Source organism: Pseudomonas sp. 1 R 17, assembly GCF_900067035.1.
Taxonomy (GTDB): Bacteria; Pseudomonadota; Gammaproteobacteria; order Pseudomonadales; family Pseudomonadaceae; genus Aquipseudomonas; species Aquipseudomonas marginalis.
In genome coordinates, this window is sequence record NZ_FKLB01000019.1 from 229,862 (window position 1) to 286,539 (window position 56,678).

Genomic DNA, 56,678 nt, shown 5'->3' on the forward strand with positions numbered 1-56,678 from the left:
CGCCTGCCGATGCGCGAAGGCTGCCGCAGCCTGAACCTGTCGAACACCGTCGCCGTTGCCGTCTACGAAGGCTGGCGCCAACTCGGCTTCAAGTAACACACATAACAAATGTGGGAGGGGGCTTGCCCCCGATGGCGGAGTGTCAGTCGACATCTACGTGACTGATCCACCGCTATCGGGAGCAAGCCCCCTCCCACATTGGGTTCTGCGTCGGGTTCGAGATTACTGAACCGTCGGTGCGCCTTCCTGTTGCATGCGCTGCAGCTCTTGAGCGTACAGGGCATCGAAGTTCACCGGAGCCAGCATCAACGCAGGGAACGAACCACGGGTGACCAGGCTGTCCAGGGTCTCGCGGGCATACGGGAACAGGATGTTCGGGCAGAACGCACCCAGGGTGTGGCTCATGGACGCTTCGTCCAGGCCCTGGATCAGGAAGATACCGGCCTGTTGCACTTCAGCGATGAAGGCCACTTCTTCGCCATTCTTGACGGTGACCGACAAGGTCAGCACGACTTCGTGGAAATCGCCTTCCAGTGCCTTTTGACGGGTGTTCAGGTCCAGGGCAACGCTTGGGGTCCATTCCTGGCGGAAGATAGCCGGGCTTTTCGGCGCTTCGAACGACAAGTCACGCACATAGATACGCTGCAGCGAAAATTGTGGGCCTTGGGCTTCTGCTGCTTCGGTGTTCTGTTGGTCAGTCATCGCAGATCCTTCTTGATCTTGGGGTCTTTTAGGGGTTAGGAGTCAGACGAGCAGCAGCGCATCGAGTTTACCGGCGCGCTCCAGGGCAAACAGGTCGTCGCAACCACCGATGTGTTTGGCGCCGATCCAGATCTGCGGCACTGACGTGCGCCCCGCCTTCTGGGCCATTTCGGCACGCACCTGGGGTTTGCCATCGACCTTGATCTCTTCGAAGGCAACGCCCTTTTTCTCCAGCAGGGCCTTGGCCCGCATGCAGTAAGGGCACCAATCGCTGGAATATACGACGACCTGGCTCATATCACTTCACCAGCGGCAGGTTATCGGCGCGCCAGCTGCTGATGCCACCGGACAGCTTGGCGGCGGTGAAACCGGTCTTGAGCATCTCGCGGGCGTGGGTACCGGCGTGCTGGCCCTGGGCGTCGACCAGGATGATGGTCTTGGCCTTGTGCTTTTCCAGCTCGGCCAGGCGCGCGATCAGCTTGTCCTGAGGAATGTTCAGGGCACCGACGATGTGGCCGGCGGCGAAATCCTTGACTGGGCGGATATCCACCACAATGGCCTCATCCTTGTTGACCAGCGCGGTCAGCTCCGACGTGCTCAGGCTGCGGCCACCACGGCTCAATTCGTGAGCGATCAGCAGCGCCAGCAGGATGACGAAGGCACCCACGAGCAGATAGTGGGCAGTGGCAAATGCAATCAGGTGATCAACCATCAAGGAGGTTCCAGGGCGTTAAAATGGCGGTAAGTATACACAGCCGTCAGGGGGGGCCAACCCCCGTAAAGCGGTGACGTGGTCGGAACTTCGCTTTAAACTGCCACTCCCTTTTCAATTGCCTTCCTTTATTACCGCCGCGAGAGGATCTATGACTACCACGCCTAAACCTTTGGTCCTGATAATTCTCGATGGCTTCGGACACAGTGAAAGCCACCACGACAACGCGGTGTACGCGGCCAAGAAGCCCGTACTCGACCGCCTGACCGCGACGGTGCCCAACGGCCTGATCTCCGGCTCGGGCATGGACGTGGGCCTGCCGGACGGCCAGATGGGCAACTCGGAAGTCGGCCACATGAACCTCGGCGCCGGACGAGTGGTCTATCAAGACTTCACTCGCGTGACCAAATCGATCCGCGATGGCGAGTTCTTCGAGAACCCGACCCTCTGCGCAGCGGTAGATAAAGCAGTGGCCGCCGGCAAGGCCGTGCACTTCATGGGCCTGCTGTCCGACGGCGGCGTTCACAGTCACCAGGACCATCTGGTGGCGATGGCCGAGCTGGCCTTCAAGCGCGGCGCCGACAAGATCTACCTGCACGCCTTCCTCGATGGCCGCGACACCCCGCCAAAAAGCGCGCAATCCTCCATCGAGCTGCTGGACGCCACCTTCGCCGCCCTGGGCAAGGGCCGCATCGCCAGCCTGGTGGGCCGCTACTTCGCCATGGACCGCGACAACCGTTGGGACCGCGTGTCCCAGGCCTACAACCTGATCGTCGACGGCCAGGCCGAATTCCACGCCGCCACCGCCCAGGAAGGCCTGGAAGCTGCCTACGCCCGTGGCGAGAGCGATGAATTCGTCAAGGCCACCACCATCGGCGAGCCGGTCAAGGTCGAAGACGGCGACGCCGTGGTGTTCATGAACTTCCGCGCCGACCGTGCCCGCGAGCTGAGCCGTGTGTTTGTCGAAGACGGTTTCAAGGAATTCGAGCGGGCGCGCCAGCCAAAAGTCCAATACGTCGGCCTGACCCAATACGCCGCCAGCATCCCGGCCCCCGCTGCCTTTGCTGCCGGCAGCCTGGACAACGTGCTGGGCGACTACCTGGCGAAGAACGGCAAGACCCAGCTGCGTATCGCTGAAACCGAAAAATACGCCCACGTGACCTTCTTCTTCTCCGGCGGCCGTGAAGAACCGTTCCCAGGCGAAGAACGCATCCTGATCCCTTCGCCGAAAGTCGCCACCTACGACCTGCAGCCGGAAATGAGCGCGCCGGAAGTCACCGACAAGATCGTCGACGCCATTGACCACCAGCGTTACGACGTGATCGTGGTCAACTACGCCAACGGTGACATGGTCGGCCACAGCGGCAATCTGGAAGCTGCGACCAAGGCCGTGGAATGCCTGGACCTGTGCGTCGGCCGCATTGTCGAGGCTCTGGAAAAAGTCGGCGGCGAAGCGCTGATCACCGCCGACCACGGCAACTGCGAGCAGATGTCCGACGAAACCACCGGCCAGGCCCATACCGCCCACACCACCGAGCCGGTGCCGTTCATCTATGTAGGCAAGCGCGACTTCAAAGTGCGTGAAGGCGGCGTGCTGGCGGATGTGGCACCGACCATGCTGATGCTGATGGGGTTGGAGAAGCCCAAAGAGATGACCGGGACCTCAATTCTGGTCTGATCTCAACAAACATGTGGGAGGGGCTTGTCCCTTCCCACATGGGATCTGCGGTGTTTGGTAGATGTCTTTTTGCCATACCACCGCCGCTCGGCACCTATCTTGCCTTCCAGGCCGAATTGGGCGTTTTTTTTGCAGCGCTTGGCGGGCATACTAGGCCGTCCCTTTCCCTGGTGTCGCCCGCCTCTATGCTTCGCGCCTTGATTAGCCTCGCTCTTGTCTGCCTGCTCCAACCGGCGTTTGCCGACGAGCGCGCACAAACTCAACAACAGTTGGACGCTACGCGTCAGGACATTACCGAGCTGAAAAAACTGCTCGGCAAGCTCCAGGAAGAAAAATCCGGGGTGCAGAAAGATCTGCGCGGCACGGAAACCGAAATGGGCAAGCTGGAGAAGCAGGTCCAGGAGCTGCAAAAAGAACTAAAGAAGAGCGAGTCGGAACTGGAGCGACTCGACGCTGAGAAAAAAAAACTCCAGAGCGCACGCGTTGAACAGCAACGCTTGATCGCGATCCAGGCCCGCGCCGCCTACCAGAGCGGCCGCCAGGAATACCTCAAGTTGCTGCTCAACCAGCAGAACCCGGAGAAATTCGCGCGCACCCTGACCTACTACGACTACCTGAGCAAGGCCCGCCTGGAGCAACTGAAAAGCTTCAACGAGACCCTGCGCCAGTTGGCCAACGTCGAACAGGAAATCGCCAACCAGCAGTCGCAGCTGGAGGACCAGAAAGCCAGCCTCAACGCCCAGCGCGACGAGCTGGACAAGGTCCGCAAGGAGCGCCAGCTGGCCCTGGCCAAGCTCAATGACGACGTGAAGGCCCGCGACGCCAAGCTGCAGGCCCGCGAGCAGGACCAGGCCGACCTGGCCAAAGTGCTCAAGACCATCGAAGAAACCCTGGCACGCCAGGCACGCGAGGCCGAAGAGGCGCGACAGAAAGCGCTGATCGCCCAGCAGGAAGCGGAAAAAAAGCGCCAGCGTGAGGCCGAACTGGCAGCCACCACCGATGCCCCGGCGCCGCGCAAACCGGTACATGCCGCCCCTGGCCCGCTGGTTTCCAGTGCCGGCGAGTCGTTCGGCGGCCCTTTTGCTTCAGCCCGCGGCAAACTTCCATGGCCGGTTGATGGTCGACTGCTGGCACGCTTTGGGGAAACCCGGGGCGATGACACCCGTGCCAAGTGGGACGGGGTGATGATCAGCGCCTCTGCCGGCAGCCAGGTCCACGCCGTACATGGCGGGCGCGTGGTGTTTGCCGATTGGCTGCGGGGCGCCGGTTTGCTAGTGATTCTCGACCACGGTAATGGCTATTTAAGCCTTTATGGCCACAATCAGACGTTACTCAAGTCGGCAGGTGATGTTGTAAAAGCCGGTGAATCTATCTCCACTGTCGGTAACAGTGGTGGCCAGGACACCCCGGCGCTGTACTTCGCTATTCGTCAGCAGGGTCGCCCGAGCGATCCCGCACAATGGTGCCGGTCCCAAGGATAGGGTCGCATCTACATTAGGAGTTCGTTCGACATGCTGCATTTGTCCCGCCTCACTTCGCTGGCCCTGACGATCGCCCTGGTCATCGGCGCGCCTCTGGCTTTTGCCGACCAGGCCGCCCCGGCTGCACCCGCCGCCACGGCCGCGACCACCAAGGCGCCATTGCCGCTGGACGAGCTGCGCACCTTTGCCGAGGTCATGGACCGGATCAAGGCCGCCTATGTCGAACCTGTAGACGACAAGACCTTGCTGGAGAATGCCATCAAGGGCATGCTCAGCAACCTTGATCCGCACTCCGCCTACCTGGGTCCGGAAGATTTTGCCGAGCTGCAGGAAAGCACCAGCGGTGAGTTCGGCGGCCTGGGCATTGAAGTCGGCGCCGAAGACGGCAATATCAAGGTGGTCTCGCCCATCGATGACACCCCGGCGTCCAAGGCCGGCATCCAGGCCGGTGACTTTATCGTCAAGATCAACGGCCAGCCGACCCGCGGCCAGACCATGACCGAAGCCGTCGACAAGATGCGCGGCAAGATCGGCCAGAAAATCACCCTGACCCTGGTGCGCGACGGCGGCAACCCGTTTGACGTGACACTCACCCGTGCGACCATCGTGGTCAAGAGCGTGAAGAGCCAGCTGCTGGAGTCTGGCTACGGTTACATCCGCATCACCCAGTTCCAGGTCAAGACCGGCGACGAAGTGGCCAAGGCCCTGGCTAAGCTGCGCAAGGACAACGGCAAGAAACTCAGCGGCATCGTGCTCGACCTGCGCAACAACCCGGGCGGCGTGCTGCAGTCGGCGGTGGAAGTGGTCGACCACTTCATCACCAAGGGCCTGATCGTCTACACCAAGGGCCGTATCGCCAACTCCGAGCTGCGCTTCTCGGCCACCGGCAACGATCTCAGCGAGAACGTGCCATTGGCCGTGCTGATCAACGGCGGCAGCGCCTCGGCCTCGGAAATCGTCGCTGGCGCCCTGCAAGACCAGAAGCGCGGCGTGCTGATGGGCACCACCAGCTTCGGCAAAGGCTCGGTACAAACCGTGCTGCCGCTGAACAACGATCGCGCCCTGAAGATCACCACCGCGTTGTACTACACGCCGAACGGCCGCTCGATCCAGGCCCAAGGCATCGTGCCGGACATCGAAGTGCGCAAGGCCAAGATCACCAACGAAATCGACAGCGAGTACTACAAGGAAGCAGACCTGCAAGGTCACCTGGGCAATGGCAACGGCGGTGCCGACCAGCCAACCGGCAGCAGCAAGAAAGCCAAGCCGATGCCGCAGGACGATGACTACCAGCTGGCCCAGGCGCTGAGCCTGCTCAAGGGCCTGAGCATTACGCGCAGCCGTTGATATGCGTGTTGCCCTGATCATCGCTGTGCTGTGCAGCCTGGCAGGGGTCGCCCAAGCGGCCCCTGCCGGCGAATTCCACAAAGCCTACCTGACCCTCATCATCGACGACCTGGGGCAAAACCTGCCCCGGGATCGTCGCGTGCTGGCCCTGCCTGGGCCGGTGACCACGGCGATCATGCCCGACACGCCCCACGCCGCCGAATTCGCCCGCGAAGCGCACAAGGCCGGCAAGATCGTGATCCTGCACATGCCCATGGACCCCGCCACCGGCCCGTTCGCCTGGCACCCGGAACTCTCCATGGAAGAACTTGGCCAACGCCTGGACGCCGCCTTCAAGGCCGTGCCCTACACCGCCGGCATCAACAACCATATGGGCAGTCGCATGACCGCCCAGCCGGCCGCCATGGCCTGGCTGATGGCGGAACTGCAGCGGCGCAACAAATTCTTCGTCGACAGCCGCACCAGCGCACAGACCGTGGCCGCCGCCGAGGCGCAGAAGATCGGCCTGGCCCATGTCTCGCGGGATGTATTCCTCGATGATGAACGCACCGAAGCGGCGATTGCCACGCAGCTGCAAACCGCGATCAAGCTGGCGCATAAACAGGGTTCGGCGGTGATGATCGGCCACCCCTATCCGCAGACGCTGGCGGTGCTCGAGCGCGAATTGCCCAAGCTCCAGGCCCAGGGCATCGAGTGGATTGATATCAAGCTGATGATCAGTGTGCGCAGCAATCAAGCCATGCCGGGGCACGGCAAGAACGGCGTCTACCGCTACAAATAGTCCGCCATGATCTGTTCCACCCGCCCTTCAGAGCGCAACTGATCCAACGCTGCCTGCAGCCTGGCCACCGTCTCATCCGGTACATCCTTGTTCAGTGCCAGGTACAACTGGGCGCTGTTGAACCGCAGCACAGTCTTGAGCCCGGTCACACCGACCTGGCGCGCCAGGTAACGCCCGGCCGGGTCGCCGGTGGCCCACAGGTCGATCTGGCCATCCACGAGCTTTTGCGCGTTGTCCTGGTCACGCAACACCACCACCGGGTTAAGGCCCTGCTTCTCCAGGGTCTCGGCGATGGCATCGCCTTTATAGGCGCCGATCCTGTAGCGGCGCGCATGCTCCAGGTCGTCGAGCTGGATCTTGCTGTCGGCCTTGGCCAGCAGCACCCAGTCGTCCGGGCCGATGGGGCCGACCCACTTGAACAGCGCTTCACGATCCGGCAGGCGCGCCATCACAAACACGCCATAGCCGGGTTTCTCCAGGGCGAGCTTATAGATTCGCTCCCAGGGAAAACGCAGGGTGAGATTGTAGGAAATGCCGGCACGCTTGAAGGTTTCGCGCACGATGTCCACGGCGATGCCTTCGATGTTCTCGTCCCTGGCGAAGTTCTTGCCGTTCTTAGCCATGTTGTAGGGCGGGAAATTTTCCGTCAGCAACACCAGAGAGGCGTCGGACGGTTCTTCGGCGTGGGCCGCACTCACCATGAAGATGGAGGTGCTGGCGAGGGCAAGCAGCAGGGTCTTGAACATGAAGGCTACCGGAATCCATGGCAAGCGCAGAGAGTGCCGCGCACCTGCCATGGTGTCCAGCAACGTTTAGCGAACGACGATACCGCGCGCCGCCATGTAGGCCTTGGCCTCGGGAACGGTGTATTCACCAAAGTGAAAAATACTCGCCGCCAGCACCGCGCTGGCATGGCCTTCGATCACGCCGTCGGCCAGGTGTTGCAGGTTACCGACGCCGCCGGAAGCGATCACCGGAATACCCAGCGCATCGCTGATGGCGCGGGTCACGCCCAGGTCGAAGCCGTTCTTCATGCCGTCCTGGTCCATGCTGGTCAGCAGGATTTCCCCGGCGCCCAGGCCTTCCATCTTCATCGCCCACTCCACCGCGTCCAGGCCGGTCGGCTTGCGACCGCCATGGGTGAAGATCTCCCAGCGCGGGGTTTCGCCCGGGCCGGAGACTTTCTTGGCGTCGATGGCGACCACGATGCATTGCGAGCCGAAGTGCTGCGCGGCTTCGCCGACGAACTCCGGGTTGAACACCGCAGCAGTGTTGATCGAGACCTTGTCCGCACCGGCATTGAGCAGGTTGCGGATGTCCTGCACGGTGCGCACGCCACCGCCCACGGTCAGCGGGATAAACACCTGGCTGGCCATGCGCTCGACGGTATGCAACGTGGTGTCGCGGCCGTCGACGCTGGCGGTGATGTCGAGAAAGGTAATTTCGTCGGCACCTTGCTCATCGTAGCGACGGGCGATTTCCACCGGGTCGCCGGCGTCACGGATGTTCTCGAACTTGACGCCCTTGACCACGCGACCGTTGTCGACGTCCAGGCAAGGGATGATGCGTTTGGCCAGCGCCATGGTCAGTCCTCAGCCGTTGTAGGCATCGCAGTAAGCCTGGGCTTCAGCGACGTCCAGGGTACCTTCGTAGATTGCGCGGCCGGTGATGGCGCCGATGATGCCGGGGGCCTTGGCGTCCAGCAGTGACTTGATGTCGCCCAGGTTGTGAATGCCGCCGGAAGCGATCACCGGAATCTTCGTCGCCGCCGCCAGCGCAGCGGTGAACGGCACGTTGCAGCCCTGCATCATGCCGTCTTTGGCGATGTCGGTATAAACGATGGCGGACACGCCGTCGGCTTCGAACTGCCTGGCCAGGTCGATGACTTGCACGGTGCTGATTTCAGCCCAGCCGTCGGTGGCGACGAAACCGTCCTTGGCGTCCAGGCCCACGATCACCTTGCCCGGGAACGCGCGGCAGGCTTCGGCGACGAAGGCCGGGTCTTTCACGGCCTTGGTGCCGATGATCACGTAGCTCACGCCGGCCTTGACGTAATGCTCGATGGTTTCCAGGGAGCGGATACCGCCGCCGATCTGGATCGGCAGGTTCGGGTAGCGCCTGGCGATCGCGGTGACCACCTCGCCGTTGACCGGCTGGCCTTCGAAGGCGCCGTTCAAGTCCACCAGATGCAGACGCCGGCAGCCCCCTTCCACCCATTTGGCAGCCATGCTCACCGGGTCATCGGAGAACACGGTGGAATCTTCCATACGGCCTTGGCGCAGACGGACGCAGGCGCCGTCCTTGAGATCGATAGCGGGGATAATCAGCATCTGGCAAACCTTATTCGATATTCAGCAATGCTTGGGAAATCAGGGTTTCTCAAGCGACCACAGGTCGCTTTCGATGCTTTCGAACCTTTCTTTAAGGAGCGTCTGCGTATCGAAAATCGCCCTGTTGTAATAGTGCGGAGCCACTTCGGTGGTGAACAGCTCAAGAATCTCGGCGACCTCGAACGAGCCCAGCTTGAGCTCGAAGCGGTCTTCCATGAAGCGCTTGATCTTGAGGGTAGCCTCACTTTCCTGCTCTGGCGTGAGGTTCAAGATCGGCAGCTTCGGCTTCCTGGCCATTTACCAGCGCCCATCCCAGGCGGCGAAGTTCTGCAGCAATTGCAGGCCATGGGTATGGCTCTTCTCCGGGTGGAACTGCACGGCAAAACGCGAACCTTCGGCCAACGCTGCGGCGAAGTCGACGCCGTAGTGCCCACCCCCCACCACCTGGCGCGGTTTACCGGCGGCGATGTAGTAGCTGTGCACGAAGTAGAAGCGCGCCATATCCGGAATGTCGTGCCACAGCGGGTGATCCACTGTCTGGCTGACTTCGTTCCAGCCCATGTGCGGGACTTTCAGGTGGGCGCCGTCTTCGTGCAGGTCCTTGCCGAAGAACTTCACCTGGCCGGGGAACAGGCCGATGCAGTCGACGCCGTCGTTCTCTTCACTGCGATCGAGCAAGGCTTGCATGCCCACGCAGATGCCGAGGAACGGACGATCCTGGCTGACTTCGCGCACCAGGCTGTCAAAGCCCAGGCGACGGATCTCGGCCATGCAATCGCGGATCGCCCCCACACCGGGGAACACCACGCGGTCGGCTTCGCGAATCACGTTGGCATCGCTGGTGATCAGCACCTTGCCGGCCCCTACGTGTTCGAGGGCCTTGGCCACCGAATGCAGGTTGCCCATGCCGTAATCGATAACCGCGACCGTCTGCATTACAGGACGCCCTTGGTCGAGGGCATCTGCCCGGCCATGCGCTCATCCAGCTCCACGGCCATGCGCAGCGCGCGGCCGAAAGCCTTGAACACGGTTTCGATCTGGTGGTGGGTGTTGGTGCCACGCAGGTTGTCGATGTGCAGGCTGACAAGTGCGTGGTTGACGAAGCCCTGGAAAAATTCCTGGAACAGGTCGACGTCGAAGCCGCCCACGGTGGCGCGGGTGTACGGCACGTGCATCTGCAGGCCTGGGCGGCCGGAGAAGTCGATGACCACACGCGACAGCGCTTCGTCCAGCGGGACATAGGCGTGGCCGTAGCGACGGATGCCTTTTTTGTCGCCGATGGCCTTGGCAAACGCCTGGCCGAGGGTGATGCCTACGTCTTCCACCGTGTGGTGGTCGTCGATATGCAGGTCGCCCTTGCTGACGATATCCAGGTCGATCAGCCCGTGACGGGCGATCTGGTCCAGCATGTGCTCAAGAAAAGGTACACCGATATCAAATCGGGCCTTTCCGGTGCCATCCAGGTTGATCGAGGCTTTGATCTGGGTTTCCAGAGTGTCGCGCTCGACGGACGCCTTACGTTCGGCCATCACCAGCTCCGCAAAATCATTGGGCGAAAAAGGCAGCCATTATAGGGGCGCGGGCGCTAAACAGAAACATCGAAGGGGATAAGACTGACGAGTTGAGGCGGGGAATGTCGGGGATAGACATGTATACACAAGCGGGCGCTCCAGGATGGTGCGCCCGCTTGTATTCAACTTAGTGGAACAGTACCGCCGTCTTCTGCAGGGTCACCCACACACCCCACGCCAACGGAATACCCACCACCAGCCAGGCGGCAATTGCCAACGGCACGGTGCCGGGCGCCGCTTTCCACTCCAGGGAAGTGGTGGCATCAGCCCCTTTGTCATGGCCCAGCGCTTGCTCTGCGGCAAGTTCTGCATCGGTCATGAAGTACTTGTCGGCCACCGGGCGGACCAGCATGTTGCAGATAAAGCCCAGCACCAGCAGGCCGGCGAGGATGTACAAGGTGATGTCATAGGCCGCAGCGCGTTCAACGCCGATGCTCAGTTGATACTCACGCAGGTAGTTCACCAGCACCGGGCCCAGCACGCCCGCCGCTGCCCAGGCGGTCAGCAGGCGACCGTGGATCGCGCCGACCATCTGGGTACCGAACAGGTCGGCCAGGTAGGCCGGGACGGTCGCAAAGCCACCGCCGTACATCGACAGGATGATGCAGAACGCCGCCACGAACAGCGCCACATTGCCCAGGTGCCCCAGGTTCGGGATCAGCGCATACAGGGCAAAGCCCAGGGCGAAGAACACGAAGTAGGTGTTTTTACGCCCCAGGTAGTCGGAGAACGACGCCCAGAAGAACCGACCACCGATGTTGAACAGGCTCAGCAGGCCGGTGAAGCCCGCAGCGATGGCGGCAATCGACGCCAATTGCCCGGCGTCCAGTTGGCCAAACGGCACATCGACACCCAGCAGCTTGCCACCGAACACTTCCTGCAGCAGCGGCGAAGCCATGCCGAGGATGCCGATACCGGCCGACACGTTCAGGCACAGCACCAGCCATACCAGACGGAATTGCGGGGTTTTCCACGCCACATTCACGTGCACGTGACGGTGGGTGATCATCGCGTTACTGGCTTTTTTCGCCGGTGCGGTCCAGCCCTCAGGCTTCCAGCCAGTGGGTGGAACGCGGTAGGACAGCGCGCCGCCGATCATGAACACGAAGTAGATCGCAGCCATGACCAGGAAACTCTGCCATACGCCCACGCTAGTCGGCGAAGCAAAATGCCCCATCAGCGCAGCAGCCAGCGGGGCGCCCACCATTGCGCCGCCGCCGAAGCCCATGATCGCCATGCCGGTGGCCATGCCGCGCTTGTCCGGGAACCACTTGATCAGGGTCGATACGGGCGAGATATAGCCCAGGCCCAGGCCGATACCGCCAATGACCCCGGAGCCGATCCACATCAGCCAGATCTGGTGGGTATAGATACCCAGCGCCGAGATCAGCAGGCCGCCGCACCAGCACAACGCCGACACAACACCGGCCTTGCGCGGCCCGGCATGTTCCAGCCAGCCACCCCAGATCGCTGCCGAGCAGCCCAGGAAGATGAAGAACAGGGTGTAGATCCAGCCCAGCATGGAGATGGGCCAGTCGCATTGGGACGAGAAGACTTGGGCGATGAAGCTCATGTCCGGCGCACAGGCAACCGGTTTAGTGATACCCAGCGCCTTGGACAGCGGCAGCCAGAACACCGAAAAGCCGTAGGCCATGCCGATGCACAGGTGGATGGCCAGGGCGGCCGGTGGAACCAGCCAGCGGTTGAAGCCGGGCTTGGCGATAATGCGCTCCTTGGACAGGAACGCAGGCTGGGCGGCAGTAGTGCCGGCCACAGTGCTAGTGCTCATTGATGAATCCCCCAGTTATTAGTATGCGTTCGTCAGGCGCTCTCTCCCTCGGCCTTGCACGCAAAGCGTGGCCGTTTTTGTAGAGTGAAGCTCCATTTTGGCGCGACGATAAGTCGCAGAAGGCGAACGAACGGCCGAAGATTAGCATTAGCGAGTGACAGAAAAACCAAAATGACATCATCTTTTTGCGATTTTTCGGTTTTATTGGCGTCAAAAACCCGTTTTCGCCCCTATGGATACAATGTAACGATCGGTGACCTGACGCAGGCCGTCGGGCGTTATACTCTGCGGCTAAATTTTGAAATCGACATACAAGGACTCGCCCATGAAAGCGTTCGGCAAAATCCTGGGTCTGGTACTTCTCGGGCTGTTGCTGATCATTGTGGCTCTGGGCTTCGCCCTGACCCATCTCTTCGATCCCAACGACTATAAAGACGAGATTCGCCAGATTGCCCGCGACAAGGCCCACATCGAGCTGACGCTCAATGGCGATATCGGCTGGAGCCTGTTCCCCTGGCTCGGCCTGGAACTGCACGAAGCCAGCGTGGCGACCCTGACCACGCCGACCCAACCCTTCGCCGACCTGCAAATGCTTGGCCTGTCGGTACGCGTGCTGCCGCTGCTGCGTCGCGAGGTGCAAATGAGCGATGTGCGTGTCGAAGGCCTGAACCTGCGCCTCAACCGCGACAAGCAGGGCCATGGCAACTGGGAAGACATCGGCAAGACCGCGCCGGTGGCAACTGCCGGAACCCCCGCGCCAGCGCAAGCGCCTGCCGAGCCCGAAGCGGAAAAACCGTCCAAGCCGATCCGCCTGGATATCGACAGCCTGACGGTCAACAACGCCCGCGTCGAATACAACGATGAACAGACCGGCAAGCAATTCAGCGCCGAAAGTATCCAGCTGAGCACCGGCGCCGTGCACGAAGGTGCGAGCATCCCGGTGAAACTCACCGCCTTCTTCGGCAGCAACCAGCCAGTGATGCGCGTCAAGACCGAGCTCAACGGCAACCTGCGTATCGAACGCGCGCTCAAGCGCTACCAGTTCGAAGACATGAAAGTCACCGGCGAAGCCACTGGCGAGCCGCTGCAAGGCAAGACCGTGACCTTCTCCACACAAGGCCAGTTACTGGTGGACCAGGCGGCCAATATCGCCGAATGGACCAACCTGAAGCTCTCGGCCAACCAGTTGCGCGCCTTGGGCGAACTGAAGGTCAACGACCTGGACAAGACCCCGCAACTCAGCGGCGCGCTGTCCATCGCCCAGTTTGACCTGGCCAAGTTCCTCGAAAGCGTCGGCAACCCGCTGCCGCCCATGGCCGAGGGCAGCCTGAGCAAGGTCGAGCTGGTCAGCCGCCTCAAGGGCACGCCGACCAGCCTGGCGCTGGAAGACCTGAACCTGAAACTCGATGGCAGCACCTTTACCGGTCGTATCGCCGTGGACGACTTTGCCAAGCAGGCGCTGCGCGTGCAGCTCAAGGGCGATACCTTCAACGCCGACAACTACCTGCCGGCCAAGTCCGAATCCGCCAAGGGTGCGACCGCCGCCCGCCAGGCCGAAGTGCAGAACAGCGAAGCCGGCGCCATGGCGGCCGGGGGCACCACGCCACTGCCGGAAGCACCGACCAAAGGCGCCTGGAGCACCGACAAACTGCTGCCATTGGCCCATCTGCGCAAGCTGGATGTGAATGCCGACCTCGCCTTCGGCCAACTGACCCTGAGTAAATTGCCGATCCAGAATGCCGTGCTGAAAGCGTCCGGCGTCGACGGCCAACTCAAGCTCGACACCCTGAGCGGCGGGCTCTACAACGGCACCTTCCAGGCCAACGGCAGCCTGGACGTGCGCCAGGACATTCCGCTGCTGGCCCTGCAAAGCCGGATCAGGCAGGTGCCGGTCGAACGCATCCTGCAGGCCCAGGGGCAAACGCCGCCGGTGAAAGGCCAGGTCACCCTCGACAGCAACCTCAGCGGCCGCGGCAACAGCCAGAAAGCCCTGATCGACAGCCTCAACGGTACCGCCAGCTTTGTGATCAACAACGGCGTGCTGCTCAACGCCAACCTCGAGCAGCAACTGTGCACCGGTATCGCCCTGCTCAACCGCAAGACCTTGAGCGGCGAACAACGCGGCAAGGACACACCGTTCCAGGAGTTGAAGGGCAACCTGACCTTCCGTAACGGCGTCGCCAACAACCCCGACCTGAAAGTGCGCATCCCCGGGCTGGCGGTCAATGGCAACGGTGACGTCGACCTGCGCGTACTGGGCATGGATTACCGCGTCGGCATCATCGTCGAAGGCGACCAGCGCGAAGTACCGGACCCGGCCTGCGAAGTCGGCGCCAACTTCCAGGGCATCGAAGTGCCGTTGCGCTGCCGTGGCCCACTGGAACTCGGTGCCAAGGCCTGCCGCCTGGACAAGGACGGCCTGAGCCAGGTCGCGATCAAGGCGGCCGGCAACAAGCTCAGCGAGAAGCTGGAAGAGAAGCTCGACAAGGTCAATCCGCAGCTCAAAGATGCTTTGAAAGGCCTGTTCAAACGATGAAAAACGAGCAGTTTTCAACGGCGGTGCTGGACTGGTACGACCGCCACGGCCGCCATGACCTGCCCTGGCAACAGGGCATCACGCCTTACCGGGTGTGGGTTTCGGAGATCATGCTGCAGCAGACCCAGGTCAGCACGGTGCTCAATTACTTCGACCGCTTCATGGCCTCCCTGCCAACGGTCGAAGCCCTGGCCGCCGCGCCGGAGGACGAAGTGCTGCACCTGTGGACCGGCCTGGGTTATTACACTCGGGCGCGCAACCTGCAAAAGACCGCGAAAATCATCGTGGCCGAGTACGGCGGCGAGTTTCCCAGGGATGTGGAAAAACTCACCGAGTTGCCCGGCATCGGCCTGTCCACCGCCGGCGCGATTGCCAGCCTGAGCATGGGCCTGCGCGCGCCGATCCTCGATGGCAACGTCAAACGCGTGCTGGCGCGCTTCACCGCACAAGAGGGCTACCCCGGCGAACCCAAGGTGGCCAAGCAGCTGTGGGCCACCGCGGAGCGCTTCACACCCCATGATCGTGTCAACGCCTACACCCAGGCGATGATGGACATGGGCGCCACCCTCTGCACCCGCAGCAAGCCCAGCTGCCTGCTGTGCCCGCTGGAAAAAGGCTGCGAAGCCCACCTGCTCGGCCTGGAGACACGCTACCCGATCCCCAAGCCGCGCAAGAGCATCCCGCAGAAGCGCACGCTGATGCCGATGCTGGCCAATGCCGAAGGCGCCATCCTGCTTTACCGCCGCCCCTCCACCGGCCTGTGGGGCGGCTTGTGGAGCCTGCCCGAACTGGACGACCTGCAAGACCTCGAACACCTGGCCAACCAGCACGCTCTCGAGCTGGGCGAGCACCAGGCACTGCCGGGGCTGATCCACACCTTCAGCCACTTCCAGCTGGCCATCGAACCCTGGCTGGTGCAGGTCGAGGAATCCGCCCATCACGTGGCCGAGGCCGACTGGCTCTGGTATAACCTCGCCACCCCGCCGCGCCTGGGCCTTGCCGCCCCGGTAAAGAAACTGCTGAAACGCGCGGCCGATGTATTGAACGCAGGAGAGTCGTCATGACCCGCACCGTAATGTGCCGCAAGTACAACGAAGAATTGCCAGGCCTGGAACGCCCTCCGTACCCAGGTGCGAAGGGCCAGGACATTTTCGATCACATCTCCGCCCAGGCATGGGGCGACTGGCTGAAACACCAGACGCTGCTGATCAATGAAAAACGCCTGAACATGATGAACGCCGAAGACCGTAAATACCTGTCAGGCGAAATGGACAAGTTCTTTTCCGGCGAGGATTACGCCAAGGCTGACGGCTACGTGCCGCCTGCTCAATAATTGATCAAAAATCGGGGTCGGCACGTAAGCGACGGTAATAATTAAATATTTTTTGAAAACTTGCTTGACGACCCCCTGAAAAACCCGTTTAATGCGCCCCGTTGCCCAGATAGCTCAGTCGGTAGAGCAGGGGATTGAAAATCCCCGTGTCGGCGGTTCGATTCCGTCTCTGGGCACCACTAATTAATTTCAGGTGGTGCCAAAACCACCCGAAAGCCCACAAGAAGCCCGCCCAGTGCGGGCTTTTTGTTGTCCGGGATTTATAGATGCCGCCTGGGGCGATCGAGCATCGCCCCAGGGGATTTCAGTTAGCTGCGATCCGACATCAATGTGAACACTGCCACCCGCTCCTGATCGGATATCTCAAAACCGCGCTCTTCCACCCGATCCAGCCAGCCCTGGGCTGACAGCTGCTCGCCAAAGCGTACCAGGCGCCCGTAACGCTCGAAGACCGCCCTCAACACATTGATCATCGCCGGATAGCTGCAACCGCCATCAAAGCCAATGCTCAGCCTTCCGATTCGCGAGCGCTCAATTACGTAGCCACTGACGGGCCGCTTAAAGTCCTTTTTCGTCATATCCCTGTGCTTCCAATACGGCAAGTTCAAAAAACGGCACAGCCAATTTGACCGACCGGTCACTCGATCGGCAAACATACAGCAAGGTGCCAGGTCACTTCAGCAAAAACACCATCAGCGGGTTGTCGTTCAATCGCCCCTCTAGGCTCGGCTGCAGGCGATCCAGGGGCGTTCCCGGCAACAGCGTCGTTTCCTTGCGTGCCACGATCACCCAGGCAGGACGGGGCAAAGCATCCAGCCGTCCAACCTCGTTACCCGCGATAAACACGGGCTGCTCGTCGTGGTCCAGGTTCATCATGTAGCGCACGGCCCAGGTATCACGCCCCAGGTTGAGAAACACCAAGGTACCCGGCTGCTTCACGCGAAGCGCCTCCACCTGCCCCACGAATCTCCGGGTATCGAACTGCAAATCCTTGGCCGGCTCCACGACAGCCACCAACACCAGCCATTGCGCCGCCAATGCAACGAGGCTGAGCCACACCAGTCGCTGCGGCCGTCGCCAGACACCCAGCGCAGCCACTTGCAGCACCAACAGGACAGCAATCAGTAGCGGCAACGAAACGTTAGGCCAGTAACCGTGCTTCTGCCACCCATGCCGACAGACAAACACGGCAACCACGCACAGCGCCGGCAGCGCCGCGACAAGCCACTCGTAGCCCCTACGCACGCCCGAAAGCCAGCCTTGCGCCTGAAGCAGCCCATAGGCCGCGACAGCCGCAAACATCGGCACCATGGGCAGAATGTAATAGGCACGCTTGAAATGCGGCACCGACAAGCCAAGCAGGATCATCAACCCACAGGCACCGAGCCGCACCACCAATTGCACCGGATCATCAAACCGCTCCGCCCAACGATGACGCAGCGCAACCAATGTGACCAACGCCAGCGGCACCACGGGGAAGTAACGGTACAGGCTCAGCTGGAAGTAGAAATAGAACGGCTCGCCGCTTTCATCAAGGCGCCCGCCCACTTGCATCTTGAACACTTCATCGGCAAACCCATCGCCGCCGCTGATGCGCGCCAGCTTCACCAACAGCCACCAACAGGCCGCCAGCAACACCAGGCCGACGATGCCGTGGATCAACACCTGCCTGACCCGCGCTCCAGGTCTGCCCAGCGCCCAATACACGCACACCACGCCGCAGACTTCGATCAAGCCCAGCGGGCCGCGTATCGCGAAACCCAGGATGAACAGCGGGAGCACCGCAAGTTGCCTGAGCCGCGAACCCAGGCGCTCACCACTGTGCAGCAGGTAGAAACTGCCGACACACAGCAGCGCCACCATCTGGTCCAGGCATACCGAGCGGGACTTCTCGAGCAATTGGGTGGTGAGCAACGTCAGCAGCACCGTGAGCAACGCCCACGGGCGACTCGCCGGGACCAGCAAGCGATAGATCAAGGCTACGACCCCGGCGGATGCAAGGGCAGTGGGCAGCACATTGGCCAAATGGTTGGGCGCACCGAACAACCGGGCAAATACGTAACTGAAGAAGGTCGCGGTACCAGGGTAGTCCGCGTAAGGCTGCCCATAGGTGGTGGGGAAAAGACTCGCGCCATGGCGAAACATTTCCTGCAGGAACAGCGCCCAGCGCCCGTCAAAGCCCTGGGGTTGCTGGTCCCAGATACCCAGCGTGAACAGCAACAGCGCGAACAGGAAAATGCCCAGGGACTCCAGGCGGAAACGGTTGCAGTGATCCATGGGTTGGCCTGTCAGGTAGGGAACGCCGACCTAGGGTGCCGAACGTATCCCTAATAGCGCCTGAACAAACCTGAACATTCACGTTTCACCGACCAGCAGGCCACACCAGCCTCGGGATCAGGCGCACGTAGATCAACTCGCCCACCAACTCGACCAGGGTTTGCAGGATCACCGCCGTCGCCGCCACGCCGCGCACGTCTTCTGGCAACGCCAGGGCCAGCGGCAACACCACCAATGAGTTACGCGTCGATGCGCTGAACGTCACCGCCCGTGCCGTCGCCGCCGGCAGCGCGAACAGCCTCGCAGCCAACGCCCCGATCACCGGCGCCAGCAACAGGAACGCCACGTACACCGGGATCACCGGCAGCAACAGGTTAATGTCACGCACCACCGAAGTGATTTGCGAACCGATCACCACCACCAACACCAGCGCCATCGCCGGCACCGGCAACCATGCCCAGGCGTCGCTCCACGCACTGACGCCCGATGAGCGCCGTGCCAGGAATGTGGTGATCACCGCCAGCCCCATGGGCAGCACGATCAACAACAGGAACGCCTCGATAAACGGCCCCGCCTGCACCACCACCCCGGACTGCGCCCCCAGCATCAACCCCAGGTACACCGGCAACAGCAGCAACTGCAGCAACAACAGCACCGGCGTCGCCGCCAGCATCAAGCGCGAGTCGCCTTTACCGATATGGGTAAACACCACCACATAGTCGATACACGGCGTCAGCAACACCAGCAATGCGCCTACCAGCAACGCCGGGCGCTCCACCAGGCCACGGGTCAACACCCACACCAGCAGCGGCACGAGGATGAAATTGGCCAGCAGCAGCGCCGACAGAAAGCGCTTATGGCCCAAGCCCTGGCGCAGGTCCAGAAAAGGAATTTGCAGGAACATCGCATACATCAACACCGCGATGGCGGGCGTGACCAGCGCGCCGAGGCCCTGGGCCAACGAAGGCGCGAGCAGGCCGAACGCACCAGCCAGGAGGACAGCGGCGAAGTAGAGGGGGATCTGGTTGTGTTCGAGGGTGTCGCGGGTCATGAAAACGCTCTGGTGGATCGCAGAGGTGCAAGCCTATGCGTCTACTGGCGCGAGGTCGAGTGCAGCGGACCGGTCGCCTCTGAAGGATATTCTTGGCGTGTATGCAATACGGTCAGGATCTCGACCTGTTCCATAACGCGATAGACGACCCGATAGTTTGGATGAACAACCATTTCACGAGTGCCGGACAAGCGCCCTTGCCTGAATCCGTATGGCATTGACGATAAACCCTCAGCGGCCGCCACCATCGTACGGTGCAACGAAGCGGCGGAAGCGGCGTTGTACTGCTCGATGTAATCAATAATTTCGGTCAAGGCGACGATAGCCTCAGGTCGCTATTTAACGAGCAGCACGACGAGCCTTGCGCCTCTCTTCCAGCATCCTCTCGACTTCTGCCATTGCCTCATCGTGTGGAATACTTGGGCGAGGATCATCAATGGAAGCCTGTACCTTGGCACGAAACCAACGGTCGTAGCTGGCAGCCCGCTCTTCAGTTTCAAACTCTGAAACGATGGGAGAACGTGGGATGCTCATGGAGACCTCCGGAATAGGTGCCTGCCAGTCTAATCTGTCCATGGTGTGCTGCCGTTTCTCTCGGATCTATGGCTTTCGCCGGGGCTCTGCACGCTTTGCGAGCGCCGAAGGTTAATGACCCAATCAAAGGGCAGACAAGTGCTGGCAAACTGGCTAGCTGTTACTAAAAAATAATAATCCACGCAGGGGCTTCGAAACGATGAATTTGAATGACGCCTCTTCAGTAGAACTTGCAACTACACCCCAAAATAGCCAAAGCGAATCCTTCAAGGAATCCGCCGCAGACGGCCACCCCCTCGGCGGCTTCACCTGGCGCCACCCGCGCACCGACCGCGAACGGCCGGTCGTCATCATCAACGCCGCCACCTCCGTGCGTTGCCACCACTACTCACGTTTCGCCGACTACCTGTTTGCCAACGGCTTTGACGTGATCACCTACGACTATCGCGGCATCGGCGAGTCCCGCAGCGGTTCGTTGCGTGGGTTCAAGGCGTCGTGGTCGGATTGGGGCACGCTGGATTTCGAAGCGATCCTGCTGCGGGCGCAGCGGGAGTTTCCAGGCCAGCCGATTGATGTGGTCGGCCACAGTTTTGGTGGCTGTGCGGCGGGGCTGGGCGCATCCGGCGCGGTGATCCGGCGAATCGTGACCGTGGGCGCGCAGTTCGCCTACTGGCGCGATTACGCCGCCGCCGGGCGCTGGCAGATGTTTGCCAAATGGCATGTGGTCATGCCGATGGTCACGGCACTCTGCGGGTATTTCCCCGGCAAGCGCCTGGGTTGGCTGGAGGATACGCCGGCAGGCGTGGTGCGCGACTGGAGCACGCCAACGCCCAGGTATGAGACGCGGCCCAGCGGGCGGGCCCTGGCGGACTTGCCATTCAGTCGCGTGAAGGCGCAGGTGCTGGCGATCAGCATCACCGATGACCCCTTCGGCACCGTGGCGGCGATTGAACGGTTGCTGGGTTACTTCGACGGCAGCGAGCGCACCCATCTGCGCATCGCCCCGGAAGACATCGGCGAAAAACAGGTCGGACATTTCGCGTTCTTTCGCAGGGAGTATCAGGATCGGTTGTGGCCGATTGCACTGGCCTGGCTGCAACACGGTCAATTAACGGCGGATACCCTTGGGATTTCCCTCAACCTGCGCTTCAATACCCCACCCAGATCCTGACCCAAGGACGTGAGCCCATGGCCTCGCCGAACAAGCAGCAAAAACGTGCCCACCGGGCCAAGGCCAAGGCCAAGCAGAACCGCACCCAGCGCGCCGTCGCGAGCAAACCGGATGCGTTTGCCGGCGATGACGACCGGATTGACCTTGAGTCAGTGGATTTGACCGAGCTGTTCGTGGAGATGCGCACCGCCGGCGAGACCAGCCAGCAGGCCCTCTGCGCGGTATTCCTGGCCCACCCGCTGCTCGCGCTGGTGCTGGAGCAGGAAGGCGAAGAAGAAGCCACCGACTTTATCCTGGCGGCACTGATCGAGTATCGGCAGTGGGCCACCGACAGCGACGATGAAGCCGCCGCACTGGCGTGGATCGAATCGCCGCAGTTCCAGGCGGATTACGTCGCCGCATCCGAGGCCCTCACCAACTAAAACCAAATGTGGGAGGGGGCTTGCCCCCTCCCACATTTGAACTGCGGCGCAATCGAGCACCGCATTCCATCACATCAATTCAGCACCGCAGCGCCCACTCTCTGCGCCTTGCGACGGCTGGACACAAACAACCCCGCCGCCACTACCAGCAAGCTCAAGACCCCGGTCGCGATGATCTCGACCCGATGCGCTTCCTGGAACAGCATGATGGTCAATGTGCCGACGATGAATACCATCACCGCGTAGGTCAGGCCTGGGAACAGCCACATCTTGAAGACAATTTTCTCGCCCGCCGCCATGCGCTTCTGGCGCATGCGCAGTTGCGACACCGCAATCACCAGGTACACCAGCAGCGCGATGGCGCCAGAGCTGGCCAGCAGGAATTCGAACACCGCTGCCGGCGCCACGTAGTTGGCAAATACCGCCAGGAACGCCGCGCCGGTGGACAGCAATACCGCCCAGTAAGGCGTGCCGCTTTTGTTGGTGCGCTTGGCCACGGCCGGTGCATCGCCGCGACGGCCCAGGGAGAACAGCATGCGCGAAGCGGTGTACAGCGCCGAGTTCAGGCAGCTGGTCACGGCAACCAGAACCACCAGGTCGACGATCAGCTTGGCGTTCGGGATACCCATGCGTTCCAGCACGGTCTGGTAGGAACCTACCGCCGCCAGGGTCGGATCATTCCAAGGCACCAGGGACACGACGATGAAGATCGACAACAGGTAGAACAAACCAATCCGCCAGATCACCGAGTTGGTGGCCTTGGTGATTTGCTGGCCCGGGTTCTTCGATTCAGCGGCGGCGATGGTGACGATCTCGGTGCCCATGAAGGAGAACATGGTGGTCAGGATCGCTGCCAATACCGCGCCCATGCCGTTGGGCATAAAGCCTTGGGTGTCAAAGAGGTGGGAAACGCCGCTGACCTGGCTGGTAGGAAGGAAGCCGAAAATCGCCGCCAGGCCGAGGATCACAAAGCCCACGATCGCCACGACCTTGATCAACGCGAACCAGAACTCGAACTCACCGTAGTTCTTCACGCTGAACAGGTTGGTGGCCGTCAGCAGCAACGTGATGATCAGCGTGAAGGCCCAAATGGCCACATCCGGGAACCAGGCGTTGAGAATGGTCGCGGCGGCGTTGGCTTCCAATGGAATCACCAGCACCCAGAACCACCAGTACAGCCAGCCGATGGTAAAGCCGGCCCAGTGACCGATCGCACGGTCGGCATAGGTGGAGAACGAACCGGTGTCCGGCGACGCCACGGCCATTTCGGCCAGCATGCGCATCACCAAGACCACCAGCGTACCCGCTGCGGCATATGCCAGCAGGACCGCAGGGCCAGCGGCAGCAATCGCGTGGCCGGAGCCGACAAACAAACCGGCACCAATGACGCCGGCAATCGACAGCATGGTGACGTGACGCGGTTTGAGCCCCTGTTCGAGGTCATTGGAGCTTTGCGTACTACTCATTGACACACCTTTGCGAGGAATTGCGAAAACGGTCCGCCCGGCCTGGGCTCTTCCTCGTGAAAAGAAACCAACAGGGCGTTCTTTATTTTTTACGCAAGATTTGCGCCAAAATGTTACAAAACCGCGATTGACGCGGCCTGCAGGACGATTCACCAGTCATCGCAAGTCATTGAGAACAATGGCATTCCGCTATAGCGTTACCGTGCGACTCACTTTCAAGACGAACAAGCGCACCAAAAACACACACGAAAAGTACGCGGCGCGCCATAAAAGGGCCGATAGCTACCGTTTGCCCGTTTAATCCTTCCAACACCCGGCCAAAGCTGGCACCATCGCGCCCTTTTTCACGCGAAGCCTGCGGGTTCACGGGTTAAAACGGTTGTTCGGTTGTTGATGGCGCGACACCCTGCTGTGCCGATGCGACACCCTGCCGCACACCGCCCGTTTACCGCCCGCCGCGCTGTTGGCCGCCATCAGGACGCTATGCTAGCTTGGCGCCTCGCCAGGAAGGCGGCCCAACAGCGAAGATCGCAATGAACACAATGAGGACCCCACATGGCCGAGGCCACGCCCGCGCTTGAAATCCGCAACTTGCATAAACGCTATGGTGAGCTGGAGGTACTCAAAGGTATCTCGCTGACCGCTCGCGACGGCGATGTGATCTCGATCCTGGGTTCCTCCGGTTCCGGCAAGTCCACGTTCCTGCGCTGCATCAACCTGCTGGAAAACCCGCACCAGGGCCAGATCCTCGTGGCCGGCGAAGAGCTCAAGCTCAAGGCCGCGAAAAACGGCGAGCTGATGGCCGCAGACGGCAAGCAGATCAACCGCCTGCGCAGCGAAATCGGTTTTGTGTTTCAAAACTTTAACCTGTGGCCGCACATGAGCATCCTCGACAACATCATCGAGGCCCCTCGCCGTGTGCTCGGCCAGAGCAAGGCCGAGGCAATAGAAGTGGCCGAAGCCCTGCTGGACAAGGTCGGCATCGCCGACAAGCGCCATGCCTACCCCGCGCAATTGTCCGGCGGCCAGCAACAACGGGCGGCCATCGCGCGCACCCTGGCGATGCAGCCCAAGGTCATCCTGTTCGACGAACCCACTTCAGCCCTTGACCCGGAAATGGTCCAGGAAGTACTTAATGTGATCCGCGCGCTGGCCGAAGAAGGCCGCACCATGCTGCTGGTCACCCACGAAATGGGCTTCGCCCGTCAGGTCTCCAGTGAAGTGGTGTTCCTCCACCAGGGCCTGATCGAAGAGCAAGGATCGCCACAGCAGGTGTTTGAAAACCCGCTTTCGGCGCGCTGCAAACAATTCATGTCCAGCAACCGCTAACGGAGCAACATGCATGCAGAACTATAAAAAATTCCTTCTGGCCGCGGCCGTCTCGATGGCGTTCAGCGCCACGGCCATGGCAGAAACCTTGACCATGGGGATCGAAGCGGCCTACCCGCCGTTCAACAATAAAGACGCCAGCGGCCAAGTGGTCGGCTTCGACAAAGACATCGGCGACGCCCTGTGCGCCAAGATGAAAGTCGAAAAGTGCGACGTGTATGTGTCCGACTGGGACGGCATCATCCCGGCCCTGAATGCCAAGAAGTTCGACTTCCTGGTGTCCTCGCTGTCGATCACCGACGAGCGCAAGCAAGCCGTCGACTTCACCGACCCGTACTACTCCAACAAGCTGCAGTTCATCGCGCCCAAAGCCACCGCAGACTTCAAGACCGACGCCGCCTACCTGAAGGGCAAGGTCATCGGCGCCCAACGCGCGACGCTGGCCGGCACCTACCTGGAAGACAAGCTGCCTGACACCGAAGCCAAGCTCTACGACACCCAGGAAAACGCCTACCTTGACCTGACGTCCGGCCGCCTCGACGGGATCCTCGCCGACAAGTACGTGCAGTACGAATGGCTCAAGAGCAAAGACGGCCTGGCCTACGAGTTCAAGGGCGACCCGGTTGTCGAGAGCGACAAGATCGGTATCGCCGTACGCAAGGGCGACCCGCTGCGCGAGCGCCTGAACAAAGCCCTGGCAGAGATCAAGGCAGACGGCACCTACAAGAAGATCAACGACAAGTACTTCCCGTTCAGCATCGAATGACCTGAACGGCCTGCCCGGCGCGCTCACTTGAGCGCGCCGGCTTTCAGCAATGCCTGCCGCGATATGAAGACACCATGAATTTCGATCTCTACGGATTCGGCCCGGCTCTCGCTGCCGGCGCGCTGATGACCGTCAAACTGGCGCTCACGGCGTTATGCCTGGGGCTGGTACTCGGCCTCGCCGGTGCCCTGGCCAAGACTTCCCCGTACAAGCCGTTGCAATGGCTGGGCGGTACTTACTCGACAATCGTTCGCGGTGTGCCGGAGCTGCTGTGGGTGCTGCTGATCTACTTCGGCACGATCAACGCCATGCGCTCACTGGGTGAGTTGCTCGACATTCCCGACCTGTCCCTCAGCGCCTTTGCCGCTGGCGTGATCGCCCTGGGCCTGTGTTTCGGCGCCTACGCCACGGAAGTGCTGCGGGGTGCAATCATCTCCATTCCCAAAGGCCACCGCGAAGCGGGTGTGGCGCTGGGTCTGTCGAAGTTTCGTATCTTTACCCGGTTGATCATGCCGCAGATGTGGCGCATCGCCCTGCCGGGCCTGGGCAATCTGTTCCTGATCCTGATGAAAGATACCGCGCTGGTCACGGTCATCGGCCTCGAAGAAATCATGCGCCATGCGCAGATCGCCGTAACCGTCACCAAACAGCCTTTCACCTTCTATATGGTCGCCGCATTCATCTACCTGGGCCTGACGTCGCTGTCGATGGTGGCCATGCACTTCCTGGAACAACGCGCCGCCCGCGGCTTCGTGAGGACGACGTAATGGAATGGGAAGTCATCATCAAGTGGCTGCCGAAGTTTATCCAGGGTGCCATCCTGACCCTGGAGCTGGTGAGCATCGCTGTGATCCTCGGCCTGATCCTGGCCATCCCCCTAGGTATCGCGCGCTCGTCCAAGCACCTGTCTGTGCGCGCCCTGCCCTACGCCTATATCTTTTTCTTTCGCGGCACGCCGCTGCTGGTGCAGTTGTTCCTGGTCTATTACGGCCTGGCCCAATTCGACAGCATCCGCTCAAGCTTCATGTGGAAGTACCTGCGCGATCCGTTCTGGTGTGCCACCGCCACCATGACGCTACACACCGCCGCGTACATCGCCGAGATCCTGCGGGGTGCCATCCAGGCCATTCCGCCTGGGGAAATCGAAGCCGCCCGTGCGTTGGGCATGTCCAGGCCCAAGACGCTGTTCTACATCGTACTGCCCCGGGCCGCGCGCATCGGATTGCCGGCCTACAGCAACGAAGTGATCCTGATGCTCAAGGCCAGCTCGCTGGCGAGCACCGTGACCCTGCTGGAACTGACCGGCATGGCCAGGACGATCATCGCGCGCAACTACCTGACGGTGGAGATGTTCTTCACCGCCGGCGTGTTCTACCTGCTGATCTCCTTCCTGCTGGTACGCGGCTTCAGGCTGCTGGAACGCTGGCTGCGCGTCGATGCCTGCCAGGGACGTTGAAGCCCGCTTCGAGGCGCTGGATGCGTTTCTGATCGAGCACCAAGGGCTGTGGCGACCACGGCCCTTTACTCATCGGCAGTTGCCTTGGGAAACCGAGCATCCGCAACTGGCCCGATGGCTGCGTCAACGCTCGTTGTCCGACGCGGAAACCAACCACAACCATCCCCACACCCTACCGGCGCCGGCGCCTTTTCCCTCACTGGCCCGCGAAGCCTTGCGCCTCAGTGCTGTGGATAAGTTACCGACGCAGCCCCTGCAACCGGCGGCGCGCCGCCTGAATGTCGACGTACCCGGGCGCAAGTGGCAGCAAATCGAAGCCTTCGGCGCTGCGCTGCAGTTTGCGCAAACACCCCGGCATTGGCTGGACTGGTGCGCCGGCAAGGGCCACCTCGGCCGCCGCCTGCTGCACACCAACCAACAGCTGACCTGCCTGGAATGCGACCCGGCGCTGATCGCGGCAGGCCAGGCCTTGAGCGACCACCACGGCCTGCCCGTCACCCACCGCCTGCAAGATGTCATGGCGGACGTGAGCCTAGACCCCGAGCACACCCCCGTCGCCCTGCATGCCTGCGGCGACCTGCATGTGCGCCTGCTGCAATTGGCCAGTGCCGCCGGCTGTAAGCAACTGGCCGTGGCGCCGTGCTGCTACAACCGCATCAACACGGACGCCTACCAGCCGCTGTCCGAAGCGGGCCGTGCTTCAGCCTTGCAGTTGTCGGTCGACGATCTTGGCCTGCCCCTCAGCGAAACCGTCACGGCCGGTAAACGCGTGCGGCTGCAGCGGGACATCTCCATGGCGCGCCGCCTGGGTTTCGATCAGTTGCAACGCCAGTTACGCCACTGCGACGAGTACCTGCCTACCCCTTCCCTGCCCGCCGGTTGGCTGGACAAACCCTTCGCCGACTACTGCCAGGCGTTGGCCAGTATCAAAGGGTTATCCACAGGTGAACAGGATTGGGCGGCGCTGGAAGCGCACGGCTGGCAACGTTTGGCCGAGGTCAGGAACCTGGAGTTGCTGCGTGGGCTGTTTCGGCGCCCACTTGAAGTGTGGCTGGTACTGGATCGGGCACTGTTTCTTGGCGAACGTGGCTACAGGGTCGAAGTGGGCAGCTTCTGCGAAACCACACTGACACCACGCAACTTGATGGTGCTTGCCGAGCGCGATTAAGGGGCAGGATTGTCGCACCCCAGCCTGTGGATAACTCTGTTGATGGAATCTTTACAAGGCCTGTGGCTACCTGCGCTACAGGCAAAAAGCCACGTTGTTCATTTTTTGTTCACAGAATAAAACGCACGTAAAACAGGCAGTTGCGGGGTGTTGAGAATGGCTCCACAACCTGATCATTTCGCGACAGCCCAAACAACCAATTGTGCATAAGCATCTGGCGTCAAGCACATAAACCGGCATTTACAGTTGCTTTTTGCGGGCAATCAGCAGACGGCAAAGCTCATTGATATCGTCACCGGCCAGGCTCAACGCCTGGCTGTCCAGCGGGTCGGCGCCGAACGCCAGGGCTTCGCTGATCCCTACGTCGTGATGCACCTCAAACGGCTCTTTCGTCCCCAGTCGCTGCCGGAATGCCTCAACCATATCCAGGCTGAAGGCACTGTCCTCATTCAGCTGGTTAAGCACGTAGTGAACGTGCGGCGCTCGGTCGCGCTCAAGGTGCGGCGCCAGCAGCCCATCGAGTTGGTCCAGGGTTCCCAGGGACGCCGCGTCGGCCTGGGCGACCACCAGCACCACATCCGCCACGCTCACGGCTTGATGGAAATAGACGCTGTTACCGGCGGGGGTATCGAGGATCACCGTGTGGCGGGCGTCCAGGCCCAAGGCGTGCAGCCGCTGCGCCAGCCAGTACGGTTCATGTTTCAGCCAGCGCTGCAGGGTGTCCTGCTGCCGGATATCGGTGTCGCCAAAGGTAATGACGCGGCTGCCGACAAAACCGGGCTGCTGGATGTGTTTCCAATGCGCATTCTGCAGGCTGGCGAGGCCGATGCCCGGTGAGGTCGGAGCGACACCGAAGTGACGGCGCAAGGCGTTTTGCGGGTCCAGGTCCACCGCCACCACCGATTCGCCCAGGCGCTGCAAACCACTGCTCAACAGGGTGGCCAGTGTGCTGCGCCCCACGCCTCCGTTGACCGACACCAGCGCCACCACGCAAGGGCGCCGCTCGGCCTTCTCCATCAGTGCGGACTGTACAGTGGAATCTTGAGGGGGAAAGGGGGTGCCATCCTCCACGGGAATGCTGCCAAAAAAGTGCAGTCGCGAATTCAGGCCACGGGGGTCACGCCTGACATCTTTGCCAAGCAGAGCAAGAAGACCGTCGGTAAAGCTCATAGCGCACCCTCCTCACGGCGAAGCTTAAAGACGTGAAAAGGTCAGCTGATACGACTGCTTACCGCAGGTCTTCTTATGGTCGCCCTTGTGCAGGCAGTCTGCTTCAAGCGCACAAAAGTGTCATTATTTTGATGGCTAAGCCGTCTACTTTTTAGATAAACGGCAAAACGTCAAATTACCGACCAATGCTGATCGCGTCGTATGGAGTCTGCAGATCCCGCTCAGGGATTTCCCAAATCAACAACTTCGGCGGGGTTTGCTTGAACGCCGGGCTGTCGAAGTACGCCTTGGCTGCGCCGGAGAACTCGCCGCCGTCCTTGCTGAAATTGCCCACGGGAGCGTTCAGGGCTTTCTGCAGGAAGCCGACAAAGTTGGAATTGCGCGAGAACGAAGTACCGATCAGTGCCACATTGGGCAACCCGGCGTCGCCGAACAGGTCAACAGTGTTGCTGGTGGCGCCACCCGCTTCGTGGGCGGAGCTGGCCGCGACCGACTCTCCCGGGGGCTGCAACTTCGGCGGTAACCAGTCGAGACCGGCCAGGCGCACCAGATCACCGGGGCGCACGGCAAGCGGTGCCTGGGAGATCTCAAAGGTTTGCTCGGGCGTAGCCTTGATCTCACGTTGCTGGATGCGTTTTGCCAGCGCCTGGGCGCCGGCGTTGGAGCCGATTTCGCTCCAGTGGGTGTCGGTGCGCAGGTATGCCTCGGGCCCGAGGGGTTTTAAGGTATCAGTGAGGTCCAGCGCGGACACTCCAGCGGCCTGCAAAGTGGCCGTCCAGTCCTGAATCCGGCTGTTGAACACTGCCGGTCGGTACAAGCCACACAGCTGGGCAACCGCAATGCGGCTCTTGTCCGGTACCACCACCACTTGCAGCTCGATACCTTTTTCACCCAGTTGCCGCTGCAGGTCGATCACGGCCTGGGCCTTGGTCTGTGCGTTGGCCTGGGCGTGGCGGTTGATGCGCAGTTCATCGCTGATAAACAGCCAGCCCGGGCAACCCGGCCGCACGCGTGGGCCGGTGTCGCCGAACGCCAGCCAGCTTGCGCCACGTTCCAGGTTGGCCGCCTGGATCGCCATCGGCGCCTTGGCCAGTTCCTTGGCGAAACGGTGGGTCAACTCACCGTGCAGCAGCATGTCGCTGTCGACCTTGGCGGGCAAGAAGCTGATCGGCCCCTTCACCATCAGCCAGGCGCAGGACAGCAGCCCCGCCGCCAGGAAGGGCACCAGCACCCAGGCCGCCAGGGGGCTGGTGCGAACAGCCAAGTCGCTCGGAGGAGTCGGCGCGGTAGGAGCGGGCATGGTTGGGCGTCCTTAGAACTGAAAGTACAGAAACGGTACGGCGTCGCGGCTGGCGATCAGCGCGAACGACAACACAAACCCGGCCACCGGCCACAACGAAGCGGCCACCACAAACCAGGGCTGGGTACCGAAACGCTGCTCGCAACGCACCTGCCAGATCGGCGCAATGATGCATACCAGGCCCAGCAACGCCGCCATGCCGTGGGCCGGGCGCATGGCCACGGCCATGGCGTCACCCAAGGCCACGCCATGCATACCGAACTGGCCGGCGTACATGGTCAGTGCCGAATGGAAGTCCGGCGCGCGGAACAAGGTCCAGGCCAGGCACACAAACAGCAACGTCAGGATGTGCGACAGCACCGGCGGAATGCGCGGCAGGCTCGACCGCGACCAGGCGCGATCCACACACAGCGCGATACCATGCGCCGCCCCCCACAACAGGTAGTTCCAACTGTCGCCGCCGTGCCACAACCCGGCGATTGCCATGGTCAGGAACAGGTTGCGATAGGTACGCCACACGCCGTCGCGGTTACCGCCCAGGGCGATATACAGGTAGTCGCGCAACCAACTGGACAACGACAAGTGCCAACGACGCCAGAAGTCCTGGATGCTGCTGGCCAGGTACGGGCGGTTGAAGTTTTCCGGGAAGTGAAAGCCCAGCATCAGGCCCAGGCCGATGGCCATGGCGCTGTAGCCGGCGAAGTCGAAGAACAGTTGCAGCGAATAAGCCAGGCAACCGATCCACGCATCCACCAGGCTGGGGTTTTCCAGGTGGAAGGCAATGTCCACCAATGGCGACAAGGTGTCCGCCACCAGCACTTTCATGCCCATGCCGATCATGAAGCGCCGCGCGCCGAGGGAGAAATTCGGCCAGTTGAAATAACGCTGGTTAAGCTCACGGCGAACCCAGTCATAACGGATGATCGGGCCTGCAATCGAGTGGCCGAACATCGAAATGTACGTGGCGTAATTAATGAAGCTGCGTTCCACCGGCACCGTATGACGGTGCACGTCCACCAGGTAGGAAATCGCCTGCAGCACGATAAATGACAAGCCGGCCGGCAAGGCCACGCGCTGCCAATCCAGCGGCATGGCGCCGTACCAGGTGATCACCTCGCTCACGGTACCGGCGACGATGTTGGCGTACTTGTACCAACACAGCACCGCCGTGTTGAACACAATCAACGCGATCAACAGGCGCACCCGGCCTTTGCCGTCCTCACGGGAACGGTCCACCAGCAGGCCGCCGACCCATGCCACCACGGTCAACACCATGTGCAGGAACAGGAACAACGGGCTCAGCCAGCCGTAGAACAACCAGCTGCCGATCAACAGGATGACGTTGCGCCAGCTCGGACGAGCCAGGGCATAGATCAACAGGAAGGCCGGCAGGAACAGCGTGAGGAATTCGAGTGAGGCAAAGACCATGGTGGTGTCGGGCCCGATCAGTTAGCGAGTGCGTCGGAAGCGAACAGCAACTTCGAACCTGCAGCCGAAGGGACGGCCAGCACGCTATAGCGCTCACCCGCCTTGAGGGTGAACGTCAGCGGTTGGCCCACCGGAGCACCGGCGCACTTGAGCTGCACCGACAATTCCAGCGGGTTGATCATGCGGCGTTGCAACGAACCTTCGGCCACCTTCTTGAACAGCTCGGCCTTTTGGGCCACGGCTTCCAGGCTGGCGTCGGCGCAGGCGGCATCGGCGTTGATAAAGGCCAGGGAAGCCTTGAGCGCGTTGAAGTCGTCCGGTTGCTCACGCACCACCAACTGGCGCGTGGCGCCCTGGGCGTCGACCAACGCGACCACGGTGGCGAATTCGCCGGGGGCCACGGTCACCGACAGGTCGGCGTTTTTGCCGTCGCGGCTCAACACGCCCTTGATCGGCTTGTCACCCCCCACCACCGGCAGGAAGGCCGACACGGCTTTATCCCCGCTCAACACCAGGCTGGCCTTGGAACCGTCCGCCACCAGCTTCAACTCGCCGGGAGTGCCATTGGCAAAACGCAGGAACGCTGCGTCTTGCTCCGGCCCGGTGGGGTACAACGGGATGTCGGCGCTGTAGGCGCTGACACTGGCGAGCAAGGTCGCCAGGCCCAGAGTCATGCGTTTCATTATTTGCTTCCTTTACCGTAGGCCGATGGCGGCAGGTCGCCCAGGGCCGTACCAATGGCCTTGGCCCATTTCTGGTAGCCGTCGATGGTGAAGTGCTGGCCGTCAGTGGTGATCCACTCGCCCGGCTTGGAGAAGGCCAGCGAATCGATGTAGGTGCACGGCGCCACGTTACTGGCCAGGAAGGCCGACATCAGCTTGGTGCGGGTGTCGTCCTTCTTGTACTGGGAACCGACCTTGCCCCACGGCGGACCGACCCACACGCACTTGGTGCCGGTGTCGGTGATCGCCTTGGTCAGCGAGGTCACGCTTTTCCAGGCCCAGGCCTTGGGGAACACCGGGTTGGTGTACGAGCCCATGGTGTCGCCGATGATCAGCACGACAACGTCGGGTTTGTCCTTGGCAATCAGTTCCTGGATCGGCGTGGTGCTCATGGCGTTCTTGCCGTAGATCACCGCTTTGCCGGTGGGCAGGCGCTCGCCGCCACACTCGACTTTTTTCGGTACGACCCAATCCGCCGCACCAGCACCGCAGGCACCGATGGAATGAACCACCGCGCCTTGCTTGGTCAGGTTGTCTTGCAGCGGGTTGAGCAACGAATCGGGAAAGCTCATATGACTTTCGCCCAGTACCAGCATGGTTAGGCCGGCAATCGCAGAAACAGGCATGAATGACTCCGATTTAATCAGTTGGAATAAGGGGAACGGTACGGGCTGACCGGCAAAGGCATAGGTCCGCTCAGGTCTTCGAACAAGTAGCGCAGATAGGCATTACCCGCGTACTGGCGGTAATCCTGGGCGTTATCGAGTCCGATTTCACCTCCCAGGTAGAACCGCGAGCTGAGACGGTATTCGGCAGCCGCGTTGAAGCTGTAGCCGACGCCGGTTTTGCTGGTGCTCTCGTACTTGGGATTACCCCTGGACGCTTGCAGCGTGCTTTCGCCCGGGAAGAAATCCGCCCCATCTTGCGCGATATGCTGCAGGCCTACCGAACTTTTTACCTGGTAACTGAAGCGATCAAAGCTTTGTGCCCAACGAATCGGCACGCCCAGGGAGAAGAAGCGCTGCGGACTGAAGTAACCACCGTTGCCGTAGGTGTAGAAGTCCTGGTTTTCCTTGAAGGTCATCGCCGAGCCGCTGATACCCAGGGTCAACGTGTCCCGCTGGTTGTTGCGCAGATACCAGTAGATGCCGCTGCCCAGTTCCAGGCGGGTGTTGTCTTCGACGTTATTGCCCAGCAATTCATGCAGCGACGCGTAGCCGTAGACGCCCAGCTTCTGGTTGTCATAGCTCAACTCACCACGGCCGCCGTTGGCGGTGACGCCGCCCCATTTGTTGCCATCGCCGTCTTCGGAACCCGCGAAGGAAGTGACACTGTCGGTGACCGGACGCCGGGAAATATTGGCGCCATAGCGGAAGTTCGAATTGGCCTCGAACGGACGCGAGACACTCACGCCACCCACCAGGGTGTTGTAGAGGAAGCCCAACGGGCTGACCCCGACGTCGGCCTTGAGGCCTTCATCCGGATTCTCGAACGCGACGGCCAAGCCAACACCGGTGTCGCTCTGGGAGCCCGCCGGGGTGGTGGTGCCTTTGCCGAAACGCGACAACGCATCGCTGCCCACGCTGCCCGCACTCAAGTGCACCGGCGTGACGCGCAAAGCTATGGTGTTATCGCCCACCGGCATACGCGCTTCGAACGGCGCTTCCACATCGGTGATCTTGCTCAAGCCTTTCTCGCCGTTATTGCTGCGCACGCTCAAGCCCTGCACCACATACCCGGTACGGTCACGCAGGATGGTATCCAGCGCACGCCGTGCCGGGCTCAGCTCGGGGCTGTCGATGGAGGCGAGGGTCGACGGCGGCACAAACGGGTCGCTCAGGTCGTTGGACGTCGCGCTGGCAAACGCGCTGGACGTGACGGTCTTGGTCGGTGCATCGATCGGCGGCGGCACGGCGCCGGCGACAGTCAGGTCGGTGACCTGGCGGCGCTGGCCCGGCAAGCCCACGAAGGGGTTATACGATTTGCCCTGAGGTTCGGCCTGGGCCACCTGGGTCCTGGCCTTCATCGCGGTTTCAATCGCCAGGGCCTTGCGCAGCAGTTCAGCGGCTTCGCTGTTCTTGCCCAGGCCCTGATAGATGCGTGCCGCCGAAGTGAGGATCTCCGGGTTGCCCGGTTCGAGCGCCAGGGCCTTGTCGCTGGCCGATTGCGCCAGGCTGCGGTCGTTGCCTTTCAGGGCGATGTCCGCCAGACCCAATTGCAGGCGCGCATTGTTCGGGTTCTGCTGGATCAACGGCGTGTACAGCTCCATGGCCTTCTTGCCATTGCCGCTGGCCGCGTACATGCGCGCCAGGGCACCGACACCCAATGCGTCGTTCGGGCGCTGGGCCAGGGCCGGGGAAAGCATGTCGTAGGCCGCCACCAGGTCATTCTTCTCGCGCAGGGCGTCGGCCTGCTTGACCCGGTACAGGTAGATCAAATCGTCATAGCGCTGGCGACCGATCTCGGTCAACGGCTGGCCTTGCACTTCGCGCAGGATCTCGCCCGCCTCGCTGTACTTGTTGGCCTTGAGCAGTACGTTGGCGTACAGCAGTTTCTGGTCGACGGTCGGGTTGGGGTTGTTCTCCACCACCTTCTGCATCATGTCCAGGCCGAACTGCGGGGCGCCCACTTCAACATAAGCAGCAGCCAGCACCGCCACGCGCTCAGGTTTTTGCCGGGTCAGCGACTCGGAACGACCAAGCAGCGCCAGGGCTTCCGGACGCTGGCCACGGCGCGCCGTTTCGATGGCGATGTCCGTTTGCTGATGCAGGGCGATATCGATCGCCAGCTCGTTCATGTCCGCCGTGCGCTGGGCGGTGGGGATGCGCCCGAGGGTGGCCTCGGCTTGTTTCCACTCGCTCAGTTCAGCCGACAACAGGGTACTGGTGTACAGCGCATCCGGTTGGTTGGGCTGGGTCTTGAGCAGGCCGTCGATCAGGGCACGCGCATTGCGGATCTGACCGTCGCGCAGGTACATGCGCGCCAGGGCAAAGCGGGTCCAGGGGTTTTCCGGGTCGGCGTCGAGGGCCTGGCGGTAGGCGGCTTGCGCGGCCTTCAGGTCACCGCGCTGCTCGGCCAGTTTGCCGACCTGGGTAGCGCGCAGTGCGTTGATTTTCACGCTCGGCGCAAACTTGGCGCGCTGGGCCGGCGACACCGAGTCGATCAGCTTCAGGGCTTCATCCGGCTGGCCGGATTGGGACAATACGTTGATCAAACCGCTGAGCGCATCCGGGTCGCCAGGGTGACGGGCCAACACCTTGCGGTAGCCGGCTTCGGCAACGTCGAACTGGTTGTCCTGGGCCTGGAAACCGGCCAAGGCGATTGCCGCCCCCGGTTGGCCCGGGTTCAGGCCCTCGGCCTGGGCCACCAGGTCACGGGCCTGGGCACCGCGGCCGGCGCGCTGGGCATCACGGCTCTGGCTGATCAGGTTCCAGTAACGCACGTCGTTCAGGGCCGACTGCCATGCGGCGCCACCGGGCAAGCGCGTGGCCTGCACCAGGTAGTTTTCCGCATCGCTGAAACGCTCTTGCTGTTGACGCAACACGCCCATGCCACCAAGGGCATCGACGTCATTGGATTTTTGCGCAAGGCGCGCCGTGAGCAGTGGCTCGGCGGTTTTCAAGTCGCCGTCGTCCAGGGCCTTGAATGCCTTGGTCATCTGCGGATCACGCTGCCAGGCACCGCCGCCCTTGCCTTGGGCGATGCCCTTGTCCATGAGCGCGCGGATCTCGGTGTCATCCGGGTGCACGGTGAGAAATTGCTGGAACAGCGACACCTGGTCCGGCTTCGGTGGGCCGAGCCAGACCAGCGCAAAGCGCCAGGTTTCATCGGCGTTGCCGCCCACGTCGTTGTTCGAGGCCAGCTTGGCCAACGCACGGATACCGTCCGGCCGGGTTGCCGGGTTGCGTGCCAGGTGCTTGGCCAGGAACAGCGCAACGATCGGATCGTTGGGCCGCTCACGGGTCAGGCGCTGCAGGCCGGCAATGGCCTCATTGGTGCCCTTGGCGGTAAAACCCAGGGTGTTGTAGTACTCACGGGCAATCAGGCCCTGGGGCTGGCGGCCCTGGAAAATCTGACGGTACAAGGCCACAGCCTTTTCGCGCTCGTCTTCGGGCTCACCCAATTCACGCGCCTGCTCCAGCAGCTTGGCATTTTCCGGCATGTTGACGGTGATGTCCTGCTCCAGCTGCAACGCCTGGCGCGGCACCGGGCTCAGCGCTTGCAGTCGGGCCAGGTACTTTTGCGCCTCGGCCGGGTGGTTCTGCTGCATCTGGATCAGGCCGATGCCATAAAGCGCGTCCGGCTGCTCGGGGCTCAGGTTAAGCAGTTTCTGCCAGGTCTCCAGGGCCCGCTCGGGGTTTTTCTTCGCCTGCCAGTAGTAGCCCTGCTCGATCAGCAGGGACTGCGGGTCGCTGGTTTCAGCGAAGCTGGCGGTCGAGGCCAGGGCGGCGAGAATCGCAATGGCTAGCGTGTGACGGCGCATGCTGCCTCCCAGGAAAGTTTGACCGTACCGTCTTGTTCAAAACGGTACTTCTGATCGGAAAAGCCTTGGCTGAACAGGCTGAGCATGTAGTCGTAGTAGATCGGCTGCGCGCTGTCCGGCGCCGAGGGAGCCAGGGCTTTGTTGAGCGCGTCGTCGACCTTGGCCTTTTGCAGTTGTGCCAGGGCGGTTTCGCCACGGGCCTGGAAGAAGGCAATGGTCGACGCCGAGAAGCCGATCGGCGAATAGCCGTTGTTCTTCTCGACTTCGCCGGTGGTGACGTGGATTTTCTCCGGCGGGAAGCCGGTGGCCGCCGCAGCCGTCGCCCGGGACATGCCCCCCAGGGACTTGAGCATGCCCGCCGCGAGTGGATCGGCCTTGGCGGTCATGCCGGCCCACATGTAGGTGCGGATCGCGTCGTAGCTGCCCAGGTCATCGGAGAACGGGTCGACCACAAACAGCCCGGTGTTGGCACTGGTCGCGCGGTAACCGACCCAGTTGGCCGCCAGGCCATGGGGGTTGCTGGCGGTGTCGGCGAGCATCCGCGCGTTGCTTTCGGCCACTTCGTTCCAGCCGGCATTCGGCCGCTCTTTATGGAAGCGACGTAGCTGCGCCAGCACCTGGTAGCTCGGGTTGAACCGCCACAGACCACCGGCATGGGCGTAACCCACCGGCCCCGGCAACAGCATCTTGCCCAGGCCCGGCACACGCACGATCAGGTTGCGTTCCACATTGGCCAGCACCAATTGCGCATCGGCGCGGTATTGCGGTGCATTCCACACGCGGGCCGCTTCAAGCAGGGCGTAGGCCATCCACAAATCCGCGTCGCTGGCAGAATTGGGGTCGATCACGCCCCAGGTGTTGTCAGGCTTTTTGCCCCACAACCAACCTGGCAGGTTCTGGCCGATATCGGCCCCCGACATGTTGGCCTTGGTCCAGGTCCACAGCTTGTCGAAGCTGCCACGGTCGTTGCCGACCAGGGCGAAGAACATCGCGTAGGACTGCCCTTCGGAGCTGCTCTCGGTAGGTTTCATGGAGGAGTTGAGCACGCGGCCGTCGTCCTGCACGAAGCGCTTGGCATAGTTCTGCCACAACGGCCAGTCGCAGCTCTGCGCCTGCGCCACACCAGCACACATCAGCGAGCCCAGCGCTATCAGGGCCATGCTACGCAGCGGGCTCATGCCAACCGCCGTTTTGCACGGGCACGCAGCGACAGGTAGATCAGCGACGTGACCACCGCCAGACTGAGGAAGGTGATCAACAGCATCCACCCCAGGTGCTGGGACAGTTGCCACTGCATGAACTTGAAGTAGTTGAGCTTGCCGACGTAGTACTGCTCGTCCGCCACCAGCGAGCTGATCTGCGTGCCTTGCACCACCGCCAGGCTGCCCTGGATCGAATCTTTGTAGTCGTCGCCGCCGATCAGGGCGGAGGTAGCTTCCAGCAGGCCTTGCGGCTGGTTGCTGGCGATCAGGACCACGCTGCGCCCGGACTTGAGCGGCGATTGGAAACCGGCCAGCCAGGTGCTGCTGCTCAAGCTGTTGAAGGTGATCCCGGTATTGGCCTTGTGGATATTGGCCGCCGGATCGGGGCTGACCCAGCTGCGCACATAACGCGGCAGGTCCGACAACAGGAACTGATGCTGCGCGCCATCGCTGGTCGCCGGCAGGTACTGCTGCCACTGCTTGAGCAGCGGTTGGTTGGCGGCGGTGGCGAGCACCAGCAGGTCCTTGTCGGCGACGCTTTGCACATCTTTGGCCTGTACCACTTTCACGGCAGTCGCCGGGTAACCGGTGGCTTCGCCGAAGCGGCCGAGCACGGTCAGGTAAGCGGTGATTTCATCGGTGCCGAAGTTGTCCGGCATGACCACGGCGGATTCCGACAGGTCGGCCAGGCGCGTGAACGGGAAACCGGAGTCGTTGAACACACCCAGGTTAGGCATGGCGATGTAGTGCTGGTAACCGGTGACATCGAGGGTCGAGTCCGGGTCGACGGAACCGCGCATGTTGTCGACGATAATGTCGCGGCATTCGCCTTCCTTGATGTAGTCGTACATAAAGCGCAACTGCAGCTTGGACTTGGGCGATGCCGAGCTGATCGGCAACAGGGTCGTCACTTCACGGGGCAGGCTTTCGTCTTTCTTCAACTGGTCGAGCAGGGTTTGACCGCCGCCCAGGTTGGTCACCGACGGCAGCGCCACGGACTTCATGAACTGGTCATTCAGACCGATCAGCAGCGCGGAATTGGTCGACACCTGCTGTGGGGTGTAACGGTATTTGAGGTGCAGCGGCACGCCTTCTTCACGCCAGTTGAACAGGTCAGGCGGCAGGCGCATGTCGACGCTGATGGCGCCGGGATTGTAGCCCGACACACTGAGTTTCTGCTGCTCGACCAACTCACCGAGGCGCACCGGGCGGTTGCTCGGCAGCCAGTTCGGGGCGTCATAGGGACGGCGCGGCGCGAGGGCTTCGAGCTTGGTGATGACCACGCTGTTGCCGGCCAATACCGGGCTACCCAGCACCACGGCGGTGGCGGCGCGCTTGAGCTCTTGCGCGTCACGGCCGGTGACGATCAGCAGCTTGCCATTGGCGTCGGTGGGGTTGGCGATCAGGGTCAACGTCGGGCCGGTCGGCTTGGCGATGGCGACACCGTGCACATCCATGGCTTCGGCGGTTTGCACCAGCACGATGGCATTGCCCTTGGCCGGCAGCTCGCCGAGGGTGGTCGGGAAGGTCGCGCCACGGTAGCTGGCGAGGCCGCCGATCCAAGACGACAACGCACCGGCCGCTTCCAGGGCGGCACTGTCCGGTGCGGTGGCGAACACGAACGGCAGGCTCACCCGGCGCGCGTCACGCTTATCGAAGAATGGCAGCGGCAGCACGGCCAGGTCGTCCTTGAGGACGATCGGCTCGACCTGCACTTTCAGCTCACTGCTGTTGCTGATCTTGGCCCACAGGCTGCTGTGCAACGGGTCTTCGCAGGACATGGTGTAGTGACCGATGAACTGCAGACTCAAGCGGTTGAATTCGGTGATCAACTTCGGCGGGATCTGCACCAGTTGTTCCTGCTGAGTGCCGGCCCCCTCTTTGGGCAACGCCAGGCTGGCGGCTACTTCGCCGTTGACCAGCACGTTGATCTGCGACAGGTCCGCCAGCAACGCCGGCGAGTAGCTGTACTTGAGCAACAGTTGCGCGCCCTTGACCACTTCGTCGGCACGAATGTCGAAGTTGACGCTGTCGGAAGACTCCACCCCTTGCAGGTTCATGGTGTCGCGACGCCCCAATTGCTTGAGGGTCAGGCTGTAGCCGTTGTCGGTGCTTTGCACGGGCACGGTGGTCACCGCTTGCTCGGCAGCTTGCGCCAGGGTATTGAAACCCATCAGCGAGGCGATCATCAGCGCGAGTGCACGGCGCGGATGAGGGCGAGCGAAAATCTTCGAGGTCATGGCTTGTCCATCAGCGTATCAAGCGGTTTTTTGGGGGTGCGGCTCAAGGCCAGACGCAGTTCGTGTAGGGTGGCGCGGCCGAGGGTGAACAGGCCGCCGATGCCGATGGAGCTGACTTCGCGCAGGGCCGCCAGCGGCGTATCCGGTTGGCCGGCGCCCCAGCTCGCGGCCCAGGTGTCGGCACGGGAGAAGGTCAGGCGTACCAATTCGCTTTGCTGGCGCAGGCTGAGGGGTTCGAACTGAGCGCCGATCTGCGCCCCTTTGCTGAACACCACGCGTGCATCGAACAGGCTGTCCTGGCCGTTGCGCGAGAGCACCAGTTGCACGCGCTCGCCCTGGGTGATCGAGTGACCATCGGTGAGCATCAGGCCGAAGCCGTTCTGCGAGAAATCCTGGGTAGTGCCATCCAGCACTCGCCCGTCGGCACAGATAATGCTCACCGGTAGCTTGGCGCTGACGCGCGGCTCGGAACGCACCTGGCGCGCCTCCGAGGCCACGGCGACGGCGGCGCTGGTGATGATCAGGTTGTAGAGGGTCCAGGTCAGGTTGATCGCCACCGTCACGGCCGTGGACGCATCGCCCCAGATCAACTGATGGATACCAAAGCCCAGGCCGACCAGGTTCACGGCCAACAGCACCAGGTAAGGGCGCGCCAGCTTCCAGTCGAAGAACTGCTTGTCGATGATGCCGCCCTTGTCGGTGACGTTGAAGCCGCCGGCCTTGGGGTTGACCAGCGCCACCAGCACCGGCGGCAGGATGTACCAGGCCAGTACGGTCTCGTATACCTCGTTCCAGAACGAGTGCCGGAAGCGGCCCTGGATGCGTGAGTTGGTCAGGCTTGAATGCACCAGGTGCGGCAGTACATAAGCGACGATCATCAGCGCCGAGGCATGGAAAATCTCCGCGCCAAAGACCAAATAGGCCAGCGGTGCGGTGAGGAATACCAAACGCGGCAAACCATAAAAGAAGTGCAACATAGCGTTGGCGTAGCAGATGCGCTGGCCCCACTTGAGGCCCTTGCCCAGCAACGGGTTGTCGGTGCGGAAGATCTGCGCCATGCCCCGCGCCCAGCGAATCCGCTGGTTGATGTGGCGCGACAGGCTTTCCGTGGCCAGGCCCGCGGCTTGCGGGATCGCCAGGTACGCCGTGTTGTAGCCCAGGCGGTTGAGCTTGAGCGCGGTGTGGGCGTCTTCGGTCACGGTCTCGACGGCTACCCCGCCGATTGCCAGCAGCGGCTCACGGCGAATCACCGCACACGAGCCGCAGAAGAAGGTGGCGTTCCACAGGTCGTTGCCGTCCTGCACCAGGCCGTAGAACAACTCGCCCTCGTTGGGCACGGCGCGGAAAGTGTCGAGGTTCTTTTCGAACGGGTCCGGCGAGAAGAAGAAGTGCGGCGTTTGCAACATCGCCAGCTTCGGATCCTTGAGGAACCAGCCCAGGCTGACTTGCAGGAAGGAGCGCGTCGGCACGTGGTCGGCGTCGAACAGCGCGACGTATTCGCCGTCGGTGACCTTCAACGCTTCGTTGAGATTACCGGCCTTGGCGTGGAAGTTGTTGTCGCGACGGATGTAGTTGACCCCGACCTTGCGGCAGAACTCGCGAAAGTCATCACGGCGGCCGTCATCGAGCACGTGCACACGCAGCTTGTCCTTGGGCCAGTCCATCGCCTGGGCGGCGAAGATGGTCAGTTTTACGATGCTCAGCGCTTCGTTATAGGTGGGGATGAACACATCCACCGTCGGCCATTCTTCCGGCTCGGTCTTGAGCCACACCGGGGTGCGACGCAGCGGCCAGGCGGTTTGTACGTAGCCGAAGATCAGCACGATCAGGGCGTAGAACTCGGCGGCGACCAGGCCGTAGCCGAAGAACATGTCGAGCCAGGTTTCAAAGCCCAGGGTGGAGGTGAGTCGCCAGAACATGTAGCGCAGCGAGGCCACCAGCGACAATACCACCAGCGCGAGGATTGCCAGGCGCCCCGGGATCTTGCGCAGCACCAGCACCGCCATGAAGCACACAACGGCAAACAGGCATTGGCTGTAGAGGTCCAGCGGCGCACTGATAACGCCAAAAAACAGCAGGGCACCGAGCACGCAACTGGCAAATACCAGCACCGTACGTAGCGCTGCAGGCCAGCGATTGAAGCGCGCGATGGCGCCATTCAGGCGCTGTTCAGCGCGCCCTTCGACGAAGGGCGTGGAGGACGTATTGTCGGTCATGGAAGGTCCGAGTCGATGCGTTCGAGCAAGGCGCGGCACAGGGCGTGGACGTCCTGGCAGCCGATACTGTTGACGGTAGGGTCGAGGGGATCACGCCCGTAGGCCTGGGCTTCGCTGAACGCCAGGTCGCGGTGTACCGTGCCCAGCAGGGCACTGCCGAGGCGCGTCTTGAACACCTCGGCCATGTCCAGGCTGAAGCGGTGGGCGGCGTCCAACTGGTTGATCACATAAAAGCGTTGTGGCGGTTTTGCGCGTTGCAGGTATGGCGCCAGCACGCTGTCCATCTGCTCCAGGGTGCTGAACGACGCCACATCCGACTGCACCACCACCAGCACCGCGTCGGCAACCGACATGGCTTGGCGGAGGTACACGGTGTTGCCCGCCGGTACGTCGATGATGACCGTGTCCTGGCCGTTCAGCTTAAGGCTGGCCAAACGCTTGCCAAGCCACTCGGGATCCTGACCCAACCAGCGATTCAAGCTCTGCTGCTGCTCGTGGTCAGTGCCACCGAACGCCACCAGCCGGCAACCGCCAAAGCCGCGTTCAGGCAGGGCTTCCCAGCTTTCGTTAAGCAAGCTGGTAGCGCCGATGCCAGGGAAGTCGAGGCCCAGGCACAGGTGGTGACGCAGGGCGTTTTGCGGGTCCAGGTCGAGGGCAAGCGCCGGGTGCCCCTGGCGCTGCAAGCCACTGGCAATCGCAGCAGACAAGGTGCTACGGCCGACACCCCCTTTAACCGAAACCACCACCACCACTTTCGGCGTGGACTGCTCCGAATACACCTCGCCTTGCGGGCCCGGTACCACTTCGGACCGTGGCAGGTGGTCGGCGGCGCCATGGTTCAGCTCTTCGAGCAAACGCAACAACGGGGCCGATGGGGCTTCATCCAAGAGAGCTGCCAATGCAGGCGGGGGAGCAACAACCTCCGGGCTTTCCAGGACCTCTACTTCGTCCTCGATAAACTCATGGATAAAGTCGATTTCGCGGTAGCCATTCGGGTTGGCACCCAGCTTGTTGAATAGTTTTGAAATGTCATCTGCTCGACTCACTCACTGCCCCTCCCCACCTGGTTTGCGCTTTAAAGGCGATAAAAAGGTCAGCGAAGAGCTGACCTTGTATTTTTATAGTTATGTGTTGGCCGAGGCATTCTGTGATATCACATTGATGGTGTCAGTATTTTGATGCTTTTAGCTCGATATTATCCGACGAACGGCGTGGCGCCATTTTTATGACGAATCCAGCGATAAAAATGCATTCGTTGTAAGAACATGAACTTGCACCGATTTATCGTGATTTTTGTTGGCCTGATGGTCAAAAACGGCACAAATCTGACATACCCATAAACAAATAATCCGTTGCCTCAAATCTGTCTCGAAAATTTGCCTACACGATTTTGCGATTAAACCTACTATTCATATCGCGCGACAGAATACGCAAACCGCGCCTGGATTCAAGGCAAAACCCACCCGGCGGTCGCCCGCGACGTCTGTGCACAACTAAGCAAAACCCACGCCGCTGGACACTTCCTCGACCTTCAATGAACCCACCCATTGAACCAAGAGGATACCCAGCACGAGCGCGAACGCGTTGACCATCGTCAGCCAGCGGACAACTGCTCAGGCTTATTGATGAACCCGCCGCTCGGTGAATTCATAATCACCCTGGCAATCGCTGGTGGGGTCCGCTGCCACACTCACGTAATGCACGGTGTCCGGGTCCACCAGCTTATAGGTGTACACATCCGGCGAACGCACCCCATCGGTGCGCAACTCGTTCTTACCGTCGGCCGCCGACCACGACCCCTGCTCGGTCCGAATCACCTGCGTCTGCTGCGCATCGCGAAAGAAGGTAATGGTGAAACGGCCATCGGCCTTGAGGTGGTTGGTCCAAGACAGGAACTGACAGTTGCCGGTTTCCGAACGCAGGCCTTTCCAGGTACCGACCAACGCGGGGTCGTTGCCGGGCTTGGTAGTGGAGCATGCGCTGAGAGCGGCGGCGAGGAGGATGAGGCACAGGGAGAGAATCCGTTTCACGTGGGGCTTCCTTAGGCAGGGATGAACTCAACATCGCACCGGCCAGACCGCCCGGCGACGAGGGAAGAATCCTACCCGCGCTTGCCGGAAAAAGGGGCGTTCGTGAAAAAAGCTCAGGTTCTGCAAAAATAGTCAGAATTCAGGGGTTTACAGAACGTTGCCAATCGCTATAATCGTCGCCCTAACACGCCGGTATAGCTCAGTTGGTAGAGCAACTGACTTGTAATCAGTAGGTCCCGGGTTCGACTCCTGGTGCCGGCACCATACAAGGTTCCAGAGAAAGCTTTCAAAATCTCTGGAACCCCCGAAAAACCCGCCTTCTGGCGGGTTTTTTCGTTTTGGCGTTCCGTCGGTTTCCGTCAGAAACTGGTAGATTCCAACCGTTTTAAGGGTAGAGTTTGGGATACAGGTCACTTCGATAAAAGGGAGTACCCTTATGTCGCGCACCACAGCTCCGCTCTCCGACGCAGCTTGCCGCTTGGCAAAACCTACAGACCGCGCCTACAAGCTTTTCGACGGCGATGGCCTCTATCTCCTAGTCCAGCCCAATGGCCGCAAAGGCTGGCGGCTCCGTTACGTCAAACCTGACGGACGCGAAGGACTGACCTCGTTCGGCAACTACCCCGTCATTGGCCTCGCTGATGCGCGCCGCAAGCGCTTGGAAGTTAAGCGAATGCTGGCGGATGGCGTTGATCCTATAGAGACCAAGCACCAAGCCAAGGCGGAAGCTGTGATCAAAGGCAGAACCTTTGAAAGCGTTGCGCTGGACTGGCACACGGAAATGTCGGCCAAGTGGGCACCAGGCCATTCCAAGACTGTGATGAGTCGCCTCAAAACCCACGTGTTCCCGCTGATCGGCGCAAGCGCCATTGTTGATCTCGACACCCATGACCTTATGCAGCCCTTGGAAGCGATCAAGAAGCGCGGAACGATCGACGTTGCTTTAAGGGTACAAAACTACCTGCAGAGCATCATGCGCGAGGCAAAGCGCCTCCGGCTTATCACCGCAAATCCTGCTTACGACCTCGAAGGCTTGATCAAAGCCCCGCGGGTGGTACATCGCCCCGCTCTACCCTTATCGCGGCTGCCGGAACTGCAGGAGCGGATCGACACCTATAAAGGCCGGGTACTTACCCGTCTGACGGTGATGCTGTCGCTGCATGTGTTTGTACGATCCAGCGAGTTGCGTTTCGCACGCTGGAGCGAGTTCGACCTCAAGCGCGGCACCTGGGAGATACCGGACACTCGACCCGCGTTGGAGGGAGTACCCTTTTCCACAAGGGGTACGAAGATGGCAGGGGATATCCATCTTGTACCCTTATCGCCGCAAGCGGTGACGCTACTCGAACAAATCCATACGCTCACAGGTAAATTCGCATTGGTCTTCGCAGGTGATGCCAAACCCTGGAAGCCCATGTCCGAAAATACAGTGAACAACGCGCTACGGACGATGGGATACGACACCAAAACTGATATCTGCGGACATGGGTTTCGTTCGATGGCCTGCAGCGCACTGATCGAGTCAGGATTGTGGTCGGAGACAGCCATTGAACGGCAGATGAGCCACAAGGAGCGCAACAACGTCCGTGCCGCTTACATCCACAAGGCCGAGTTCATTGAGGAGCGCAGGCTGATCATGAACTGGTGGAGCCGGTACCTGGAGGCCAACCGGCAGGAGCATGTCACTCCACACGAATTCGCGAACCAGACCGGACCGAACGTCACTCGCTTAAAAGCAAAACGTGGCGCAACCGAGTAAGCGCTCGACCTACAGGCCACAGCTCCGCAAAAGGAATATGGTTTTTTATTGATTACGGCTTGAATGCACGTCGAATAGCAAGGCCTTTGACGACTGGCTGCATTCGCCCTTAACCGGTCGAAGTGAAGCCGACGTACGCATTCCCACAACATAGACCGGACCGTCCACGCCGTCCGACCTAATCACTTGGGGAGAATTGCTTACTGTCCGGCTTTAAAAGTTATTGTTGCGACCGCTGCAGCGAAGGTATCACGGTCACATGCCTCTAGAATGTGAAGCGGTATTCCGAGCTCATTGCACACTAACTCCGCCTGAGCGCGCTCCGCGGCTAAGAATTGGATCGTATGGTCAATATCCACTTCCCGGCTATCACGTTCTCGTATGCGAGTCGCAATTGTATTAGCGTCCGCTTCCAGCAGTAAAACTCCATCAAGGCGAAGAGCCTTAAAGACGTTCGCGGCCAAAGGTGAAAACTCACCCTGAGCATCCAGCAACACAAAATGTCCGTCCAGCAGCAACCTAGTGCCGGCCTCATTGTGGCGAGTGACAGCATTCGCCAGTGCTATCTGATTGGCGTCCACATCGCCGACCCGTTTGTCCGTCCCCCAGTCCGGTAACGCGCGCTCCTCCTTGATCAGCTTACTGGCTGAGGTTTGCATTAGGCCTAAGGCCTTAGGAAGTTGAGAGGCGAGGAAAGTCTTACCGACACCGTGTACACCTGCGACGAATATGTTCATACAGATCCCTCCGATGGAAACATGGCGCGCATTACGCGTGGGAAATCGTTCGGACCCAGATAGAGAAAGGACTGAGGCGGTGTGAAGTTCGCGAAAAGATCCTTCGGATCGACCTGAACTTCGGCGATCTTTATGCGCTGGATCATCACACCGAACGCAGTCTTCTTCCCTTTGACATAAGCCTTGAGTTCGTCATAGGTCACGCCGCCCCCGTTGGCATCTGCCAAGGTCCACAGACTCTCAAAGTCGCACTCCTCAATCCGATCGATAAAGGCTACTCCTACCAGCCTCTGCTTTGGTGCTGACGAGTACAACACCATGACGCCAATATCGTTGGACGGCCAGCTTCGACGTAACTCGACGCGCTTCGTCCCTGCAAGGATCAGGTCGGCGTATTTTGGCTTTATCGAAAGTAGGACAGCCCTACCGCTCGGTTGCTCGAATGATTCGGGAAAAAGACTCATCAGATATTTTCGTGATCGATTGAATGGGGCCCCTGACGATCCGCGAGCGCTTAAGGTCCGCATACTCTAGGGGGGGCTCGAAGTGACATATCAGCCGGAATAGCATCACCTTGGTCTCAGTCCTGGCCATTTCCTCTATTTGCTCATCAGAGTACACGGTTCTACGGCTCACAATCTGTGCGATATCGTCAGCCGCTTCCGACCACTCGTATCGCTCAACAACACCCAGTGTCGTCAGCGCACGCATGTCGCGACTGCGATAGAACATTACGACATCGCCTGGACGCGGCTGTTTGCTGGGGGTGTGACAAAGGTATGCGAGTTTGATCGCATTGCTGACATGCCTTTGCGGATGGTTATCAGGCAATGCATGCCCTGGACGCTGATAGTCCGGGAACAAAATGTCATGGTACTGAGGCTGAATTGGCACTATAAATTTATGGACATCATCACCGCCCATGTAATGCGGATAATAGCGCTGGACGTACTGGAACGGGTCCATCTGCAGCGGAGGCGGGGCGACAGGATGCGCTTTTACGTAAACTGCGTCCCCTTGGTAAAGCCCCTCGTAGCGAAAACCGAAGTCTTCAATCAATGTGATCAGTTGTGACTGCTGAACGTTGTTAGCGTGCAGAAAAATCGACTCACATTGGTGGTTTGTCGCGTACTTGAAGGCAGCCCGGAGAAACAACTCTCCGAGTTTCCTTCCACGAACGGTTTCGCCGACCTTGAACGTACAAAGCTTCAATGCCCTGCCGACAAGCACCTCACCATCGTCCGTTACAGCCTGGTCGGCCTGAACAGCGTAAATACAGATAGCCGCTATAGCCTGATGAGCGTCTTCGCGATAGACCCAAGCACGACGCCCTTCCATGGCCTTCCGACGAAACCAATCGTTAAAACCATCGTAGCCCGCACGGATACTGTCGAAGAATGGCCCAGCCAGTTGGTGGGTCAACGTATGGATTTCAACGTCTTCAATGTGGGGGAGTCGCACCTCACCAGGCTCATGGAGCCGGCGCAGCCAGTCGTCCGCAGTCTGGATGAAGTACACGCGGCTACTCAGTCCGCGTGCCCGCGCCTTACGGTGCAACCCCTGATCCTCGGTCACCAAAACGTGCGCTGCATCATTCTCTAACGCGTAGAGAATTTCATTGTCACAAGCGTCGTTTACCGAAGTTTCAGGCGAGTTCCATGGACAAGCTGGCCCAGCCTGCAGTTGAGTGTACTGACCGAGCCTGGCCAAGGTGCGCTCGCGCCGAGCCTCATCAGTGTCACGCCTGATGTCCGCGGCTGACGCAGGGTGGTAAAGCAGTTGGTAGCCGTGCGCACTGCACAACCTAACGAAGTTTGTAAGACTGGGCTGCAGTACCACCATGGAGTCCTGAAGCGGGATCAGGATGTTGGTGTCTAACAAGAAACGAAGACGCAATGCCAAGGATGCCTCCAGGTGGCGCAGTCTAATGCACGACATTAGCTGTCGAACACGAGGTTACGCCCGTTGACTACTCTCGCCACTCAACCCAAGACATTGCTGATGGACTGATGTTATTTAGCCACGGAGTCTAGGCAGACAGCCGGTAAACCGCAACGCACATCGCTGCCGAGCCCTGAATAGAGAAAATACAAGCAGTCGGTCAGATGGGGCGGGATAACGCAGCGTTCGAAATCTAGATGATCCGCTTGTCCTCGCGGGTCCATCCAAACAGGGCTGCAAAGCCGCCCTGCTTGGATGGACCTCACTTAAAAAATCTAAAGCGCATGCAAACTGTCTGTGGAAAACCACAGATTTCCACCGGTGGATAATTTCATCCACAGCCGCAGAACTCCCGAAAATTCGAGCCTTGACCCAAATTATCCACAGGCGTAGAAAAGATCGGGCAAAACGCTGTCGTTGACAGCAACCCAGGTAGCCAGAACCTTTAAGGCTACGCCACACGGTGGTGGTTCTCCCAAAGTGCGATTAGCGTCCGGCGGCTCGCACGGTCACAGCGATGTGATGGATGCCTACTTTTACCAGCGTGCCCACTGCGGCAACTCATACCCTTTCATAGCTGCCCTGCAGCAACCTATCCGCTTGGCCATTTCATTGCGCCAACCTACGCCCGTCTCTTTCTCCTGGAAAGAGACGGGCGCTCCTACCGCTGCTGCAGCCCAACTCGTACGAGGCTTTACGGCATTTCCCCTCGTGACAATCGGCGTGACAAACACCGAAAAGTCACCAGCAACAGCGATGCAGATGATGGTGCCGCAGCCCACGGAATGGACTGCACCTGACTGACAGTCAGGCACGCCCCGGTCATCGCTTCACTGCCTTCACCCGACTCAGGATCTCGCGGCGCCGGTCTCGTCAGCCAGTGCAGTCTCCACCCGCCCACTTCTTCGGAAGTGTTCAGGAGACCAGGTCATGAGGTGCCCAAGCTCCCGGTCGTAAAGAGCCGTCAGTCCCGCGTCAGTGGACAACCCTCACAGGTCGCAGGGGCCTTGATCCCTGATAACACTCAGCATTCTTGGCGGGATGACGTGGGGATGGTTTTAAAAGTTTGGCTTCGAGAGGCGTTTAATCATGGCATTGGTAGGCAGACGGGATGGGCGGAATTTTGGCTATGGCCGGCAATTGAGCTACGCAGGACCGCAGGCATTGAAAGACATGTTCGGCGGCGGCCACTACGGCACAGTCAAAGCGCATTCTGATCGGTGGCAGGCATTTGTGAAGTGGTGCCGATCCGAACAGGGGCCCGGTATCAATGATGCGCGGCAGGTTGATCGGAAGGTATTGGCCAACTATGCGGCGTATCTCCGCGACCTGGTTGGGCGCGGTGACCTAGCCATCAGCACCGCGCAAAATCGGCTATCCAGCGTTAACAGGACTATGGCGGCGCTTCGCGGTGATCAATGTGTGAGATTGCCGAGTCCGAGCAAGGCGTTGGATATGCAGCGCACAGGGGGGCGTCACTCGATGCCCCAAGGCCAAGATCGAGAACAGGTTAAGCAAATAATCGATGCGCTCTGTAGTCGTGATCAGTTGCGGGCCGCAGCGATTGTACAGTTGGCGCGAGCCACCGGCATGCGTTTGCGTGAGGCCATTTTGGCTGACCTGCCACGGCTAAGCCTTGAGGCCAAGGACTTTGGCAGGGTCAACATTCAGGACGGTACCAAAGGTGGCCGCGCCGGTGCATCGGCGCCACGTTGGATTACGGTGAATGACCACATTCGAGGCGCGCTTGGATTTGCGCAGCAGGTATCGCCTGAAGGTAGCCGCAACCTGATTGCACCGAAAGAAAGCTACCTGAACGTTCTTCGGGAAGTCGTTCGCCCTGCCCGGGACGTTCTTCATGCACATAACCTCAAAGGCTTTCATGAGCTAAGGGCAGCGTTCGCGTGTGAGCGCTATGAGCAAATCACCGAGCACTACGCACCTATCAACGGTGGTGAATGTTGCAAGATAGATAAACGCCTTGATTGTGAGGCTCGAAGGCAGATCAGCTATGAGCTTGGACACGGGCGACTCGACGTGGCCGCTGCCTACATTGGGGGGAGAACATGAGTAAGCCATTCGATATGGAACTGTTCTTGGCTGGGATGCTGACCGGGTCACACGCGACGCGGCAACGCCATTTGCGGCAGGCGAAAATCATCCAAGCTGAAATCTCTGAGCGCTGGCAGCGACAGACTCCTTGGGCTTGGCAGAGAAAGCATGTGGTTTGGTTTCTTGAGCATCGCCTAAATCGGCGCAGCGAGTTGACGCGGTATTACTATTTGCTGACCATACGATTGCTCGCTCGTCGTTTAGAGAAACCATGGGTACTCATCCTCTGATCGAGGATCTGGTTTTGATAAACGCCATAAAAACTCTAAGATTAAAACAACACCACAGAACCACAAATCCTGACTATTGAATTAAAATCCAGTTCGCACCTTCATGTCCGCCCGATAAAAATTATCTCTAGGGAACACAGATACATACTCGAAACCGTCAACTTTATACCGCACCCAAATATTGTCCACGCTCTTATAAATCAGGCATCCCGTCTGACTCTCCTTATCGTTCACATGAACAATCACAAAATTGCACCCATTGGAAGCAGCAACCTCTCCACCGCTTTTCATTGCCGAGTTAAATAAATAATTTGAGAACCAAACGATAGACACCAGCAATAACACACCCTTCAACTGTGAGCACGCCAGCAGCAAATTCTCAGATCGTTCCGATGCAACTCGCTTCAAATACATAGTCCCCAAAAGCGCTAATAACACATAGAGAACAACAAAAAACAGAAGCGGATATACAACAGGACTTATAACCTTAATTATCTCTCTGCCGCCCTCAAAGAAAATTTGATCGACAGTAACATCAACAAACGCAGGATCAACATTTATGCTTCGAAAGTAGCCATTGAAATAGCCCCTTCCTGAAGCATATGTAATTGCTGTAAGGATGAATGCCCCACCTACAAACTCTAAGATTCCATTTCTCACTGGCATTACCTATTTCAAGTCTAGGCGAAATTGTTCACCCGCTCCGCCAAGCTGGTCCTTGAGCTGCGGGGATGATTCTGCTGACCCTTGGATATTTATCTGAGGCGAAAACGAGATAGATGGTAATGCGCTATCAACATTAGCTAATTTTAGATCAAGGCTAGAGGTCAAACTTGAAACTCCTTTCTTGTCCATGATCTGCTTATACTCCTCAAGCATTTTATCCATTTTATCCCTGTTAGCAGGTTTTGCTGTTCGCTCCTGGGACATATCTTCTTGTTGAAGAGTCGAAACTATTTCTTCAGAAAGACTATTCAGCGCGTCGGACCCGCCTTGACATCCAGTCAATCCAAAAGCTAGCAAAGCAGCTAAAATCCGAGCATAGACTTCAGGCCTTACACCATTCAACACCCTAACCGCGTGGTGAAAATACCCTGGCGACATTACTTCAGCTTGAGAGGTTAACCTCTCTTGGAAGTCAGCCCCAAGCAAGCTTTCCTCTAGCAGTTTTGCCAAGTCAAATCCTGGCAACGTGGGTTTTAATAGAGCGTCGGTAGCCAGCTGCGTGCAAACTACAAAGTCAAGCAACCTACACATATTACGAGTGCCGACGGGGCCACTTCTTGCAACGCGATTTGAAAAATAAACAACGTCGTGACGCACAAAAACAGGATAAATCAAGGAATAAATTTTATCCCAATACTCATCCAAACTAGATACTGTATTTCTGGCTAAAAGAGGCTTCTTCAGACCGGCGCTAAGAAGCTCACGCGAAATTGGTTTCCCCCAAGCCACATTTCTACGCAACTTAGAGTCCAAATACTCAACCTTTGACTCTTTCGCACCTCGATATATTGTATTTTTCAGCACAGTTTCGTCGATATAAGACTCCGACGTGAACTGACCAATAGCTATATGACTCTTACATAGAGTTACAACCAGATCGCCTACGCGCATTTCTTGCGCAAATTTATTAACTTGCGCTTCGCGATTGGCTAGAGACATTTTACTTTCGAAGTACTCTTCCTCGGCCAGCTCAACATCCGGCTCAAGATCAGGACTCGTATCATCGAGCTTCTTTAGCGCTGCTAATTGGGAGTCAAAAAAATTATCAGACTCGGCTTCGAGATACCCGCGCAAAACCTCCCTCGAAGGAATCTCTTTAAGCGCATGTTTTTTGATCAGCTTGTCGATATGAGCTATTGCAACAACGCCATGCTTCAGGAAATTCTGAAAATGCTTTCCGCCGGAAGCCCTAACCAACCATATGCGCTGTCCTTCAGGGTACACAAAGACTTTCGGCAGCACCGTCAATTCCCTCTGCAATATCACAATGATGGCGCAGTATAATTTTCATACAACAAAAAATGCAACACAAATCCCTGAGAATCTAGCCCACCCTTAACGACGAATTCAATGCCTAAAAATTTCACTGTGCGCTGGCGACCAAGATTTTGTACTAGATAGTATGCAGTCGAACATCCCGATGCATTGCAATATGAACTCAATACCAAAACCAGTCTTATAAAAAACTCCCAAAGCTAGTTATAAGCGATAATTATATAAGTGCTGAAATGCATATTCCACTGGCAATTCGATGGGCAAGCGTTGGTGATGGACCGCAATACCGGTGTTCGAGAGACTCTCTTGGGCATAGCGCTTATGCTTAAGCCTGAAGTTGGATATAGCGGCGGCGTGGAAATGCAGCGCTGCGAATGCTGGCTGATGCCGACCACAAGACGCTGCAATACATCGAGGGTAAGGCGTTTTTTACGATCCTGGTGTGGTGTTTTCTTGCTCCTGCGAACTATGAGGGAAGTGCCTGAGGATAGTTTTTGAGATAGAACAAGGTACCCCTAAAAATAAAATAATTATATGTCATATAGTTATGCAGGTTTTCGACTCCTGGTGCCACCATACAAAACAAAGCCCTCACAGAAATGTGAGGGCTTTGTTGTTTCTGGGTTGATACAACCCAGTCGCTCGCCTGTAAATCCTTCCCCAAACCGACAAACCGCTATTGGTGGCCGACTACCAGCCGAAGCATAACGTCCGCATACCATGTACACAGCGCATACAGAACACGTGTGGAACAACGTTAATGGCAGCTCTCCCGTTCTGTCTTTCCGAGTAAAGCCCGAACTTGTCAGCGAGTTGGATCAACTGGCGCGGGCGACCGACCGAGATCGTCAATCCCCCCCTGCAGCGGGCTTTGAGCCGCTACGTGACCGCTGAGTGCTGGCATTTAAAGCCGTGCAGGAAGACATTGCAGATACTGATGCCGGCAACGCCACTGATTGGGAATTGAGGGAGGCAGCCGTCTTCCACATTCTCAACAGCCTGGGAATGCTGGAGCGTTCCCTCATGCAGGGAAAGCGTCTCCAGTACTCGATTGCCGGGAGCTGGTTATCACTGCGTATCCGTATCGAGCGACCTCTAGTTTGCAAGGTGACCGCGAAGCGCACCACAGCACCAAGCCCCGTAACTCGGGGCTTGGTGCTATTTGGCGTTTGAATGAATATCGGCAACTGCAAGAAAATAAGGCGCACTATGCGATCCATAAACCCGACCGATCGTATGGCCGTGGTATGAAGTCAGGTATCCAAGTCGGATTCATGCTCCACTTGAGTTCTTACCCCAAATAACCGGTCGGCTATCTGCCGGCCTCGCTCCAGCCCTTCAGCCGTCAACCAAATCGATTTGTTCTTGTTCACCGGATTACTGATGAAACCATGTTCATGCAATCGGTTCATGGTCTCGAAGTCGAACCCTTTCCAAGCATTGCCGTTATCAAAACTGAAGGTTGCTAACAGGGCAAGCACGGCTTCTTCAATCAGTTTATCGTCGTATTCCATGATCGTTGCTCCGCTCGTGTTCTTTGAACTCACCGTAAACCCCACCAGCCATCAAGATGAATAGCGCGCTTAACTATGCGTCATCGGCGAGCAGTTCCAGGACAGTAAAGCTTCGTAATCCTCAACCGAAGAAGTCGTCAAGTGCGTGGCGCAGCCACGCATAGGGCTCTTGGCCGTTGGCTTTAGCCGTCTCGACCAAACTGTAAAGTTGAGCGCTGCCCGTCGCGCCTTTGAGCGTGTCGCTGAACAGCCAATTCTTGCGCCCGATCACGAAGGGCCGGATCGCACGCTCGGCGGCGTTGTTGTCGATCGGCAAGTAACCGGCTTCGGTGTAGCGCACCCACTTGCTCCCGTTGTTGCTCAGATATGGACGTAGAATTCCACCCCATCAAACAGGTGTAAACACTGTACAACCATGCGCCCGATCAATACGATGAGAAGCATTATCATTCACGCAGTGCGAGCCTCACATGCAGGATGCCAGCCCAACATCGTCCGTCGAACAGTTGTACGAGAATCATCACGGCTGGTTGCAGGGCTGGCTGAACCGGCGGTTGGGGCACAGTGCCGATGCCGAGGATCTGGCCCACGACACGTTCATCCGTGTGCTGCGCGCGCCTCAGCAGGTGTGCGAGTTGCGCCAGCCCATGGCGTTTCTCGCGGCGATTGCCAATGGACTGCTGGTCAATCGCTGGCGCCGCCAGGAGATCGAGCGGGCTTATCTTGAAGCGTTGGCTGCTCGGCCCGAAGGGGGGGAATCGTCACCCGAGGACCGGTATCTGGTGATCGAAACCTTGTTGCAACTCGACTCGCTGCTGATTGGGCTCTCTGAGCGCATACGGCAGATTTTCTTCATGTCTCAGCTCGACGGCCTGACGTATTCGCAGATCGCTGCGCAGTTGGGTTTGACTGTGGCTCAAGTGCAACGGGCCATGGGCAAGGCATTCAGTGTTTGCTATGCGAGCCGTTTCGAATGAGGGCCGAGATTAATCCGCAGGTGCGCGATATCGCCATTGATTGGCTTGTCAGGACGCAGTCCGGGCTTATGAGTGCGCCTGATCTGGAAGCATTGCGGTGTTGGCGCGAGGCGAGCGATGAGCATGAGCAGGCCTGGCAGCGTGTCGCCAGCTTGCCGCTGTTGCAGCAGCCCGGAGCGAATCTTTTGCGCGATGCCACCGCGCGCAGGGCACTGGCGTCGGCTGGGCCGGACATGCAGAAACGTCGGCAGTTACTCAAGCGCCTGTTGGTCCTTGGTGCGGTTGGCACAGTTGCCTGGCAAGGCGCGGGTTCCACGCCAGTGCGCGCCGCGCTGGCGAGCCACCGCACAGGAACAGGCGAGCGTCACCAGTGGGCCCTGGTTGATGGCAGCTCGCTATGGCTGAACACGGCCAGTGCGGTGAACCTGGATTTTAATGACCAGGTGCGGCGCATACAGATGATAGAGGGCGAGCTGGCCTTGAATGTGCGAGCAGAATCGCGCCCGCTGCAGTTGATCACGCCGGACGCGATCCTGCAGAGCCGCGATGCGCAGTTGCAAGTGCGCCATGACCGGCAGGGCACGCAGGTCACCGTCATGGGCGGCCAGGTGCAGGTGCACTCACGCGGCCAGCCAACGTCCTCTTCACTTGAGGCCGGATGGCAGGCACGGGTGGATCGCCTGGGTATCGGCGTACCGAGCCGTCCCGACCTGCTG

Annotated in this window: 53 protein-coding genes, 2 tRNA genes and 1 pseudogene (2 of these 56 running past the window's edge); 22 read left to right on the forward strand and 34 right to left on the reverse strand. The window is 60.0% G+C overall.

The genetic code is table 11. The features are described from left to right. Window positions 1–96, forward strand: the 3' end of a protein-coding gene (locus BFP99_RS04120; RefSeq protein WP_065946679.1) for a tRNA (cytidine(34)-2'-O)-methyltransferase. 360 nt of this gene lie to the left of the window's left edge; 96 of the gene's 456 nt are visible here — the last part of the coding sequence; the start codon falls outside the window, past its left edge; it ends in the stop codon at window positions 94–96. 126 nt (window positions 97–222) lie between these two features. Here the strand turns inward: BFP99_RS04120 and secB are convergent, their stop codons facing one another. The 3 genes from secB to BFP99_RS04135 are packed head-to-tail and all read right to left on the reverse strand — an operon-like array spanning window position 223 to window position 1,414. Next, the gene (gene secB, locus BFP99_RS04125; protein ID WP_014716520.1) at window positions 223–702 is read right to left on the reverse strand and encodes a protein-export chaperone SecB; all 480 of its coding nucleotides are present in this window, start codon (window positions 700–702) and stop codon (window positions 223–225) included. A gap of 42 nt (window positions 703–744) precedes the next feature. Next, on the reverse strand, window positions 745–999 hold the full coding sequence (grxC, locus tag BFP99_RS04130) for a glutaredoxin 3 (RefSeq protein ID WP_010213876.1): 255 nt from the start codon (window positions 997–999) through the stop codon (window positions 745–747). 1 nt (window position 1,000) lies between these two features. Then, window positions 1,001–1,414: a rhodanese-like domain-containing protein gene (locus BFP99_RS04135; protein WP_065925750.1), complete on the reverse strand. Its 414-nt coding sequence runs from the start codon at window positions 1,412–1,414 to the stop codon at window positions 1,001–1,003. Window positions 1,415–1,565: 151 nt separating this feature from the next. Here BFP99_RS04135 and gpmI point away from each other — a divergent pair, with 151 nt between their 5' ends. The 4 genes from gpmI (at window position 1,566) to BFP99_RS04155 (ending at window position 6,701) form a co-directional block, all read left to right on the forward strand. Next, window positions 1,566–3,092 (forward strand): 2,3-bisphosphoglycerate-independent phosphoglycerate mutase, encoded by a 1,527-nt coding sequence (gene gpmI, locus BFP99_RS04140; RefSeq protein WP_065925751.1) that lies wholly within the window; start codon window positions 1,566–1,568, stop codon window positions 3,090–3,092. Between the two features lie 185 nt (window positions 3,093–3,277). Next, window positions 3,278–4,573, forward strand: a complete 1,296-nt coding sequence (locus tag BFP99_RS04145) for a murein hydrolase activator EnvC family protein (RefSeq protein WP_065925752.1) — start codon at window positions 3,278–3,280, stop codon at window positions 4,571–4,573. Window positions 4,574–4,603: 30 nt separating this feature from the next. Then, window positions 4,604–5,920, forward strand: a complete 1,317-nt coding sequence (locus BFP99_RS04150) for a S41 family peptidase (RefSeq protein ID WP_027605074.1) — start codon at window positions 4,604–4,606, stop codon at window positions 5,918–5,920. A gap of 1 nt (window position 5,921) precedes the next feature. Then, window positions 5,922–6,701 carry a divergent polysaccharide deacetylase family protein gene (locus tag BFP99_RS04155; RefSeq protein ID WP_065925753.1) on the forward strand — a complete coding sequence of 260 codons (780 nt, stop codon included), beginning with the start codon at window positions 5,922–5,924 and terminating at the stop codon, window positions 6,699–6,701. Here BFP99_RS04155 and BFP99_RS04160 read toward each other — a convergent pair. From BFP99_RS04160 to BFP99_RS04190, 7 genes are all read right to left on the reverse strand, one after another. After that, window positions 6,692–7,447, reverse strand: coding sequence for a substrate-binding periplasmic protein (locus BFP99_RS04160; RefSeq protein ID WP_065925754.1), 756 nt, complete (start codon window positions 7,445–7,447; stop codon window positions 6,692–6,694). The two genes, BFP99_RS04155 and BFP99_RS04160, sit on opposite strands and share 10 nt — an antisense overlap. A 66-nt stretch (window positions 7,448–7,513) precedes the next feature. Beyond that, entirely contained in the window at window positions 7,514–8,284 is a 771-nt protein-coding gene (gene hisF, locus BFP99_RS04165) for an imidazole glycerol phosphate synthase subunit HisF (protein WP_003171107.1), read from the reverse strand. A 9-nt stretch (window positions 8,285–8,293) separates the two neighbouring features. Next, complete coding sequence (hisA, locus tag BFP99_RS04170) at window positions 8,294–9,031, reverse strand: 1-(5-phosphoribosyl)-5-[(5-phosphoribosylamino)methylideneamino]imidazole-4-carboxamide isomerase (RefSeq protein WP_027605077.1); 738 nt, start codon at window positions 9,029–9,031, stop codon at window positions 8,294–8,296. Window positions 9,032–9,070: 39 nt separating this feature from the next. Next, the gene (locus BFP99_RS04175; protein ID WP_065925755.1) at window positions 9,071–9,328 is read right to left on the reverse strand and encodes a DUF2164 domain-containing protein; all 258 of its coding nucleotides are present in this window, start codon (window positions 9,326–9,328) and stop codon (window positions 9,071–9,073) included. Further along, window positions 9,329–9,967 (reverse strand): imidazole glycerol phosphate synthase subunit HisH, encoded by a 639-nt coding sequence (gene hisH / locus BFP99_RS04180; protein ID WP_065946680.1) that lies wholly within the window; start codon window positions 9,965–9,967, stop codon window positions 9,329–9,331. Continuing rightward, on the reverse strand, window positions 9,967–10,560 hold the full coding sequence (hisB, locus tag BFP99_RS04185) for an imidazoleglycerol-phosphate dehydratase HisB (RefSeq protein ID WP_017849940.1): 594 nt from the start codon (window positions 10,558–10,560) through the stop codon (window positions 9,967–9,969). The genes hisH and hisB overlap by 1 nt, the downstream gene beginning before the upstream one ends. A 169-nt stretch (window positions 10,561–10,729) precedes the next feature. Beyond that, window positions 10,730–12,391 carry an OFA family MFS transporter gene (locus tag BFP99_RS04190; protein WP_065925757.1) on the reverse strand — a complete coding sequence of 554 codons (1,662 nt, stop codon included), beginning with the start codon at window positions 12,389–12,391 and terminating at the stop codon, window positions 10,730–10,732. Between the two features lie 325 nt (window positions 12,392–12,716). On the opposite strand from BFP99_RS04190, the gene BFP99_RS04195 reads away from it, so the two are divergent. From BFP99_RS04195 to BFP99_RS04210, 4 genes are all read left to right on the forward strand, one after another. Continuing rightward, window positions 12,717–14,927: an AsmA family protein gene (locus tag BFP99_RS04195; RefSeq protein ID WP_065946681.1), complete on the forward strand. Its 2,211-nt coding sequence runs from the start codon at window positions 12,717–12,719 to the stop codon at window positions 14,925–14,927. Continuing rightward, window positions 14,924–15,991, forward strand: coding sequence for an A/G-specific adenine glycosylase (mutY, locus tag BFP99_RS04200; RefSeq protein WP_065925759.1), 1,068 nt, complete (start codon window positions 14,924–14,926; stop codon window positions 15,989–15,991). The genes BFP99_RS04195 and mutY overlap by 4 nt, the downstream gene beginning before the upstream one ends. After that, window positions 15,988–16,260: an oxidative damage protection protein gene (locus BFP99_RS04205; RefSeq protein WP_027605083.1), complete on the forward strand. Its 273-nt coding sequence runs from the start codon at window positions 15,988–15,990 to the stop codon at window positions 16,258–16,260. The genes mutY and BFP99_RS04205 overlap by 4 nt, the downstream gene beginning before the upstream one ends. 103 nt (window positions 16,261–16,363) lie before the next feature. Next, window positions 16,364–16,439, forward strand: a tRNA-Phe gene (locus BFP99_RS04210). Between the two features lie 129 nt (window positions 16,440–16,568). Here the strand turns inward: BFP99_RS04210 and BFP99_RS04215 are convergent. The 5 genes from BFP99_RS04215 to BFP99_RS31700 form a co-directional block, all read right to left on the reverse strand. Next, window positions 16,569–16,838 carry a hypothetical protein gene (locus BFP99_RS04215; RefSeq protein ID WP_027605084.1) on the reverse strand — a complete coding sequence of 90 codons (270 nt, stop codon included), beginning with the start codon at window positions 16,836–16,838 and terminating at the stop codon, window positions 16,569–16,571. Between the two features lie 94 nt (window positions 16,839–16,932). Beyond that, window positions 16,933–18,537, reverse strand: coding sequence for a glycosyltransferase family 39 protein (locus tag BFP99_RS04220; RefSeq protein WP_065946682.1), 1,605 nt, complete (start codon window positions 18,535–18,537; stop codon window positions 16,933–16,935). 85 nt (window positions 18,538–18,622) lie between these two features. After that, the gene (locus BFP99_RS04225; RefSeq protein ID WP_065946683.1) at window positions 18,623–19,588 is read right to left on the reverse strand and encodes an arsenic resistance protein; all 966 of its coding nucleotides are present in this window, start codon (window positions 19,586–19,588) and stop codon (window positions 18,623–18,625) included. 41 nt (window positions 19,589–19,629) lie between these two features. Further along, window positions 19,630–19,911, reverse strand: coding sequence for a type II toxin-antitoxin system RelE/ParE family toxin (locus tag BFP99_RS31695; RefSeq protein WP_256098073.1), 282 nt, complete (start codon window positions 19,909–19,911; stop codon window positions 19,630–19,632). A gap of 16 nt (window positions 19,912–19,927) precedes the next feature. Beyond that, window positions 19,928–20,122 carry a type II toxin-antitoxin system RelB family antitoxin gene (locus BFP99_RS31700; protein WP_083221133.1) on the reverse strand — a complete coding sequence of 65 codons (195 nt, stop codon included), beginning with the start codon at window positions 20,120–20,122 and terminating at the stop codon, window positions 19,928–19,930. A 199-nt stretch (window positions 20,123–20,321) separates the two neighbouring features. Here BFP99_RS31700 and BFP99_RS04230 point away from each other — a divergent pair, with 199 nt between their 5' ends. Both BFP99_RS04230 and BFP99_RS04235 read left to right on the forward strand, forming a co-directional pair. Further along, window positions 20,322–21,293 (forward strand): alpha/beta hydrolase family protein, encoded by a 972-nt coding sequence (locus BFP99_RS04230; protein ID WP_065946684.1) that lies wholly within the window; start codon window positions 20,322–20,324, stop codon window positions 21,291–21,293. A 17-nt stretch (window positions 21,294–21,310) separates the two neighbouring features. Further along, window positions 21,311–21,715, forward strand: a complete 405-nt coding sequence (locus BFP99_RS04235; protein ID WP_027605088.1) for a hypothetical protein — start codon at window positions 21,311–21,313, stop codon at window positions 21,713–21,715. A 74-nt stretch (window positions 21,716–21,789) separates the two neighbouring features. Here the strand turns inward: BFP99_RS04235 and gabP are convergent, their stop codons facing one another. Further along, a complete protein-coding gene (gene gabP, locus BFP99_RS04240; RefSeq protein ID WP_065925763.1) occupies window positions 21,790–23,181 on the reverse strand; it encodes a GABA permease in 1,392 nt (463 codons plus the stop codon). A gap of 555 nt (window positions 23,182–23,736) precedes the next feature. Here gabP and BFP99_RS04245 point away from each other — a divergent pair. From BFP99_RS04245 to BFP99_RS04265, 5 genes are all read left to right on the forward strand, one after another. Continuing rightward, a complete protein-coding gene (locus BFP99_RS04245) occupies window positions 23,737–24,510 on the forward strand; it encodes an ABC transporter ATP-binding protein (RefSeq protein ID WP_065925764.1) in 774 nt (257 codons plus the stop codon). 13 nt (window positions 24,511–24,523) lie between these two features. Next, complete coding sequence (locus BFP99_RS04250; RefSeq protein WP_065925765.1) at window positions 24,524–25,276, forward strand: ABC transporter substrate-binding protein; 753 nt, start codon at window positions 24,524–24,526, stop codon at window positions 25,274–25,276. Between the two features lie 74 nt (window positions 25,277–25,350). After that, a complete protein-coding gene (locus tag BFP99_RS04255) occupies window positions 25,351–26,043 on the forward strand; it encodes an ABC transporter permease (RefSeq protein WP_027605092.1) in 693 nt (230 codons plus the stop codon). Continuing rightward, window positions 26,043–26,732 carry an ABC transporter permease gene (locus BFP99_RS04260; protein ID WP_065925766.1) on the forward strand — a complete coding sequence of 230 codons (690 nt, stop codon included), beginning with the start codon at window positions 26,043–26,045 and terminating at the stop codon, window positions 26,730–26,732. Before BFP99_RS04255 ends, BFP99_RS04260 begins: the two co-directional genes overlap by 1 nt. Further along, window positions 26,713–27,900 carry a methyltransferase gene (locus BFP99_RS04265; RefSeq protein WP_065946685.1) on the forward strand — a complete coding sequence of 396 codons (1,188 nt, stop codon included), beginning with the start codon at window positions 26,713–26,715 and terminating at the stop codon, window positions 27,898–27,900. The genes BFP99_RS04260 and BFP99_RS04265 overlap by 20 nt, the downstream gene beginning before the upstream one ends. A 240-nt stretch (window positions 27,901–28,140) precedes the next feature. On the opposite strand, the gene bcsQ (BFP99_RS04270) is transcribed toward BFP99_RS04265, so the two are convergent. From bcsQ (BFP99_RS04270) to BFP99_RS04320, 11 genes are all read right to left on the reverse strand, one after another. Next, window positions 28,141–29,070, reverse strand: coding sequence for a cellulose biosynthesis protein BcsQ (bcsQ, locus tag BFP99_RS04270; RefSeq protein ID WP_065946686.1), 930 nt, complete (start codon window positions 29,068–29,070; stop codon window positions 28,141–28,143). 175 nt (window positions 29,071–29,245) lie between these two features. Then, entirely contained in the window at window positions 29,246–30,370 is a 1,125-nt protein-coding gene (locus tag BFP99_RS04275; RefSeq protein ID WP_065946687.1) for an alginate O-acetyltransferase AlgX-related protein, read from the reverse strand. A gap of 12 nt (window positions 30,371–30,382) precedes the next feature. Continuing rightward, window positions 30,383–31,798, reverse strand: a complete 1,416-nt coding sequence (locus BFP99_RS04280) for an MBOAT family O-acyltransferase (RefSeq protein ID WP_027605097.1) — start codon at window positions 31,796–31,798, stop codon at window positions 30,383–30,385. A gap of 17 nt (window positions 31,799–31,815) precedes the next feature. Beyond that, entirely contained in the window at window positions 31,816–32,481 is a 666-nt protein-coding gene (locus BFP99_RS04285; RefSeq protein WP_065925770.1) for a DUF4397 domain-containing protein, read from the reverse strand. After that, window positions 32,481–33,146, reverse strand: coding sequence for an SGNH/GDSL hydrolase family protein (locus BFP99_RS04290; protein WP_065925771.1), 666 nt, complete (start codon window positions 33,144–33,146; stop codon window positions 32,481–32,483). Before BFP99_RS04290 ends, BFP99_RS04285 begins: the two co-directional genes overlap by 1 nt. A gap of 17 nt (window positions 33,147–33,163) precedes the next feature. Further along, window positions 33,164–37,003: a cellulose biosynthesis protein BcsC gene (locus BFP99_RS04295; protein WP_065946688.1), complete on the reverse strand. Its 3,840-nt coding sequence runs from the start codon at window positions 37,001–37,003 to the stop codon at window positions 33,164–33,166. Next, window positions 36,985–38,181: a cellulose synthase complex periplasmic endoglucanase BcsZ gene (bcsZ, locus tag BFP99_RS04300; RefSeq protein ID WP_027605101.1), complete on the reverse strand. Its 1,197-nt coding sequence runs from the start codon at window positions 38,179–38,181 to the stop codon at window positions 36,985–36,987. The genes BFP99_RS04295 and bcsZ overlap by 19 nt, the downstream gene beginning before the upstream one ends. Beyond that, complete coding sequence (gene bcsB, locus BFP99_RS04305; RefSeq protein ID WP_027605102.1) at window positions 38,178–40,445, reverse strand: cellulose biosynthesis cyclic di-GMP-binding regulatory protein BcsB; 2,268 nt, start codon at window positions 40,443–40,445, stop codon at window positions 38,178–38,180. Before bcsB ends, bcsZ begins: the two co-directional genes overlap by 4 nt. Next, on the reverse strand, window positions 40,442–42,661 hold the full coding sequence (bcsA, locus tag BFP99_RS04310; protein WP_065925774.1) for a UDP-forming cellulose synthase catalytic subunit: 2,220 nt from the start codon (window positions 42,659–42,661) through the stop codon (window positions 40,442–40,444). Before bcsA ends, bcsB begins: the two co-directional genes overlap by 4 nt. Beyond that, window positions 42,658–43,707, reverse strand: coding sequence for a cellulose biosynthesis protein BcsQ (gene bcsQ, locus BFP99_RS04315; RefSeq protein ID WP_083221132.1), 1,050 nt, complete (start codon window positions 43,705–43,707; stop codon window positions 42,658–42,660). The genes bcsA and bcsQ (BFP99_RS04315) overlap by 4 nt, the downstream gene beginning before the upstream one ends. A 573-nt stretch (window positions 43,708–44,280) precedes the next feature. Then, window positions 44,281–44,691 (reverse strand): hypothetical protein, encoded by a 411-nt coding sequence (locus BFP99_RS04320; protein WP_065946689.1) that lies wholly within the window; start codon window positions 44,689–44,691, stop codon window positions 44,281–44,283. A 188-nt stretch (window positions 44,692–44,879) separates the two neighbouring features. On the opposite strand from BFP99_RS04320, the gene BFP99_RS04325 reads away from it, so the two are divergent. After that, window positions 44,880–44,955: transfer RNA gene (locus BFP99_RS04325), tRNA-Thr, on the forward strand. A 172-nt stretch (window positions 44,956–45,127) separates the two neighbouring features. Next, window positions 45,128–46,450 (forward strand): tyrosine-type recombinase/integrase, encoded by a 1,323-nt coding sequence (locus tag BFP99_RS04330; protein ID WP_065946690.1) that lies wholly within the window; start codon window positions 45,128–45,130, stop codon window positions 46,448–46,450. A gap of 200 nt (window positions 46,451–46,650) precedes the next feature. On the opposite strand, the gene BFP99_RS04335 is transcribed toward BFP99_RS04330, so the two are convergent. Genes BFP99_RS04335 through BFP99_RS04345 form a run of 3 tightly spaced genes read right to left on the reverse strand, consistent with a single transcriptional unit; the run spans window position 46,651 to window position 49,089 of the window. Then, complete coding sequence (locus tag BFP99_RS04335) at window positions 46,651–47,187, reverse strand: ATP-binding protein (RefSeq protein ID WP_065946691.1); 537 nt, start codon at window positions 47,185–47,187, stop codon at window positions 46,651–46,653. Next, complete coding sequence (locus tag BFP99_RS04340) at window positions 47,184–47,651, reverse strand: ASCH domain-containing protein (protein WP_065946692.1); 468 nt, start codon at window positions 47,649–47,651, stop codon at window positions 47,184–47,186. The genes BFP99_RS04335 and BFP99_RS04340 overlap by 4 nt, the downstream gene beginning before the upstream one ends. Further along, entirely contained in the window at window positions 47,611–49,089 is a 1,479-nt protein-coding gene (locus BFP99_RS04345) for a GNAT family N-acetyltransferase (RefSeq protein ID WP_200889127.1), read from the reverse strand. Before BFP99_RS04345 ends, BFP99_RS04340 begins: the two co-directional genes overlap by 41 nt. A gap of 1,128 nt (window positions 49,090–50,217) precedes the next feature. On the opposite strand from BFP99_RS04345, the gene BFP99_RS04350 reads away from it, so the two are divergent. Both BFP99_RS04350 and BFP99_RS04355 read left to right on the forward strand, forming a co-directional pair. Beyond that, window positions 50,218–51,198: an integrase domain-containing protein gene (locus BFP99_RS04350; protein WP_065946693.1), complete on the forward strand. Its 981-nt coding sequence runs from the start codon at window positions 50,218–50,220 to the stop codon at window positions 51,196–51,198. Then, window positions 51,195–51,470, forward strand: a complete 276-nt coding sequence (locus tag BFP99_RS04355; RefSeq protein ID WP_038998267.1) for a hypothetical protein — start codon at window positions 51,195–51,197, stop codon at window positions 51,468–51,470. The genes BFP99_RS04350 and BFP99_RS04355 overlap by 4 nt, the downstream gene beginning before the upstream one ends. An 81-nt stretch (window positions 51,471–51,551) precedes the next feature. On the opposite strand, the gene BFP99_RS04360 is transcribed toward BFP99_RS04355, so the two are convergent. The 4 genes and pseudogenes from BFP99_RS04360 to BFP99_RS04380 all read right to left on the reverse strand — a co-directional run. Further along, window positions 51,552–52,136 (reverse strand): hypothetical protein, encoded by a 585-nt coding sequence (locus tag BFP99_RS04360; protein WP_065946694.1) that lies wholly within the window; start codon window positions 52,134–52,136, stop codon window positions 51,552–51,554. 3 nt (window positions 52,137–52,139) lie between these two features. Further along, the gene (locus BFP99_RS04365; protein WP_138725635.1) at window positions 52,140–53,438 is read right to left on the reverse strand and encodes a hypothetical protein; all 1,299 of its coding nucleotides are present in this window, start codon (window positions 53,436–53,438) and stop codon (window positions 52,140–52,142) included. 1,286 nt (window positions 53,439–54,724) lie between these two features. After that, on the reverse strand, window positions 54,725–54,985 hold the full coding sequence (locus BFP99_RS04375; RefSeq protein WP_065925781.1) for a DUF6429 family protein: 261 nt from the start codon (window positions 54,983–54,985) through the stop codon (window positions 54,725–54,727). A gap of 69 nt (window positions 54,986–55,054) precedes the next feature. Next, a pseudogene (locus BFP99_RS04380) lies at window positions 55,055–55,352 on the reverse strand (transposase); the annotation flags it as partial. A gap of 103 nt (window positions 55,353–55,455) precedes the next feature. Between BFP99_RS04380 and BFP99_RS04385 the strand changes: the two are divergent. After that, on the forward strand, window positions 55,456–55,962 hold the full coding sequence (locus tag BFP99_RS04385) for a sigma-70 family RNA polymerase sigma factor (protein ID WP_065925783.1): 507 nt from the start codon (window positions 55,456–55,458) through the stop codon (window positions 55,960–55,962). After that, window positions 55,959–56,678, forward strand: partial view of a FecR domain-containing protein gene (locus BFP99_RS04390; protein WP_065925784.1) — the 5' portion only. Its footprint extends 243 nt past the window's final position; only the first 720 of its 963 coding nucleotides appear in the window; the start codon lies at window positions 55,959–55,961; its stop codon lies beyond the right edge, outside the window. The genes BFP99_RS04385 and BFP99_RS04390 overlap by 4 nt, the downstream gene beginning before the upstream one ends.

Excerpts from the sequence above, each read along its gene's own strand:
- secB (WP_014716520.1), bottom strand. The coding sequence starts at position 702 with ATGACTGACCAACAGAACACCGAAGCAGCAGAAGCCCAAGGCCCACAA.
- grxC (WP_010213876.1), bottom strand. The coding sequence starts at position 999 with ATGAGCCAGGTCGTCGTATATTCCAGCGATTGGTGCCCTTACTGCATG.
- BFP99_RS04135 (WP_065925750.1), bottom strand. The coding sequence starts at position 1,414 with ATGGTTGATCACCTGATTGCATTTGCCACTGCCCACTATCTGCTCGTG.
- gpmI (WP_065925751.1), top strand. The coding sequence starts at position 1,566 with ATGACTACCACGCCTAAACCTTTGGTCCTGATAATTCTCGATGGCTTC.
- BFP99_RS04145 (WP_065925752.1), top strand. The coding sequence starts at position 3,278 with ATGCTTCGCGCCTTGATTAGCCTCGCTCTTGTCTGCCTGCTCCAACCG.
- BFP99_RS04150 (WP_027605074.1), top strand. The coding sequence starts at position 4,604 with ATGCTGCATTTGTCCCGCCTCACTTCGCTGGCCCTGACGATCGCCCTG.
- BFP99_RS04155 (WP_065925753.1), top strand. The coding sequence starts at position 5,922 with ATGCGTGTTGCCCTGATCATCGCTGTGCTGTGCAGCCTGGCAGGGGTC.
- BFP99_RS04160 (WP_065925754.1), bottom strand. The coding sequence starts at position 7,447 with ATGTTCAAGACCCTGCTGCTTGCCCTCGCCAGCACCTCCATCTTCATG.
- hisF (WP_003171107.1), bottom strand. The coding sequence starts at position 8,284 with ATGGCGCTGGCCAAACGCATCATCCCTTGCCTGGACGTCGACAACGGT.
- hisA (WP_027605077.1), bottom strand. The coding sequence starts at position 9,031 with ATGCTGATTATCCCCGCTATCGATCTCAAGGACGGCGCCTGCGTCCGT.
- BFP99_RS04175 (WP_065925755.1), bottom strand. The coding sequence starts at position 9,328 with ATGGCCAGGAAGCCGAAGCTGCCGATCTTGAACCTCACGCCAGAGCAG.
- hisH (WP_065946680.1), bottom strand. The coding sequence starts at position 9,967 with ATGCAGACGGTCGCGGTTATCGATTACGGCATGGGCAACCTGCATTCG.
- hisB (WP_017849940.1), bottom strand. The coding sequence starts at position 10,560 with ATGGCCGAACGTAAGGCGTCCGTCGAGCGCGACACTCTGGAAACCCAG.
- BFP99_RS04190 (WP_065925757.1), bottom strand. The coding sequence starts at position 12,391 with ATGAGCACTAGCACTGTGGCCGGCACTACTGCCGCCCAGCCTGCGTTC.
- BFP99_RS04195 (WP_065946681.1), top strand. The coding sequence starts at position 12,717 with ATGAAAGCGTTCGGCAAAATCCTGGGTCTGGTACTTCTCGGGCTGTTG.
- mutY (WP_065925759.1), top strand. The coding sequence starts at position 14,924 with ATGAAAAACGAGCAGTTTTCAACGGCGGTGCTGGACTGGTACGACCGC.
- BFP99_RS04205 (WP_027605083.1), top strand. The coding sequence starts at position 15,988 with ATGACCCGCACCGTAATGTGCCGCAAGTACAACGAAGAATTGCCAGGC.
- BFP99_RS04215 (WP_027605084.1), bottom strand. The coding sequence starts at position 16,838 with ATGACGAAAAAGGACTTTAAGCGGCCCGTCAGTGGCTACGTAATTGAG.
- BFP99_RS04220 (WP_065946682.1), bottom strand. The coding sequence starts at position 18,537 with ATGGATCACTGCAACCGTTTCCGCCTGGAGTCCCTGGGCATTTTCCTG.
- BFP99_RS04225 (WP_065946683.1), bottom strand. The coding sequence starts at position 19,588 with ATGACCCGCGACACCCTCGAACACAACCAGATCCCCCTCTACTTCGCC.
- BFP99_RS31700 (WP_083221133.1), bottom strand. The coding sequence starts at position 20,122 with ATGAGCATCCCACGTTCTCCCATCGTTTCAGAGTTTGAAACTGAAGAG.
- BFP99_RS04230 (WP_065946684.1), top strand. The coding sequence starts at position 20,322 with ATGAATTTGAATGACGCCTCTTCAGTAGAACTTGCAACTACACCCCAA.
- BFP99_RS04235 (WP_027605088.1), top strand. The coding sequence starts at position 21,311 with ATGGCCTCGCCGAACAAGCAGCAAAAACGTGCCCACCGGGCCAAGGCC.
- gabP (WP_065925763.1), bottom strand. The coding sequence starts at position 23,181 with ATGAGTAGTACGCAAAGCTCCAATGACCTCGAACAGGGGCTCAAACCG.
- BFP99_RS04245 (WP_065925764.1), top strand. The coding sequence starts at position 23,737 with ATGGCCGAGGCCACGCCCGCGCTTGAAATCCGCAACTTGCATAAACGC.
- BFP99_RS04250 (WP_065925765.1), top strand. The coding sequence starts at position 24,524 with ATGCAGAACTATAAAAAATTCCTTCTGGCCGCGGCCGTCTCGATGGCG.
- BFP99_RS04255 (WP_027605092.1), top strand. The coding sequence starts at position 25,351 with ATGAATTTCGATCTCTACGGATTCGGCCCGGCTCTCGCTGCCGGCGCG.
- BFP99_RS04260 (WP_065925766.1), top strand. The coding sequence starts at position 26,043 with ATGGAATGGGAAGTCATCATCAAGTGGCTGCCGAAGTTTATCCAGGGT.
- BFP99_RS04265 (WP_065946685.1), top strand. The coding sequence starts at position 26,713 with ATGCCTGCCAGGGACGTTGAAGCCCGCTTCGAGGCGCTGGATGCGTTT.
- bcsQ (WP_065946686.1), bottom strand. The coding sequence starts at position 29,070 with ATGAGCTTTACCGACGGTCTTCTTGCTCTGCTTGGCAAAGATGTCAGG.
- BFP99_RS04275 (WP_065946687.1), bottom strand. The coding sequence starts at position 30,370 with ATGCCCGCTCCTACCGCGCCGACTCCTCCGAGCGACTTGGCTGTTCGC.
- BFP99_RS04280 (WP_027605097.1), bottom strand. The coding sequence starts at position 31,798 with ATGGTCTTTGCCTCACTCGAATTCCTCACGCTGTTCCTGCCGGCCTTC.
- BFP99_RS04285 (WP_065925770.1), bottom strand. The coding sequence starts at position 32,481 with ATGAAACGCATGACTCTGGGCCTGGCGACCTTGCTCGCCAGTGTCAGC.
- BFP99_RS04290 (WP_065925771.1), bottom strand. The coding sequence starts at position 33,146 with ATGCCTGTTTCTGCGATTGCCGGCCTAACCATGCTGGTACTGGGCGAA.
- BFP99_RS04295 (WP_065946688.1), bottom strand. The coding sequence starts at position 37,003 with ATGCGCCGTCACACGCTAGCCATTGCGATTCTCGCCGCCCTGGCCTCG.
- bcsZ (WP_027605101.1), bottom strand. The coding sequence starts at position 38,181 with ATGAGCCCGCTGCGTAGCATGGCCCTGATAGCGCTGGGCTCGCTGATG.
- bcsB (WP_027605102.1), bottom strand. The coding sequence starts at position 40,445 with ATGACCTCGAAGATTTTCGCTCGCCCTCATCCGCGCCGTGCACTCGCG.
- bcsA (WP_065925774.1), bottom strand. The coding sequence starts at position 42,661 with ATGACCGACAATACGTCCTCCACGCCCTTCGTCGAAGGGCGCGCTGAA.
- BFP99_RS04330 (WP_065946690.1), top strand. The coding sequence starts at position 45,128 with ATGTCGCGCACCACAGCTCCGCTCTCCGACGCAGCTTGCCGCTTGGCA.
- BFP99_RS04335 (WP_065946691.1), bottom strand. The coding sequence starts at position 47,187 with ATGAACATATTCGTCGCAGGTGTACACGGTGTCGGTAAGACTTTCCTC.
- BFP99_RS04340 (WP_065946692.1), bottom strand. The coding sequence starts at position 47,651 with ATGAGTCTTTTTCCCGAATCATTCGAGCAACCGAGCGGTAGGGCTGTC.
- BFP99_RS04350 (WP_065946693.1), top strand. The coding sequence starts at position 50,218 with ATGGCATTGGTAGGCAGACGGGATGGGCGGAATTTTGGCTATGGCCGG.
- BFP99_RS04355 (WP_038998267.1), top strand. The coding sequence starts at position 51,195 with ATGAGTAAGCCATTCGATATGGAACTGTTCTTGGCTGGGATGCTGACC.
- BFP99_RS04360 (WP_065946694.1), bottom strand. The coding sequence starts at position 52,136 with ATGCCAGTGAGAAATGGAATCTTAGAGTTTGTAGGTGGGGCATTCATC.
- BFP99_RS04375 (WP_065925781.1), bottom strand. The coding sequence starts at position 54,985 with ATGGAATACGACGATAAACTGATTGAAGAAGCCGTGCTTGCCCTGTTA.
- BFP99_RS04385 (WP_065925783.1), top strand. The coding sequence starts at position 55,456 with ATGCAGGATGCCAGCCCAACATCGTCCGTCGAACAGTTGTACGAGAAT.